The 56,840-nt window shown below is 64.4% G+C and carries 54 protein-coding genes and 1 pseudogene (1 of these 55 running past the window's edge); 19 read left to right on the forward strand and 36 right to left on the reverse strand.

Annotated elements, in window-relative coordinates:
* The 14 genes and pseudogenes from RFN28_RS15670 to RFN28_RS15735 all read right to left on the reverse strand — a co-directional run.
* Nucleotides 1-264 (reverse strand): annotated as a pseudogene (locus tag RFN28_RS15670) (protein GlxC); the annotation flags it as partial.
* Between the two features lie 5 nt (nt 265-269).
* Nucleotides 270-1,166: a class II glutamine amidotransferase gene (locus tag RFN28_RS15675; protein ID WP_320288228.1), complete on the reverse strand. Its 897-nt coding sequence runs from the start codon at nt 1,164-1,166 to the stop codon at nt 270-272.
* 83 nt (nt 1,167-1,249) lie between these two features.
* A complete protein-coding gene (locus RFN28_RS15680) occupies nt 1,250-1,582 on the reverse strand; it encodes a hypothetical protein (protein ID WP_320288229.1) in 333 nt (110 codons plus the stop codon).
* Nucleotides 1,579-2,268, reverse strand: a complete 690-nt coding sequence (locus RFN28_RS15685; RefSeq protein ID WP_320288230.1) for a hypothetical protein — start codon at nt 2,266-2,268, stop codon at nt 1,579-1,581. Before RFN28_RS15685 ends, RFN28_RS15680 begins: the two co-directional genes overlap by 4 nt.
* A 46-nt stretch (nt 2,269-2,314) precedes the next feature.
* The gene (locus tag RFN28_RS15690) at nt 2,315-3,718 is read right to left on the reverse strand and encodes an APC family permease (RefSeq protein ID WP_320288231.1); all 1,404 of its coding nucleotides are present in this window, start codon (nt 3,716-3,718) and stop codon (nt 2,315-2,317) included.
* A gap of 14 nt (nt 3,719-3,732) precedes the next feature.
* A complete protein-coding gene (locus RFN28_RS15695; RefSeq protein ID WP_320288232.1) occupies nt 3,733-3,894 on the reverse strand; it encodes a hypothetical protein in 162 nt (53 codons plus the stop codon).
* Between the two features lie 15 nt (nt 3,895-3,909).
* Nucleotides 3,910-4,287 (reverse strand): hypothetical protein, encoded by a 378-nt coding sequence (locus RFN28_RS15700; protein ID WP_320288233.1) that lies wholly within the window; start codon nt 4,285-4,287, stop codon nt 3,910-3,912.
* Nucleotides 4,288-4,298: 11 nt separating this feature from the next.
* The gene (locus RFN28_RS15705) at nt 4,299-4,586 is read right to left on the reverse strand and encodes a hypothetical protein (RefSeq protein WP_320288234.1); all 288 of its coding nucleotides are present in this window, start codon (nt 4,584-4,586) and stop codon (nt 4,299-4,301) included.
* 294 nt (nt 4,587-4,880) lie between these two features.
* Nucleotides 4,881-5,612: a helix-turn-helix domain-containing protein gene (locus tag RFN28_RS15710; protein WP_320288235.1), complete on the reverse strand. Its 732-nt coding sequence runs from the start codon at nt 5,610-5,612 to the stop codon at nt 4,881-4,883.
* 182 nt (nt 5,613-5,794) lie between these two features.
* Nucleotides 5,795-6,580: a glucose 1-dehydrogenase gene (locus RFN28_RS15715; protein ID WP_320288236.1), complete on the reverse strand. Its 786-nt coding sequence runs from the start codon at nt 6,578-6,580 to the stop codon at nt 5,795-5,797.
* A 9-nt stretch (nt 6,581-6,589) separates the two neighbouring features.
* Complete coding sequence (locus RFN28_RS15720; protein WP_320288237.1) at nt 6,590-7,357, reverse strand: SDR family oxidoreductase; 768 nt, start codon at nt 7,355-7,357, stop codon at nt 6,590-6,592.
* Between the two features lie 133 nt (nt 7,358-7,490).
* Nucleotides 7,491-8,999 carry a sugar ABC transporter ATP-binding protein gene (locus RFN28_RS15725; RefSeq protein ID WP_320288238.1) on the reverse strand — a complete coding sequence of 503 codons (1,509 nt, stop codon included), beginning with the start codon at nt 8,997-8,999 and terminating at the stop codon, nt 7,491-7,493.
* A 28-nt stretch (nt 9,000-9,027) separates the two neighbouring features.
* Nucleotides 9,028-9,966 (reverse strand): sugar ABC transporter substrate-binding protein, encoded by a 939-nt coding sequence (locus tag RFN28_RS15730; RefSeq protein WP_320288239.1) that lies wholly within the window; start codon nt 9,964-9,966, stop codon nt 9,028-9,030.
* 114 nt (nt 9,967-10,080) lie between these two features.
* Nucleotides 10,081-11,067, reverse strand: coding sequence for an ABC transporter permease (locus RFN28_RS15735; RefSeq protein WP_430678168.1), 987 nt, complete (start codon nt 11,065-11,067; stop codon nt 10,081-10,083).
* Between the two features lie 238 nt (nt 11,068-11,305).
* Between RFN28_RS15735 and RFN28_RS15740 the strand changes: the two genes are divergently transcribed.
* Nucleotides 11,306-12,268, forward strand: coding sequence for a sugar-binding transcriptional regulator (locus RFN28_RS15740; RefSeq protein ID WP_320288241.1), 963 nt, complete (start codon nt 11,306-11,308; stop codon nt 12,266-12,268).
* Between the two features lie 10 nt (nt 12,269-12,278).
* Here RFN28_RS15740 and RFN28_RS15745 read toward each other — a convergent pair whose 3' ends face one another.
* From RFN28_RS15745 to RFN28_RS15770, 6 genes are all read right to left on the reverse strand, one after another.
* A complete protein-coding gene (locus tag RFN28_RS15745; protein ID WP_320288242.1) occupies nt 12,279-12,743 on the reverse strand; it encodes a hypothetical protein in 465 nt (154 codons plus the stop codon).
* Nucleotides 12,725-12,874: a hypothetical protein gene (locus tag RFN28_RS15750; protein WP_320288243.1), complete on the reverse strand. Its 150-nt coding sequence runs from the start codon at nt 12,872-12,874 to the stop codon at nt 12,725-12,727. The genes RFN28_RS15745 and RFN28_RS15750 overlap by 19 nt, the downstream gene beginning before the upstream one ends.
* Before the next feature lie 65 nt (nt 12,875-12,939).
* Complete coding sequence (locus tag RFN28_RS15755) at nt 12,940-14,424, reverse strand: xylulokinase (protein WP_320288244.1); 1,485 nt, start codon at nt 14,422-14,424, stop codon at nt 12,940-12,942.
* A gap of 18 nt (nt 14,425-14,442) precedes the next feature.
* On the reverse strand, nt 14,443-15,765 hold the full coding sequence (locus tag RFN28_RS15760; protein ID WP_320288245.1) for an NAD(P)H-dependent oxidoreductase: 1,323 nt from the start codon (nt 15,763-15,765) through the stop codon (nt 14,443-14,445).
* Between the two features lie 345 nt (nt 15,766-16,110).
* A complete protein-coding gene (locus RFN28_RS15765; RefSeq protein ID WP_320288246.1) occupies nt 16,111-17,001 on the reverse strand; it encodes a DUF427 domain-containing protein in 891 nt (296 codons plus the stop codon).
* Between the two features lie 2 nt (nt 17,002-17,003).
* Nucleotides 17,004-18,659, reverse strand: coding sequence for an ABC transporter substrate-binding protein (locus RFN28_RS15770; RefSeq protein WP_320288247.1), 1,656 nt, complete (start codon nt 18,657-18,659; stop codon nt 17,004-17,006).
* 125 nt (nt 18,660-18,784) lie between these two features.
* Between RFN28_RS15770 and RFN28_RS15775 the strand changes: the two genes are divergently transcribed.
* Complete coding sequence (locus RFN28_RS15775; RefSeq protein WP_320288248.1) at nt 18,785-19,693, forward strand: LysR family transcriptional regulator; 909 nt, start codon at nt 18,785-18,787, stop codon at nt 19,691-19,693.
* A 6-nt stretch (nt 19,694-19,699) separates the two neighbouring features.
* Here RFN28_RS15775 and RFN28_RS15780 read toward each other — a convergent pair whose 3' ends face one another.
* The 7 genes from RFN28_RS15780 to RFN28_RS15810 form a co-directional block, all read right to left on the reverse strand.
* Nucleotides 19,700-21,721 (reverse strand): ABC transporter ATP-binding protein, encoded by a 2,022-nt coding sequence (locus tag RFN28_RS15780; RefSeq protein ID WP_320288249.1) that lies wholly within the window; start codon nt 21,719-21,721, stop codon nt 19,700-19,702.
* Nucleotides 21,714-22,598 (reverse strand): ABC transporter permease, encoded by an 885-nt coding sequence (locus RFN28_RS15785; protein WP_320288250.1) that lies wholly within the window; start codon nt 22,596-22,598, stop codon nt 21,714-21,716. Before RFN28_RS15785 ends, RFN28_RS15780 begins: the two co-directional genes overlap by 8 nt.
* The gene (locus tag RFN28_RS15790; RefSeq protein ID WP_320288347.1) at nt 22,595-23,548 is read right to left on the reverse strand and encodes an ABC transporter permease; all 954 of its coding nucleotides are present in this window, start codon (nt 23,546-23,548) and stop codon (nt 22,595-22,597) included. The genes RFN28_RS15785 and RFN28_RS15790 overlap by 4 nt, the downstream gene beginning before the upstream one ends.
* A 70-nt stretch (nt 23,549-23,618) precedes the next feature.
* Nucleotides 23,619-25,283 carry an ABC transporter substrate-binding protein gene (locus RFN28_RS15795; protein WP_320288251.1) on the reverse strand — a complete coding sequence of 555 codons (1,665 nt, stop codon included), beginning with the start codon at nt 25,281-25,283 and terminating at the stop codon, nt 23,619-23,621.
* Nucleotides 25,284-25,648: 365 nt separating this feature from the next.
* Nucleotides 25,649-26,752 carry a mandelate racemase/muconate lactonizing enzyme family protein gene (locus RFN28_RS15800; protein WP_320288252.1) on the reverse strand — a complete coding sequence of 368 codons (1,104 nt, stop codon included), beginning with the start codon at nt 26,750-26,752 and terminating at the stop codon, nt 25,649-25,651.
* 15 nt (nt 26,753-26,767) lie between these two features.
* On the reverse strand, nt 26,768-27,472 hold the full coding sequence (locus RFN28_RS15805; RefSeq protein ID WP_320288253.1) for a GntR family transcriptional regulator: 705 nt from the start codon (nt 27,470-27,472) through the stop codon (nt 26,768-26,770).
* Nucleotides 27,473-27,564: 92 nt separating this feature from the next.
* A complete protein-coding gene (locus tag RFN28_RS15810; RefSeq protein WP_320288254.1) occupies nt 27,565-28,356 on the reverse strand; it encodes a HalD/BesD family halogenase in 792 nt (263 codons plus the stop codon).
* Nucleotides 28,357-28,460: 104 nt separating this feature from the next.
* Here RFN28_RS15810 and RFN28_RS15815 point away from each other — a divergent pair, with 104 nt between their 5' ends.
* Entirely contained in the window at nt 28,461-29,399 is a 939-nt protein-coding gene (locus tag RFN28_RS15815; protein ID WP_320288255.1) for a LysR substrate-binding domain-containing protein, read from the forward strand.
* A 9-nt stretch (nt 29,400-29,408) separates the two neighbouring features.
* Here the strand turns inward: RFN28_RS15815 and RFN28_RS15820 are convergent, their stop codons facing one another.
* From RFN28_RS15820 to RFN28_RS15830, 3 genes are read right to left on the reverse strand one after another with little or no spacing between them, the layout of a single operon-like run.
* Nucleotides 29,409-30,563 (reverse strand): efflux RND transporter periplasmic adaptor subunit, encoded by a 1,155-nt coding sequence (locus RFN28_RS15820; protein WP_320288256.1) that lies wholly within the window; start codon nt 30,561-30,563, stop codon nt 29,409-29,411.
* Between the two features lie 15 nt (nt 30,564-30,578).
* Nucleotides 30,579-33,779, reverse strand: coding sequence for an efflux RND transporter permease subunit (locus tag RFN28_RS15825; RefSeq protein ID WP_320288257.1), 3,201 nt, complete (start codon nt 33,777-33,779; stop codon nt 30,579-30,581).
* A complete protein-coding gene (locus RFN28_RS15830; protein WP_320288258.1) occupies nt 33,773-34,111 on the reverse strand; it encodes a hypothetical protein in 339 nt (112 codons plus the stop codon). Before RFN28_RS15830 ends, RFN28_RS15825 begins: the two co-directional genes overlap by 7 nt.
* A 150-nt stretch (nt 34,112-34,261) precedes the next feature.
* Here RFN28_RS15830 and RFN28_RS15835 point away from each other — a divergent pair, with 150 nt between their 5' ends.
* Nucleotides 34,262-34,843: a TetR/AcrR family transcriptional regulator gene (locus RFN28_RS15835; protein ID WP_320288259.1), complete on the forward strand. Its 582-nt coding sequence runs from the start codon at nt 34,262-34,264 to the stop codon at nt 34,841-34,843.
* Between the two features lie 302 nt (nt 34,844-35,145).
* Here RFN28_RS15835 and RFN28_RS15840 read toward each other — a convergent pair whose 3' ends face one another.
* From RFN28_RS15840 to RFN28_RS15860, 5 genes are all read right to left on the reverse strand, one after another.
* Nucleotides 35,146-36,168, reverse strand: a complete 1,023-nt coding sequence (locus RFN28_RS15840) for a LacI family DNA-binding transcriptional regulator (protein ID WP_320288260.1) — start codon at nt 36,166-36,168, stop codon at nt 35,146-35,148.
* 59 nt (nt 36,169-36,227) lie between these two features.
* Nucleotides 36,228-37,022: an ATP-binding cassette domain-containing protein gene (locus tag RFN28_RS15845; RefSeq protein WP_320288261.1), complete on the reverse strand. Its 795-nt coding sequence runs from the start codon at nt 37,020-37,022 to the stop codon at nt 36,228-36,230.
* 3 nt (nt 37,023-37,025) lie between these two features.
* Nucleotides 37,026-38,012 (reverse strand): ABC transporter permease, encoded by a 987-nt coding sequence (locus RFN28_RS15850; RefSeq protein WP_320288262.1) that lies wholly within the window; start codon nt 38,010-38,012, stop codon nt 37,026-37,028.
* Between the two features lie 104 nt (nt 38,013-38,116).
* A complete protein-coding gene (locus RFN28_RS15855) occupies nt 38,117-39,049 on the reverse strand; it encodes a substrate-binding domain-containing protein (RefSeq protein WP_320288263.1) in 933 nt (310 codons plus the stop codon).
* A gap of 272 nt (nt 39,050-39,321) precedes the next feature.
* Nucleotides 39,322-40,479 (reverse strand): fumarylacetoacetate hydrolase family protein, encoded by a 1,158-nt coding sequence (locus RFN28_RS15860; RefSeq protein ID WP_320288264.1) that lies wholly within the window; start codon nt 40,477-40,479, stop codon nt 39,322-39,324.
* Nucleotides 40,480-40,750: 271 nt separating this feature from the next.
* Here RFN28_RS15860 and RFN28_RS15865 point away from each other — a divergent pair, with 271 nt between their 5' ends.
* The 6 genes from RFN28_RS15865 (at nt 40,751) to RFN28_RS15890 (ending at nt 46,834) form a co-directional block, all read left to right on the forward strand.
* Nucleotides 40,751-42,034 (forward strand): NAD(P)/FAD-dependent oxidoreductase, encoded by a 1,284-nt coding sequence (locus RFN28_RS15865; RefSeq protein ID WP_320288265.1) that lies wholly within the window; start codon nt 40,751-40,753, stop codon nt 42,032-42,034.
* A gap of 107 nt (nt 42,035-42,141) precedes the next feature.
* Nucleotides 42,142-43,029, forward strand: a complete 888-nt coding sequence (locus tag RFN28_RS15870) for an ABC transporter permease (protein ID WP_320288266.1) — start codon at nt 42,142-42,144, stop codon at nt 43,027-43,029.
* On the forward strand, nt 43,026-43,847 hold the full coding sequence (locus RFN28_RS15875; protein WP_320288267.1) for an ABC transporter permease: 822 nt from the start codon (nt 43,026-43,028) through the stop codon (nt 43,845-43,847). Before RFN28_RS15870 ends, RFN28_RS15875 begins: the two co-directional genes overlap by 4 nt.
* 27 nt (nt 43,848-43,874) lie before the next feature.
* Nucleotides 43,875-44,945, forward strand: coding sequence for an ABC transporter substrate-binding protein (locus RFN28_RS15880; protein WP_320288268.1), 1,071 nt, complete (start codon nt 43,875-43,877; stop codon nt 44,943-44,945).
* Between the two features lie 208 nt (nt 44,946-45,153).
* Nucleotides 45,154-45,759 carry a cupin domain-containing protein gene (locus tag RFN28_RS15885; protein ID WP_320288348.1) on the forward strand — a complete coding sequence of 202 codons (606 nt, stop codon included), beginning with the start codon at nt 45,154-45,156 and terminating at the stop codon, nt 45,757-45,759.
* Nucleotides 45,749-46,834 (forward strand): ABC transporter ATP-binding protein, encoded by a 1,086-nt coding sequence (locus RFN28_RS15890; RefSeq protein ID WP_320288269.1) that lies wholly within the window; start codon nt 45,749-45,751, stop codon nt 46,832-46,834. Before RFN28_RS15885 ends, RFN28_RS15890 begins: the two co-directional genes overlap by 11 nt.
* Before the next feature lie 18 nt (nt 46,835-46,852).
* On the opposite strand, the gene RFN28_RS15895 is transcribed toward RFN28_RS15890, so the two are convergent.
* Nucleotides 46,853-47,554, reverse strand: coding sequence for a GntR family transcriptional regulator (locus RFN28_RS15895; protein ID WP_320288270.1), 702 nt, complete (start codon nt 47,552-47,554; stop codon nt 46,853-46,855).
* Between the two features lie 233 nt (nt 47,555-47,787).
* Here RFN28_RS15895 and RFN28_RS15900 point away from each other — a divergent pair, with 233 nt between their 5' ends.
* From RFN28_RS15900 to RFN28_RS15940, 9 genes are all read left to right on the forward strand, one after another.
* A complete protein-coding gene (locus RFN28_RS15900; protein ID WP_320288271.1) occupies nt 47,788-48,828 on the forward strand; it encodes an ABC transporter substrate-binding protein in 1,041 nt (346 codons plus the stop codon).
* A gap of 79 nt (nt 48,829-48,907) precedes the next feature.
* On the forward strand, nt 48,908-49,990 hold the full coding sequence (locus RFN28_RS15905) for an ABC transporter ATP-binding protein (RefSeq protein WP_320288349.1): 1,083 nt from the start codon (nt 48,908-48,910) through the stop codon (nt 49,988-49,990).
* A complete protein-coding gene (locus tag RFN28_RS15910; protein ID WP_320288272.1) occupies nt 49,987-50,910 on the forward strand; it encodes an ABC transporter permease in 924 nt (307 codons plus the stop codon). Before RFN28_RS15905 ends, RFN28_RS15910 begins: the two co-directional genes overlap by 4 nt.
* Nucleotides 50,907-51,707: an ABC transporter permease gene (locus RFN28_RS15915; RefSeq protein WP_320288273.1), complete on the forward strand. Its 801-nt coding sequence runs from the start codon at nt 50,907-50,909 to the stop codon at nt 51,705-51,707. Before RFN28_RS15910 ends, RFN28_RS15915 begins: the two co-directional genes overlap by 4 nt.
* A gap of 22 nt (nt 51,708-51,729) precedes the next feature.
* Nucleotides 51,730-53,316: a gamma-glutamyltransferase gene (gene ggt, locus RFN28_RS15920; protein WP_320288274.1), complete on the forward strand. Its 1,587-nt coding sequence runs from the start codon at nt 51,730-51,732 to the stop codon at nt 53,314-53,316.
* A gap of 50 nt (nt 53,317-53,366) precedes the next feature.
* Nucleotides 53,367-54,896 carry an acyl--CoA ligase gene (locus tag RFN28_RS15925; protein WP_320288275.1) on the forward strand — a complete coding sequence of 510 codons (1,530 nt, stop codon included), beginning with the start codon at nt 53,367-53,369 and terminating at the stop codon, nt 54,894-54,896.
* Nucleotides 54,896-55,888: a 2-dehydropantoate 2-reductase gene (locus tag RFN28_RS15930; RefSeq protein WP_320288276.1), complete on the forward strand. Its 993-nt coding sequence runs from the start codon at nt 54,896-54,898 to the stop codon at nt 55,886-55,888. The genes RFN28_RS15925 and RFN28_RS15930 overlap by 1 nt, the downstream gene beginning before the upstream one ends.
* 165 nt (nt 55,889-56,053) lie before the next feature.
* The gene (locus RFN28_RS15935) at nt 56,054-56,407 is read left to right on the forward strand and encodes a SnoaL-like domain-containing protein (protein ID WP_320288277.1); all 354 of its coding nucleotides are present in this window, start codon (nt 56,054-56,056) and stop codon (nt 56,405-56,407) included.
* Nucleotides 56,408-56,600: 193 nt separating this feature from the next.
* Nucleotides 56,601-56,840: the 5' portion of an ArsC family reductase gene (locus RFN28_RS15940; protein ID WP_320288278.1), read on the forward strand. 114 nt of this gene lie beyond the right edge of the window; the window shows 240 of its 354 coding nt (coding positions 1-240); the start codon lies at nt 56,601-56,603; its stop codon lies off the right edge, out of view.

The raw sequence follows: 56,840 nt of genomic DNA on the forward strand, positions 1-56,840 counted from the left end.
ATGCACGGTGATGGTGCCGCCGGCATTCATGCCGGCGCAATAATAGCCGACGCTGCCGCGCACATCGATGCTGACCGGCTGGTCGACGCCGACGGCGACGGAATGGCTGCCCTTCGGGTTGAGCACTTCCCAGGCGGTCTCGTTCGAGCCCGAGCCGAGATTGTGCAGCGCCTGGTTCAGCTCGCGCAGCGACTGCTGGCCGAGGTCGAAGACCCTCGCGTGGCCTTGCTCGCGCTGCTCCTTGGGCATGGGTGTTGCAGGCATGAACCTCAATGCTCCCAGAAATAGACGGTTGCGGGCTCCGGTTCCCAGACCCTCGCATTGTCTATGCCGGGCAGCTTGGTGAGCGCGCGATATTCCGAGCCGAAGGCGACATACTGGTCGGTCTCGGCCATGACGGCGGGCTTGCAGGCGATCGGGTCGCGCACCACGCCAAAACCGTTCTTGGTGCCGACGACGAAGGTGAAGAAGCCGTCGAGGTCGGAGAGCGTGCCTTCGAGCGCCTCGCCGAGATTCTTGCCATGCGCCATCCTGTTGGAGAGATAGGCGGCCGCGACTTCGGTATCGTTCTCGGTCTCGAAAGTCATGCCTTCGCGCACCAGCTCGCGGCGGACATTGTTGTGATTGGAGAGCGAACCATTGTGCACCAGGCACTGGTCCGGGCCGGTCGAGAAGGGATGCGCGCCCAAGGTGGTAACTGCGGACTCGGTCGCCATGCGGGTATGGCCGATGCCGTGCGTGCCGGTCATCGAGCGCACGTCGAAGCGATCGACGACGTCGGCCGGCAGGCCGACTTCCTTATAGATCTCGATCGCCTCGCCGGCGCCCATGATGCGGATGTCGGGGCGCAGCGACTGCAGCGCTTCACGCGCGGCGTCGACCTTGTCCGGCGTGGTCCTGATGACAGCGTGCGTCGACTTGACCGCGACGCTCACCGGCGCGCCGATCGCCTTGGCGAGCTCGGCGTCGAGGCCGCGAAAATCGCGCTCGGGTTTCGGTGACTGTACGGTGATCTTCGCCTCGTTGCCGGTTGCCGCGCCATAGATGGCGATGCCGGCGCTGTCCGGGCCGCGGTCGCTGAGCGAGATCAGCATCTCCGACAGCATCGCGCCGAGCTTCGGCTCCAGCGCCTTGTCCTTGAGGAAAAGTCCGACGATTCCGCACATGTCAGCCTCCGACGTTTATGCTCCCTGATGATGTATCGAATGAAATTCAGGAATTCAATTAAATGAAAAAAAATTTCCCTTGATTACAAATCGATCTTCGCGCTGTTTGTGGCGCTATCGCTATCGGAGTGGTTCCTGTGAGCCCATATCGTGTAGCGGACACGCGCTATCCTGTAGGCGTCGAGGACCGACAGCGCGTAGATGAGGAAGCCGCCGGCGTGACGGCCGATGAAGCTGGCGTCGGGCGGCGCCACCTTGGTCGTCACCCAGCCGAGGATCACCATGAAGAACAGGAACTGCAGGCCGCGCGCCGGTAGGCCGAGCATGACATGTCCGCTGCCCGGCAGGACGATCGCGGAAGCCAGCACCAGGTAAGGGTTCGAGGGTGGGGCTGCGGGGGCGCGGGAGTCGGTCATGCGGCCTGCCTTTCGCGCTGGTTGATGGCATGGCGAAGCGAGGATGCGGCTGCAAGCAGGACTTCGATCAATTCGGGATCGAGTCTCGTGTCGCCGAAGGCGGCCTGCCGGAACACGCCGTAACGTGCCCGGTCGGCCTGCGCCAGCAGCCAGACGATGCGCACGCCCTTCGGCGTGATCAGCAACTCTTTGGCGCGTCCCTCGGCGAAAATCCCCGCATGCGCGGCAATCACATCCTGCGGGAAGGCGACGCCCCGGCGGTCGGTCCTCAGCACCGCCTCGGCGGGGAGCGCCGTTACCTTCGGCAGCGTGTGCTCCAGATGATCGAAGTTGGAGAAGGTCGTCGGCGATCCCGGCCGCATCATCATGTCGAACGTGCCCGGCACCGCGACGGGTTCGGTGATCGTCACGCTCAACCAGCGCGCCGGCAGCTTCCTGATTGCGAGCGTATCGACGATGGTGCGCACCTGCGCGCGCTCGCCGTTCCACGAGCCGGCCCAGACGGCAACGCCGGCCGTGCCGTCCGAGACATCGGTGGCATCGGGGATGGCCGCGCGGATGCTGGCCGCGTCGGCGGCGAGCGCCATCCTCGCCTTGTTGCGGCTTACGCGCACAAGCCAGGCGAGATGGAGGATGACCGCGAGTGCGATCGCTCCGGAAAGCAAGACTGATGTCAACTCAGACATATCGATACGCCGGAGCCCGCCATCAGCCGGCGGGCTCTTTATCCACTCAATAGCCCTGCGGCTTCGGCCACGGCATGGTGAACTGGTCGCCGCGGCGCACGAACTTGTAGCGGTAGAAGTGGAACCACAGCGAGATCAGGAAGTAGAAGGCGACCATCGCGATCAGCTGCGAGCCGAAGCCGAGGAAGATGGCGAAGAAGGTCACCACGCACAGGCAGAACAACACGATCGCCGGCAGCGGATGGAAGGGATGCGTGTAGCCGCGGCGGATCGAGCCCAGCGGCCACTTCTTGCGGAACATCATGATGTTGATGCTCATGAAGGTGTATTGCAGTACGCCCGAAAGGATCGAGAAGGTGATCGCCTGGTTGAGGTCGGCGATGAAGGCGAAGGCCAGCGCGATCGGCAGCAGGAACAGGATCGAGCGATAGGGCGTGCGGTACCTCGGATGCACCGCCGAGAACCAGCTCGGCAGGTAGCGGTCGCGGCCGAGCGAGAACCAGGCGCGCGCCGCGTCATTGATGCAGCCATTGGCCGAGGCAAGTGCTGCAAGCAGCGTCGCGATGAAGAGCAGGTTCTCGAGCAGCGGGCTGCCGGTCAGCTTGCCGGCGTCCCAGAGCGGATAATAGGTGATGCCGAGATATTCCCAGGGCATCAGCGAGGCGCAGACATACCAGGTCATGGCGGCGGCGATCAAAAGCGTGATCATGCCGGCCATCGTGCCGTAGGGCAGCGAGCGCGCCGGCGAGCGCACTTCCTCGGCCGCCTGCGTGGTGCCTTCGATGCCGAGATAGTACCAGATGCCGAACTGGAAGGCGGCGATTACGCCAATCCAGCCATAGGGCAGCGCGTTGCCGGGCGTGACCAGCTCATTGAGCTTCAGCACCGCGCCTTGCGTCCACGGGCTTACCGAGAAGAACAGGATGACGATCGAGACATAGGCGACCGCCGTGATGATGAAGTTGACGTTGAGCGTCATCAGCACGCCGCGATAGTTCAGCCATGCCAGCACCACGATGGTGGCGGCGATGAAGGAATTATGCGTCAGTCCTTCGACGCCGGCCTTGGCGACGATGGTGTCGCCGAGCAGGATCGCGTCCGACACTTCGAGCATGGTGTAGGCGAAGACAAGAAAGAGAGCGACGTTGAAGGCCATCAGCGGCCCGACGATGTGCTTGGCCTGCGCATATTGGCCGCCGGCGGCGGCAACGGTCGAGGTCACCTCGGAATCGATCATGGCGACCGATGTGTAGAGCAGGCCGACGATCCAGCAGACGATCAGCGCGGCGAGCGCCCCGCCCTTGTCGGCGGCGAAATTCCAGCCGGTGAACTCGCCGACAAGCACGATGCCGACGCCCAGCGCCCACACGTGAGCGGGACCGAGCACTCGCAGCAGCGAGACCCGGTCGCCGTGGATTACCGTTTCTTTCGTTTCTATCGCGACGGTCATTGTCGAAGCTCCACTCAGATCCGGTGCTTTTCGGAGACGGCTTCAAGCTCGCCTTCGCGCGAGGAGGTGAGAACATTCTCGGAATAGGTCGTATCGACCTTGAACCAGTCGTAGAGCATCCAGAGCGCGAGCAGGATCGAGATGCCCCAGCATGCGTAAGAGACTGTCATCCACATGATCGTGTCTCCGGCTTACTTGTCGTCGAATTTTTCGTTGATCACCTCGCGATATTCGCGATCGGAGGCGCGGAACAGGAAGACGAAATAGGCGACGAGCACGATCGCCATGATGATCAGCGTCGGCCAGTCGATGATGTAGTGGAAGCGGTTCTGGATGATGTCGTGGGCGGTCTCGGGCGTGTAGCCGAGCTTCTCCCAGATCGCGGCCATGGTCGCGTTCTGGCCGAGCGCGTCCCAGGTCTTGGTGTCGAGCGCATCGATGGATTTCGCAGCACCTGCGAGGCCGAGTTTCAAGGGCAGCCACAGCGCCACGAAAATGGTGACCACGACGACGGCGATGTCGAAGATCTGACCGGCCTTGTTCTGCTCCGGCGGGATGTAGCGGGACATGGTTTCTCCCTTCAGGACTGGCGGTTGCGGAACGTGTCGGCGTTCTTGATGTCGAGGCCGTAGATGAAGTCCTTGTCTTCCTTGTAGTGGTTGAGCATCGCCAGGATGGCGGCGGTGTTGAAGATCAGCACCGCCGCGGCCGCGACCACCACAACGAGCTTGATCCCGCCGTCGGGAATGTGGGCCCAGGTCATCAGGAGGACGAAAAGGATCGTCGCCCATAGGCAGGCGATCAAGAGCACGGATCCGCGCACGTCGGAACGGTACAGCGCTTCGATGCGCTGCTGCAGGATGGACATCGGTTTTTCCCCTTTTCTCGACGTCCGATCCCGAATCGACCGGGCGTCCACTCTTTCAACAGAGTGAAATTTTTTTCATAAATTCTGCCCGAACTGCGAGATTGTCAAGCCGGTTTTGCGCCGGGCAAACGTTTGGCCCAAGGTCCGGCCGTTGCCTGTGGATAAAACTATTTGCCCGCAGGAAAATTACCACAGCCGCGCGGACCGGCAGAAATGCCGATGGAAATGCATCGCAAGCTCGGACCTACGGCGAGTGCGAGATTGAGAAACCGGCTGCCTTGGCTTGCGAACCGATCAGCTCGTGCTGTTCTGCGGATAGCAGATGATGGAAAGGTAGCGCATGGGCAGCTGCGTCAGCTCTTCCGGTCCGTGCGGCGCGTCGGCATCGAAGAACAGGCTGTCGCCGGGCTTCATCGGATAGAGGTTGCTGCCGTGCCGGTAAACGACCTCGCCCTCGAGCATGTAGAGGAACTCCATGCCCCCATGCTGGAAGGTCGGGAACACGTCCGAATCCTCGGTGAGCGTGATCAGATAGGGCTCGACGACGACACCGCTGGTGTTTGCGCCGATATGGCCGAGCAGGTTGTACTGGTGGCCGGCGCGTGTGCCGCGCCGCTCGACATCGACGCCTTCGCCGGCCTTGACGAAGACGGCGCTGTGCTCCTCCTCGAAGCGGCGGAAGAAGGCGGTAACCGGCACGCCGAGCGCCCGCGAAAGCGCCTGCAGCGTGGTCAGCGAAGGCGAGGTGATGCCGTTCTCGATCTTGGACAGCATGCCGAGCGAAATGTCGGTGGCGGCCGCGAGATCGGCGACGGTGATGCCGAGTTTCTTGCGGAAAGCGCGCACCTCATGGCCGATCGCCACCTCCAGCACTTTCTCGCGCGTGTCGCGGATCGCATGCGGGTCCTGCGTCAGCGGCGTGGGTATGGTTCGGACGGTTCGCCCGTCAGCCGAGACGCTCTTTGGCAACGCCTTGCCTTTGGCGGCCACGCTGGCAGGCTTGATATTGGAAGTCTTTTTCGCCATGGCGCACCTCAACTTTCCGCCGATTCATTTCACTCACGGTGAACATAGTCGGTGGCGATACAGGAGCGCAACGATGGCGGCAAGCCTTCTTGTGTCGCAGGATTGGCAACGAAATCGTCCGATGCGGCGCAAGGTGCCGGACGACAGGCTGGACCCGCAGCCTGCGCCTCAGCCCTGGGATCTCACGACATGATCAGGCCGCCGTCGACGTTGATGGTCTGTCCGGTGATGTAGGCCGCGTCGTCGCTGGCGAGGAAGCTCACCAGGCCGGAAACATCCTCGCCGCTGCCGGCGCGGCCCATGGGGATGTTCTTCACCCATTCCGCCATCAGCTCGCCCGGCTTGTAGTCGCCGAGCAGCTTGCCCCAGGCAGTGTCATTATAGGCCCACATGTCGGTGTCGATGATGCCGGGGCAGATGGCGTTGACGGTGATCTTTTCCTTGGCCACCTCCTTGGCCAGGCTCTGGGTGATGCCGACGACGCCGAATTTCGAGGCGGCGTAGTGCGGCGTGTAGATGAAGCCCTGCCGCGCCTGGCCTGACGCCGTGTTGATCAGCCGTCCGCCTTCGCCGTGCTTGCGCATGCGCGCAATCGCTTCCTGGCAGCACAGGAACACGCCCTTGGTGTTCACCGCCATCACCTTGTCCCACTCGGCTTCTGTCATCGCCTCGATCTTGGCGATGGTGATGACGCCGGCGTTCTGCACCGAGATGTCGACGCGTCCGAACTCCCTCTCGGAGAGATCGTAGAGGGCCGCGACCTCGTCCTTGTTGGTCACATCCATGCGCATCGACGCGACCTTCGCGCCGGCAGCCTTGAGCGCGGCGGCGACCTCGTCGACGCGCGGGTCGATGGCGCTGACCACGACCGCCGCACCTTCCGCCGCGAAGCGCTTGGCCATGGCAGCACCTATGCCGCCGCTGGCGCCCGTGACGACCGCTGTCTTTCCTTCGAAACGCTTCTGCATCTTCTCTCCCTACCAACAGACGAAGCCGCCATCGACGATGAGGTCGATGCCGGTGACGAAACTTGCGGCGCGGCTCGCCAGGAACACGGTCGGGCCGACCATCTCCTCCGGCGTCGCCATGCGGCCCATCGGCGTGTCGCGCTCGAAGATCTTTATCTGCTCGGCGACTTCTGGGCGCTTGTTCATCGGCGTCAGCGTGTAGCCGGGGCTCACCACATTGACGCGCAGGCCGCGGTCGGCCCACTCCATGGCGAGGCTCTTTGACATATGGATCACCGCCGCCTTGGAGGAATTGTAGTGCGCTTGCGTCAGGCCGCGATTGACGATCGAGCCGGACATCGAGGCGATGTTGATGATCGAGCCCTTGCGGCGCGGCAGCATGACCCGCGCCTCGGCCTGGCACGAGAGAAAGACGCCGCTGACATTGACGTCGTAGATCTTTTGCCACTTTTCCATCGGCAGCGTCTCGGCGGGTTCGGCTCCGGCGACCCCGGCATTGTTGACGGCAATCGTCAGCGCGCCGAGTTCGTTTTCCGTGAGTTCAACGGCCGCCGTAAGGTCGGCTTCGGACGTCACCGTGCCGGTCAGCACCAGCGCCTTGCGGCCGAGCGCCCTGATCTTGTCGGCCGTCTCTTCCAGCCCGCCTTTCGAGCTGTGGCCGAAGCAGGCGACGTCGGCGCCGGCCTCCGCGAGCCCGATGGCGATCGCCTGGCCGATGCCGCTGCCGGCGCCGGTCACCAGCGCCACGTCGCCATGAAGATCGAACAGTTTCGTCATTGGTTCCTCTCCTCCCCGGATCTCCCGGAATCAGGGGCGCCAACTTGCTGTTGGCGCCCCGCGCGGTCCGGTGCTTGGGAGGGTATCACCTGCTGCGCTTTGTTCCGATTCCCCGGGTTTCGTTTCGTCGGCTTCAGCTCGTGGCGAGCTCCATCACGGCGATATTGCTTGCTTCATCGCGATCGAGCATGCCGCGCTGGCGGCCGCGGCTCAGCACCAGCACGCGGTGTGAGAGCCCCAGCACCTCCTCGAGGTCGGAGCTCACCACCACCACGGCCATGCCTGAGCGAGCGAGGTCGGCGATGACATCATAGATCGCCGCGCGCGCGCCGACGTCGATGCCGCGCGTCGGCTCGTCGAGGATGAACACCTTGGGCGGCCGCGACACCCATTTGGCGATGATCACCTTCTGCTGGTTGCCGCCCGACAGCTTGCTCACGGCCTGGTTCGGCCTGCCCTTGACGCCGAGCCTCGATATGCCGGCCTCGGCGAATCTCTGCACTGCCTTTGGAAAGACCCAGCCCTTCGGCGCGACATGGTCGAAATTGCCGATTGCCAGATTCTCGCCGATCGTCTGTTCCAGCACCACGCCCTGTTCCTTGCGGTCCTCCGGCACCAGAACGACGCCGGCCTTGATCGCCGCCGCTGGCCCGCTGAGATGGACAGGTAGGCCCGCAACGCGCACCGCACCGGACGAGATCGGATCGGCGCCGGCGATCGCCCTGACCAGCTCCGTGCGCCCGGCGCCGATCAGCCCGGCGATGCCGAGGATTTCGCCCGATCTCACCGAGAAGGAAACGTTGTTGAAGGTGCGCTCGGGCGAGGACAGGTTCTCGACTTCGAGCACCGTCTTGTCGCCGGGCGGCGAGAGCTTCGGGAACATGCGTTCGACGCTGCGCCCGACCATCTGCTCGACGACCGTGCGCACCGGAATGTCGGCGCGCTCGTGCCGGGCGACGATGCGGCCGTCGCGCATCACCACCACGCGGTCGGCGATCTGCGCGATCTCGTCGAGGCGGTGGCTGATATAGATGAAGGACATGCCTTCTGCCTTGAGCTTGCGGATCTGCTTGAACAGCAGTTCCGTCTCCTCGCCGCCGAGCGCCGCGGTCGGCTCGTCGAGGATCAGCAGCTCGGCGTTCAGCGTCAGCGCCTTGGCGATCTCCACCTGCTGCTGCGCTGCGACGCGCAGTGTGCGCACCTTGCGCTCGGGCGAGACATCGAGGCCGAGGCGCTTCAACTGCGCCGAGGCCTTCGCGTTCATGGTTGCGCGGTCGATGCGACCGCCGCGCATCGGCAGGCGTCCGACATAGACGTTCTCCGCCACCGAGAGGTCCGGCAGCAGCTTCAGTTCCTGATGGATCATGCCGACGCCGGCCTCGATGGCCGCGGCGGGATTGGCGGGGGAATAGGGCTTCCCCCGCCAGATGATGGTGCCGGCATCGGGCTTGGTCGAGCCGGCGATAATGTTCGAGACGGTCGACTTGCCGGCGCCGTTCTCGCCGAGTAGCGCCACGACCTCGCCCGGCCGCACCTCGAAGCTCGCATCGGCCAGGACCTGCACGGGTCCGTAGCTCTTGCAAAGGCCGTTGACGAAGAGCCCGTTGCGCGGGCTCTCGCCATTGTGTGGGTCAAGGGACATCGTGGCGCCTCGAGGTCTTAGCTGGCCTTTACGGATGCTTCTCGATGAACTGGGCGACATTGTCCTTGGTGGTCAGCGTCGCGTCCTGCAGTTGGTCGGCAGGCAGTTTCTCGCCGGCCACCAGTTTGATCGCAGCGTCGACCGAAAGCCGGCCCATACCTTGGGTCTGCTGAGTCGCGGTGACGTCGAACACGCCGTCCTTCAGCGCCTTCAGCGCCGCCACGTCGCCGTCGAAGCCCGCGATCCAGACCTTGTGGTCGGGATTGGCGACCTTGACCGCCTGCGCGGCGCCCAGCGCCAGCGCATCCGCCTGGCCGAAGATGATCGAGACGTTCGGATGGGCCTGCAGCAGGTCCTGCGCCAGCTTGAAGCCCTCGTCCTGATGCCACTGGTCGCTCCAGAGCTCGCCGACCACCTTGATGTCCGGATAGGCCTTCAGCGCCTCGCCGCAGCCCTTCGAGCGGTCGACTTCCGGCGTGGTGCCCTTCTGGCCATGGATGATCACCATCTCGCCCTTGCCGCCGGCCTGCTTGGCGATGTAGTCGCACACGCCCTTGGCGGAGTTGACGCTGTCGGTGGCGATGAAGGTGTCGCCGGGCGCGCCGTCGGCGTTGCGGTCGACATTGACCACCGGGATGCCGGCGGCCTTCGCGGTCTTGGTCGGAACGGTGGCAGCGGTGGCGCCTGCCGGGATGTAGATCAGAGCGTCGATGTTCTGCGTGACGAGATCCTGCACCTGGCTGACCTGCGTTGCCGAGTCGCCCTTGGCGTCGACGGTGATGACCGCGATGCCCTTCTCCTTGGCGTAGGCTTCGACCGACTGCTTGATCTGGTTGAAGAAGTCCGCCTGCAGATTGGCCACGGCCAGCCCGAGCTTCTTGGCGTCCTTGGCCGAGGCGGCATCGGACAGGCCGAGCAGCGGGACGATGGCCGCGGCCGCAAGCAGCAGTGAACGTTTGGTCAGCATGTTTTTCCTCCGTTGGTGTTCAATCTGTCCGCCTGCGCATCGCGGCGCCCCCGGCCGGACAGTCCCAGTCTCGGATCGACCGATCCGTTCCGCCCGGACATCCCGGGCGAATTCCTATTGCCTGCGCCGCCGCCAGGTGTCGGTGGCGACCGCCAGCGCGATCACCACGCCGATCACCACCTGCTGTACGAAGGGCGAGACGCCGAGCAGGTTGAGCCCGTTGCGCAGCACGCCGATGATGAGCACGCCGATCGCCGTGCCGCCGATCGAGCCGATGCCGCCCGAAAGGCTGGCGCCGCCGATCACCACCGCGGCGATCGTGTCGAGTTCGTAGCCAACGCCCGAACTCGGCTGCACGGAGTCGAGCCTGGCGGCGAGCACGATGCCGGCCAGTCCGGCAAGCAGGCCGCAGATCGCATAGACCCAGTTGGTCAGCGACTTTACCGGAATGCCGGAAAGACGGGCGACCTCGGCGCTGCCGCCGATGGCGTAAAGGCTGCGGCCGGTGGCGCGATAATTGAGGAAGATGGCAAAGACGATCGCCAGCACGATCATCAGTCCGACGGTGACCGACAGGAAGCCGAAATGGCGAACGATCGACATGTTGGTGAACCAGTCGGGAAAGCCGACGATCTGCGAGCCGTCGGTGATCATGTTGGCGAGGCCGCGCGCCACCGACATCATGGCAAGCGTCGCGATGAAGGGCGGCAGCTTGGTCACCGTCACCAGCAGGCCGGAAACCAGGCCGCAAAGGGTGGCGACCACGAGCGCCGCGACGATGCCTGCCGGGACGCCGAGATTGAGATAGTCGGGGTAGGCCACGTAGCCCATCACCATCGAGGCCAGCGCCAGCACCGAGCCGACCGAAAGGTCTATGCCGCCGATCAGGATGACCAGCGTCATGCCGATCGCCATGATGCCGAGCACGGTCACCTGGTCGAGCACGTTGAGGATGTTGCGGACCGTCAGGAAGGTGTCGGTGGTCAGCGCCAGCGCCAGGCACAAAAGCACCAGCCCGATCAGCGGCCCCATCGTTCCGGCAAACAGCGTCGAAAGCTTCGCACCCGATACGGCCTGCGCGGCGCCGGTGCCAGCGTTCAATTCGCTCGTGTCGTTGCTCACGGCCACTTCGTCTCCTCCGTCAGCGAGCCGGCGTGCCTCGCCGTCCGCTCTTGTTCACCAGGCATCCTCCCTGTGAACAATTTTTCTTTAATGTACAATTTTGTTCAGCTAAAACGTTCATCAGAAAATTGTCAAGTGCCGCGATGCGTTCGGCGGCGATTTGCGCGACCCGACGGTTTGCCATAGGGAAAGTTCAGCGCATGCGGGAGGCACAAGGATGGCGGTGATCGAGAACGAGAAGGCCTCGCGCTTCCCGGATGCCGAGCTCAAGGCTCGCGCTGCCTGGCACTACTATGTCGAAGGCCTGACGCAGGAGCGGATCTCCGAGATCCTCGGCATCGGCCGCATCAAGGTGCATCGCATCCTGTCGGCCGCGCGCGAGGAAGGCGTGGTCCAGTTCCGCATTCGCGACAGCGTCGTCGAATGCGTCCAGCTCGAGGAAAGCCTGAAGCAGCGCTTTGGCCTCAGCCAGGCCGTGGTCGTGCCGTCCGCTGCCGACAGGAGCAATGCGCCGCTGATGATCGGCCATGCCGCCGCCGCGTATCTCGCCGACAACGTCAACCCCGGCGACGTCATTGCGCTCGGCTGGGGCCGCACGCTGAAATTCGCCATCAACGAGCTGCCCAGGCGGCCGATTGCCAGGACCACGGTCGTCTCGATGCTTGGCGGCCTCACCCATGCGCAGCCGCTCAATCCGACCGAGAGCGCCTGGGAGTTCGCCGAAAAGATCGGTGCCGAGTGCTATCTGTTGCCGGTGCCGGTCTATGCCGACAGGCCGGAGCAGCGCGACGCCTTCATGAGCCAGCGCAGCGTCCAGGACGTCGTCTTCCGGGCGCGGCGCGCCAACATCGCGGTGCTCAGTGTCGGTTCCTTCTCCAATGACAGCCCGATCGCCCATTACGGCTTCATCAAGCCGAGCGAGCTCGAGGAATTGCAGGCGGCGGGCGCGGTCGGCGACATCCTCTGCCACTTCATCGATGCCGAGGGCCGCACCGTGGATCATGAGGTCAACCGCCGCGTCTGCGCCTATCCGCTGCAGGATCTCTCCGACATCCCGACCACCATCCTGGTTTCGGGCGGGCAGGAGAAGATCGCGGTCATGCGGGCGGCGCTCGCCAATACAAAGGTCTCGGTGCTGATCACCGACGAGGACGCGGCCAAGGGGCTGCTCAATCGCTGAAATTCACTGGTCAGAAGCTGCAGATTTTGGGGCGCTTCTCGTAGGACCAGTCCTTCAGCGGCACCGGCTTGAACCTGCCCTTGACTGGCCTGCCGTCCTCCAGGTCTCTGGAAGCCGTGGCCTTGCCGGTGAGATAGTTGATGTCGCAATCACCGATCGTCGTCTCGACGGTTCCGTCTGATTTCTGGATGTTCCAGTCCCAGTTGCGGCTGTACCCGCCGACCAGGAACTTGCTGTTGCGATAGACTACGGTGAGGGTGTCTTCCGTCGATTTGCTGGCGCCGCAGCCGAAGCAGGAAGTGATCGCCAGCGATCCCTTGCCCTTGGCTTCGAGATCGAGGATCCGGTCCTCGGTCAGCGCCTTCCGGACGAAGTCGGGCTTTCGCGAAGGATCGGGCTTTCCCGCTCCCGTCGCCAGATAGAAATAGAGGTCGGCCAGACCGCCATCGTCCTGCATCACCACGGCGCGGTCCATCGTGCCGTCCCGTCCTGGTCGATGTCGAGCGCAAGCTCGAACGCCGGCTTGTCGCCGGCAAGCGCCGGCACGGGTGAAGCCGCCAAGGCGACAAGCCATGAGAGGGTCGCATGATGAAGGGCTGTCTTCATTGAGCAATCGTCTGCCGCGCCCGACAAACTAGCATCTGTCTGGCCGGACGCAAATCGCCGCTGCGTCAGGCCTCGCTCAGCCGCGTGTGGATATCACGCGTCGCGTGATAGAGGTCGCGGTAGATCGCCTTGCGGGCGCGATAGGTCGGCGCCAGCGCCTCGATGGGATCGACCTGTCTTGCCGGTTCCGCCGCCATTGCCCTTGCTGCGTCCTCGGGCGAAGCGAACCAGCCGATGGCCGAGGCCGCCAGCATGGCCGCGCCCAGCGCCGCCGCCTCGTTGACCGGCGAGACGAAAAGCGGCCGATCGAGCACGCTCGCCATGATTTGCATAAGCAGCGTGGAATTGGTGCCGCCGCCGGCCGCGATCATCGCGCCGGCCTTGCCGGTCTGCTCTTCCATCGCATCTGTGGCGATCGACTGCTCCAGCGCAATGCCTTCCAACACGGCGCGGAAGAGGTGTTTTGGCTCATGATCGAGCGACAGGCCGATGATGGCGCCGCGCGCGGCACCATCCCAGTAAGGGCTCATGACGCCGGCCCAATAAGGCATGACGAGCAGGCCATCGCTGCCTGGCGCAACATCTTTCGCAGCCTTCTCCAGCCCCGCCGCCGAAGACGAGCCGGTGGTGCGCACGATCCAGTCGACGAGCTGCATGCCGGAGCGCAGCACTGTCTCCAGCATGAAGCCGGAGCCGGTCGGCGAAACCAGCGTGCGGAACGCATCCGAGGTGGTAACCGTGGCGGAATAGTTTCCGCTGACGACGCCTGAACCCAGCGACAGATAGCTCTTGCCGGGACCGTAGACCCCCATGCCGAGGCCCATCGCTTGGCCGTCGCCGGCACCCGCCACGACCGGTGTGCCGGGCATAAAGCCTGTCGCCGCAGCGATGCTTTCGGAAAGCTCGCCGCAGATCGCGCCGGGCGCGACCAGGTCCGGCAATTGCCCCGCTCGCAGGCCCGCCGCTTCGGCCAGCTTTGGGTGCCAGGTGCTGTGAGCGATATCGAGCAGGCCGAGCGGATCGGCGCTTGCCGTGCTGGTGACGAGTCGCCCGGTCAACCGGTGGACAAAGAAGGCGTGCACGTCGACCAGTGCTGCCGCCTCGGTGAGCACCTGCGGTCGGTGCTCCGTCAGCCAGGCCACGGCGTAGAGCGCGGGCGTCGGATCCGGCGGCTTGCCGCTCCAATCGCGGATCACCTCACGGCCAAGCTCTTGTGAAAGCCGTGCCACCTGGCGGCGGGCGCGTTCGTCGAGCCACAATATGGCCGGAATGAGCGGCTTGCCGGCGCCGTCGATCAGCGTGAAGCTCTCCCGCTGGTGGGCGATCGAAATCGCTTTCACGCGCGAGCCATCGATCGCGTTGGCGACCTGTTTCAGTGCCGTCTGCAGCGCCGTCCACCAGTGCTCGGCGTCCTGCTCGAAATGGCCGGGCGCCGGATTGGAAAGCGGATATGTCTCGCGCGCCTGGAAGAGTTCCGTGCCGTCCCGTGCGAAGGCGATTGCCTTCACGGCCGTCGTCGAAGCGTCGATCCCGATTACGACATCGTCCATCAGGCGGGGTCCGGAAGGTCAAGCCGCGTTGGTCACGAACCGCCCGTCCGACTGGTCGAGGCGACGGCGGATTTGCGTTATCACCATCGAATCGTCGGGTACACAATTTTCATAGGTTAGGAAGTCGCCGGCCTTTACCGGCCTCACCACCTTGGCGCGCTCGGCAAGCCCAAGCGGCAGCGCGCCCTTGGCGCGTGCATCCTCCCAGGTCATGGCGAAGCCGCGATAGTCGTTCTCGCCGATCATGCCGAGAGACTGTCCGGCGCCGAGATCGGTCTTGGCCACCGCCACCGCTTCCGCCACCGGATGGTCGAGCGGCTCCATGTCGGCGCGCTTGTAGACTACGGCGCGCGCCGCCGACAGGGGCACTTCCAGGCTGGTGAGGTGGTAAGGCCGGAAGATCGTGAAATAGGGGCCTTTGCCGACCTTGAGATCGATCATGCGCTCTAGCACGCGCGGGTGCCTGGTCTCGATGATGCAGAACACGCCGGGCGCCACGCCCTTGCCGATCGAATAGTCGACCACGCCCTTGCGGCGCAGCACGCCGCCGTCCTCACGCGGGCAGAGCACGCTGGCCAGCTCCTCCAGCGTCGCCGTCGGGCCGTGCATGCCGGGCACATCCGGCACCAGGCCGGTGGCGTTGGCGATGGCCACCATCTCGATCGCTGTCTTGGAGCCGTCGACGAACTCGACCAGCATGCGCGCATTCATGTTGCGCTCGGCTGCCTCCTTCTCGTAGTCGGCCGCAACCGCGTCGAACTTCAGCGGATTGTTCTTGCCCTTGCCCGCGGCAACGATGTTGAAGCCGAGGCTTTTGGCAAAGCCGATGATCTCCAGTGTGCAGGCAGGCTCGTCACCGGCGGCACCGGTATAGACCACGCCGGCCTTGCGCGCCTCTTCCTTCAGGAAACGCCCGATTGTGATGTCGGCCTCGACATTGAGCATGACGATGTGCTTGCCGTTCTTCATCACTTCGAGCGCGAACAAAGTGCCTATGTTGGGATTCCCGGTGGCGTCGATGATCACGTCGATGCGGCCGGCCGCGGCAAGCGCATGCAGGTCCTCGGTGACCGCAATTTTGCCGGCCTCGATGGCGCGGTCGATGGCGGCCGCGTTGGGCGCCTGTACGATGTCGGAGCGGTCATGGCCTGCAAGAAGTGCCGCGTCGATCGCCGCCTGCGGCCTGACCTCGGAAATGGCGCCGATGCGCATGCCCGGCATGAGCGCGACCTGGACGACGATGTCCGTTCCCATCTGCCCGGCGCCGGCGAGACCGATGGTGATCGGCCCCTGCTTCTCAGCGCGCTGCAGGAGTTCCGCTGCGAATTGCGGATGGGACATGTCGCTTTCCTCCACTCATTGGCGCGCCGCCGCGCCGCGATCATCGGTTGAACATTTCTATTTCCGTTTGAAAAATATTTCAACCGGCATTTGGACAGACGTGCATGAACTTGATGCTGGCGGGACAGCGCCCCCTCTGTCCTGCCGGACATCTCCCCCGCAAGGGGTGAGATCAGCCGTCATCGCGGTCTTTGCTATTTTTCAACGTCGCAGGAGGAGCGGAGCGCGCAAACCGCCAATCTCCCCCAAGTGGGCCCAAGTGCGGGAGATGTCCGGCAGGACAGAGGGGGGCGCGAAGGAACGATACGGCTGTATTTCACACTGCTTGGACTATGAGAGAGCCGCTCAAAAATACCCGTCGGACGCCGCAGTCGCTTCCTTTGGAATCTCCACGCCGTCGACCAGGATCTTGTCGACCAGCTCGTGATGAAAACACACCAATCCCTTGATGCGCTCGGCCTCATGCACCGGCTCGGGATAATACCAGACCAGGTTCTCGTGCCGCTTCTTGGGTGTCGTCACATGGTAGTAATTGGAGATGCCCTTGTAGGGGCAGCGCGAGATGTAGCGGCTGGGCGTAAACATATCGAGCCGCGTGTCCGAAATCGGCAGATAGTGGCGCACCGGATGGCCGGTCTCGAACAGGAACACGCCGCGCCGTGAATCCGCCACCTGTTCGCCGTCGAGGGTCACCTGCACCCGCCGCGACGACGGCAGGCAGTCGACGCGCCGGAACGGATCGCGGGCATGGACGAAGATCTCCTCGTCCTCCTCCCACCAATGCGTCATCTTCGGCCAGTAGAAGGATATGTAGTCCGCAATCGGCGGACAGCCCTTGACCGGATCGAGATAGCGCCAGGCGCCATCCTCGACCAGCGTGATGCCGGTGTTGAGCGAATAATGCGTGGCTGTGCCCTTGAACGGATCCTCCGTCGTCGTCCTGCTCGGCAGCAAGAACTCCTCGCGCACGTCGCTCATCGGGAAGTAATAGACCGGCAAATGGTCGCTCTCGTAGAACACCAGCGCCTTGGTGGTGTCGGCGACGATCATCGGCCCGACCTGCACGCGCAGCCGCTTGGGCGAGGGCATGGTGAAGGCGACATAGCCCGGCTCGAATTCATACTGAACGATGTTGTCGAGCAGCGGGAAATGCGGCCCGCGGCCGCGCAAATGAGGCTTGCGAATGGTCGTCGTCCTTTTCTCGTCATTGGCAGCCAGGGGCTTGCGCGCGACCATGATCAACCCACCGATACCCGGTCGAGCAGCAGCCCGGCGGCGATCGGCGGCAGGCCGCTGACATTCTTGCGCACCGGCACCAGCAGATCCGGGAAATAGCTGAAGATCACCGGCGTCTCGTCGAGCAGCAGCTTCTGGATGTCGGAAGCGGCTTTGCGCTGGGCGTCGAGGTCGAGCGCCTTGAGATAGCCGGTCGCCAGCCCGTCATAGGTGGCGTTCTTGAAATGCGCCGCGTTCCACGGACCGTCGCTGACCAGCGGGCTCTTCAGGAACACGTTCGGCACGCTGCGATGCGCGTAGTCGGTGATGCCGAGCGGGCTGTCCAGCCAGTCCGACTGGCCGAACACCGCCTTGCCGTAATATTTGTCCTGGTCCTCGATGTTGAGCGAGATGCGGGCGCCGATCTCCTTGGCGAAGTTCTGGAAGAGCTGCGCGTAGCCCGGGATGTCGGAATAGCGCAGCGTCGTCAGCGTCATGTCGAAGCCGCTGGCAAGGCCCGCGGCTTCCATCAACTGCTTGGCCTTGGCGATGTCCTGCATCCGCTGCGCCACCGATTTGTCGGTGGCGGGGAAGGCCGGCGCCAACGGGCTGTCGTTGCCGGTCGCCGCCATGCCGCGGCAGAGACCGTCGACCAGCTTGGAGCGGTCGATGGAGAGCGCCAGCGCCTGGCGCACGCGCTTGTCGGTGAAGGGCGCCATGTCGCAGCGCATGTGCAGCTGGCGATGCGCCGTGGAGGCGACACGCAGCACCGTGATGTCGGGATTGCCGAGCACCACCTGGCTGACGTCGAGCGGGATGGCGTCGAGCACGTCGACCTCGCCCGCCTGCAGTGCCAGGATGCGCGGCTGCACGTCGGCGTAGAACTTGAATTCGAGCCGGTCGGGCAGCGCCTTCTCGCCCCAGTAGTCGGGGTTGCGCACGAAGCTGGCGCCGACCTTCGGCGTGTAGCTATCGAGCCGGAACGGCCCGGTGCCCTCGAAGGTCTTCTCGTAGTCGCCCTTGTAGCTCGCCGGTAGGATCACTGCGTTGTAGTTGTCGATCGACACCGAATAGGGGAAGCTGCCGTTCGGTGCGTCGAGATGGAACTCGACGGTGTGGTCGTCGACCTTGCGCGTGCCGCCTTTCGACAACAGGCCCTTGAACACCGACAGCGCGTTGGAAGCGCCGTTCGGATCGGCGAGGCGATCGAAAGTCGCCACCACGTCATCGGCCCTGAAATCCTCGCCATTGTGGAATTTCACGTCCTTGCGCAGCTTGAAGGTCCAGACACTGCCGTCCGCATTGGGCGACCAGCTCTCCGCCAGCACCGGCTTCAGGGTGAGGTCGGGCAGCGTCACGCATAGGAATTCCGCGGTCTGGAAGACCAGCTGGTAGCTGCCGCTGTCGTAGAAGGTGACCGGATCGATGGCGCCGCCGGGCACGGCGATGCCGGCGCGCACCGTACCGCCGGGCTTGCCTTCGGCGCGGGCTTCATGCGCGCCAAGTCCGATTGCCGAAGCGATGCCGCCGAGGAAGGGCAGGGACAGCCCGAGCACGCTGCCGTGGCGCAGGAATTCGCGCCGGTCGATTCTGCCGGCGAGCAATTCGTCGATAGCGGAATTTTCGATTGCGCTGAGATTTCTGCGAGCGGCGTCGATCGTCCTGAAATGCTTCGGCATCACTGCATTCCTTGGCTGGCGTGGGGGCTTCGCCATCTAGTTCACTGTTGACCACGACCGGAAAGCGATATTTTTTGATGAGGGTCATCGGAATCTTCGATGGCGTTAAGCCGAGAGCGAAGGCCATGGACACCGAGAATCTGCGCAGTTTCCTCGAGGTCGCGGAGCATGGCAGCTTCACCGTTGCCGCCCATCGGCTGAACCTGGCGCAGTCCACCGTCAGCGCGCGCATTCGCGGCCTGGAAGAACAGTTGGGGCGCAAGCTGTTCGTCCGCGACAGCGACGGCGTCACGCTCACACCGGCCGGCCGGCAGTTCCTGCCGCATGCCTCCACGATCACCCGGACCTGGGAGCAATCGCGCCAGGACATCGCCGTTCCCGATGGCTACGAGACGCTGCTGAGGTTGACCGCACCCGCCTATCTCTGGGACAGCATCACCTCGCCCTGGATCGGCTGGATGCGAGCGAAGCGGCCTAACGTGGCCCTCAGGCTTGAAGGCAGCTTCCCCGATCTGGCGATCGACCAGATAGCGGAAGGCCTGCTCGATATCTGCATCCTCTATCTGCCCAGGCCGCACCCCGGCATCGTCTATGAGACATTGGCCGTCGATCAGGTGGTTCTCGTCCAGCACACGGCGCAGGCCGGGCCGTGGACGCAGAACTACATCCTGATGGACTGGGGGCTGGAGTTCCGCGTCGAGCACGACCGCGCCTTTGCCGGCATGGTGAAACCGGCGATCTCGGCCGGCCTGGTGTTCATCGGCCTGCAGCATGTGCTGTCGCAACGGGCGGCCGCCTATCTGCCGCTGAGCGCGGTCAGCGCTCATATTGAGCGCGGCGAGTTGAGGCGCGTCGAGGATACGCCGGTGTTCCAGCGCCCGATCTACCTTGCCTATCCGGAGAACCCGGCATCTTCCGATGCTCTCGACATTGCCTTGACGGGCCTGCGTACGCTGGCCGGCAACCTGTCGAACGATCAAGCCTTCGCAGAGAGCGACCGCGCCTTCAGCATGGCAGGCGTGGCGGCATTCTGATGGCGGTCAGGCCGGCTCCACGGCCTTCGGCCTCTGCAGCCTTGCCAGTTCCGCAAAAGGAATATGGCAGCGGATCGTGTGCCCGGGCTCGGCCTCTGAAAGCTCCGGCTCCTGCGTCTCGCAGATGGCGCCGATCTTGCGCGGGCAGCGCGTGTGGAAGACGCAGCCCGTCGGCGGATTGGCCGCGCTCGGTATTTCGCCGTCGAGGCGGATGCGCGAGCTCTCCGTCCGGTCGAGTTTTGGGACGGCCGACAGCAGCGCTTCGGTGTAGGGATGATGCGGTCCGGAAAACACCGCTTCCGACGGCCCGAACTCCATGATGCGGCCGAGATAGAGCACGGCGATCTTGTCGGACAGATAGCGCACCACGCCGAGGTCGTGCGAGATGAAGATGTAGCTGACATCCTGCCTCGACTGCAGGTCGGCCAAGAGGTTGAGGATTGCCGCCTGCACCGACACGTCGAGCGCCGAGGTCGGCTCGTCGCAGACGACGATGCGCGGCTCGCCGGCAAAAGCGCGCGCGATCGCCACGCGCTGCTTCAATCCGCCCGACAGCTGGCGCGGCTTGAGCGCCAGATGCCGGTCGGTGAGGCGCACCGAGCGCACAAGTTCTTCGAGGCGTGTATCCAGCGTCTTGCCGGTGAGGCCGCCCAGCCGCTTCAAGGCGCGGCTGAGGATGTGCCGGATCGAATGCGAGCGGTTGAGCGCCGAGTCCGGGTTCTGGAAGACGATCTGCACCGCCTTGACCTGGTCCTCCGAGCGGCTGGCAAGCCGCGGCGCCAACGGCTTGCCCTCAAGCTCGATCGAGCCGCCCTCGTCTGGCGGGACGAGGCCGAGCAAAAGCCTGGCGAAGGTGGTCTTGCCGCTGCCGGATTCGCCGACCAGGCCGAGCGTCTCGCCGGGCCTCAGGCTGACCGAGACATCCTTCACCGCCCTCAGCGGACGGCCATAGCTGGCATAGGTCTTGTTCAGCCCCTCGACCTGCAGCACCGGCGGCGCCTGCTTGGGCGCGGTCGCCGTGACATCGGCGGGCGTGGCGCGCGGCAGCGACTGCGCCTTATCATGGTAGTGGCAGCGCGACAGCCGGCCTTCACCCAGATCGTAAAGCGGCGGCGGTTCGCTGCGGCAGCGCTCCGTCGCCAACGCGCAGCGGTCGACGAAGGCGCAGCCGACGATATTGGCGCCGATGCCGGGCAGGAAGCCGGGGATGGTGTCGAGGCGTCCTTGGTCCTTGCGCTGGCCGCCGCGCGGAAGGCAGCGCAGCAGCGCCACCGTGTAGGGATGGCGCGGATCGTTGAAGACGTCCTTCGTCGAGCCTTCCTCGACCAGCATGCCGGCATAGAGCACGCCGACCCGGTCGCACATGTTGGAGACCACCGCGAGGTTGTGGCTGATGAACAGGATCGAGGCCGACAGCCCGCGCCGCAACTGCGCGATCAGGTCGAGCACCTCGGCTTCGACCGTCGCGTCGAGGCCGGTCGTCGGCTCGTCGAGGATCAGCATCGACGGATCGTTGGCGAGTGCCATGGCGATCGCCACGCGCTGCTGCATGCCGCCGGAGAGCTGGTGCGGATAGCGCTGCATGACGCTCACCGGATCGGAGATGCGCACAAGGTTCAGCATCGCGATCGCCTTGTCGGCGGCGGCCTGACCTGAGATGCCGGCTAGTTCGAAGATCTCGGTCAGCTGGCGGGCGATGCGCAGCGACGGGTTCAGTGCCTTGCCCGGATCCTGATAGACCATCGACACGCTTTCCGCGCGGGCGCGCCGCAAGGCTTCACCGTCGAGCTTCATCACGTCCTGGCCGTCGAGCGCGATCGAGCCGCCGGTGATCGAGCCGTTGCGCGGCAGGTAGCGCACCACCGACAGTGCCGCCGTGGACTTGCCGCAGCCGGACTCGCCGACCAGCCCGTAGGCTTCGCCGCGGCCGATGGTGAAGCTGACATTGCGCAGCACCGCCCGGTTGCGGCCGCCGACGCGATAGGCGACCGAGAGATCGTTGAGCTCGAGCGCGTTCTTGTCAGTCATTGAACGCTCCATGGACGCCGTCGGCCACCAGGTTGACGCCGATCACCAGCGAGGCGATGGCCAGCGCGTCGAACAGCACCGTCCACCAGAAGCCGCCGCCGATCATGCCGTAATTGCTGGAGATCGAAAGCCCCCAGTCGGGGGAGGGCGGCTGGATGCCGAAGCCCATGAAGGAGAGCGTTGCGACGGCGAAGATGGCATAGCCGAGCCGCACCGTCGTCTCGACAAGGATCGGCGGGATGACGTTGGGCAGGATCTCGACGAACATGGTGTGCAGCGCGCCCTCGTGGCGAAGCTTGGCCGCGGCGACATAGTCGAGCTCGCGTTCGGCCAGCACCGCCGAGCGCACTGTGCGGGCGATGATCGGCGCGAAGCTCAGGCCGATGACGATGATGACGGTTATCTTCGAGGTGCCGAGCGCGACGATGGCGAGCAGCGCGATGATGACCACTGGGATCGCCATGAAGGCTTCCAGCACGCGGCTGACGATATCGTCGACGATGCCGCGGAAATAGCCGATCAGCAGACCGAGCGCGGTGCCGGCGACGGTCGCGAGCAATGTCGCTAGCGGCGCCACCGTCAGGATGTCGCGCGAGCCGACGATGACGCGCGAGAACACGTCGCGGCCAAGCTGGTCGGTGCCGAACCAGTGCTCGGCCGATGGCGGCGCCAGCGCGTTGATGATGTCGTTTGCCAGCGGATCATAGGGGACAAAGTGCTCGCCGAACAGCGCGCAGACGATCCAGAACAGGACGATGGCAAGCCCGGTCAGGAAGGTGCCGGACCTCAAGAGCGAATCCAGCACCTCGCCCCACGGGCCACGCCGCGGCGTGGTGTCTTGCGCAGGCACGCCGGCGGGAGTGTCTGTCGCGCTCATTGCTCTGCCCCCAGCCGGATGCGTGGATTGAGCACGGAATAGAGGAAGTCGGCAATCAATGTGGCCACCGCATAGACGATGCCGATGGTGAGGATGCCGGCTTCGAGCATCGGGAAATCCTTGCCGCGCGCGGCGGTGAAAATCAGCGAGCCGATGCCCTGGTAGCGGAACAGCGTCTCGATCACGACCAGGCCGCCGATCAGGTAGCCGGTCTGTGTGGCGATGACGGTGATGGTCGGCAATAGCGCGTTGCGCAGCACATGCCGCCAGATCACCGTGCGCCACGGCAGACCTTTAAGCACCGCAGTGCGCGTATAGTCGGAATCGAGCGCCTCGATCATGCCGGACCGCGCCATGCGGGCAATATAGCCGAACAGCACCAGGAACAGCGGCAGCGACGGCAGGATGAGATAGTAGAGCTGGGTGAAGAAGCCGGCGCCTTTCGGCCAGGCGGCGGCGATCGGCAGCCAGCGCAGCCAGACCCCGAAGATCAGGATCAGGATGATGCCGGTGACGAATTCCGGCAGCACTGTCACCGACAGGCCGCCGAGGCTGATGATGCGGTCGAGCGGCCGGTTGAGGTTGAGCGCGGCGATAATGCCGCCGAGGATGCCGATCGGCACCACCAGCACGAAGGCGACAAGCGCCAGCTTCATCGAATGGCCGAGCGCCTCGATGACGAAGGGCGCGACCGGCGCGCGGAAGATATAGGACGTGCCCATGTCGCCATTGAGGAAGTTCCAGATCCAGGTTCCGTACTGGACGAGCAGCGGCCGGTCGACGCCGAGCGAGTGGTTGAGCGTGTCGACGGCGCGTTGGTCGGCAAACGGCCCAAGGATGGCGCGCCCGACATTGCCGGGCAGCACCTGGCCGCCGAGGAACACCATGACGCTGAGCAGGAACAGCGTGATGAGCGACAGGCCGAGGCGCCGAACAAGGAAGGCGAGGATGGCGAATACTCCTATTGGAGCCGGCTCCCCGCGGAGAGCCGGCCGTCAGGGATAAGCTTGTCCGCTCCCGTCAGGCCTTCGAGGCCTTCTCGAGGAACAGCTGCGACATGGCGGTGGGCTGCACGCCCGCCACGCCTTTCGCCGTCGCCGTAAGGTAGTCGTAGAAATAGCCGAAGATGACCGGCGTTTCCTCAAGCAGCAGCTTCTGGATCTTGCCGGCGGTGGCCTTCTGCGCCTCGAGGTCGAGGGCTGCGATGTAGCTGGTCGCCAGCTGATCATAGTCCTTGTTCTTGAAGTGCGCGGCATTCCACGTGCCGTCGCTCTTCAGCGGCGCCGCGAGATAGACGTTCGGCACGCCTCGGTGGCCGTAATCGGTGATGCCCATCACCGAATCCAGCCAATTCGACTTGCCGAACACCGCATCGCCGTAATAGGCGCCCTGATCGAGGATGTTGAGCTCGAGCTCGATGCCGATTTCCTTGACCCAGTTCTGGATGAGCTGGGCGTATTCGGGGATTTCGAGATAGCGCTCGGTGGTCAGCGTCACCTTGAAGCCTTTGCCGGCGCCGGCCGCTTCCATCAGTTGCTTGGCCTGCGCGATATCCTGCTCACGCTGCGGCACGCTGGGATCGGTCGACGGATAGACAGCCGCGAACGGGCTGTCGTTGCCTTCCTGGGCGCGGCCCTTCATCAGGCCGGCAACGAGCTTCTTGCGGTCGATGCTGAGCGCGATCGCCCGGCGCACGCGCGGATCCTTGAACGGATCGGAATCGCACTGCATATGCAATTGCTGGTGGGCCACCGACTTCAGGCTGATGATATCGACATTCGGATCGTTGAGCAGGCCGACACCGGCAAGCACCGGCATCTGGTTGATGATGTCGATCTGGCCGCCCTGCAGCGCCAGGATCTGCGGCTGGATGTCGGTGAAGAAGGTGAATTCGGTGCGCTCCGGTAGCGCCTTCTCGCCCCAGTAATCCTCATTGCGCACGAACGAAGCGCCGACTTTGGCGGTGTATTTTTCGAGCTTGAAAGGACCGGTGCCGTCGAAACTCTGTTCGTAGCCGCCCTTGTAGCTCGCCGGGATGATGACGGCGTTGTAGTTATCGGACGACACCATGTAGGGAAAGTTGCCGTTCGCCGCGTCGAGGTGGAACTCGACCGTATAGTCGTCGACCTTCCTGGTCGCGCCCTTCTTCAGGATGCCATTGAACACCGATAGCGCGTTGGACGAGTTGGCTGGATCGGCCAGCCGGTCGATGCTTGCCACCACGTCCTCGGCCTTCATCTCGCCGCCGCTGTGGAATTTGACACCCTTGCGCAGTTTGAAGGTCCACACCGTGCCGTCGGCATTCGGTTTCCAGCTTTCGGCCAGCGCCGGCTTCAGCACCAGGTCAGGGCCGTCGACGCAGAGGAATTCAGCGACCTGCTGCATCACCACCAGACCGCCGGCATCGGCGATGGTGACCGGGTCGATCGCGGCGGCCGGCACGCTGCTGCCGACGCGGATGGTGGCACCGGGCGCGCCTGCGGCGCGGGCGAGCGAGGGCGCGGCGCCGAAGCCCGCGGCCATGCCGATGCGGCCGAGCAGCGGCAGCGACAGGCCGAGCAGGCTGCCGTGGCGCACGAAATCGCGGCGGCTGACGCGGCCGTCGATAAGGCCGTCGATGAGGTGGTTTTCGAGCGGCGTGCGGTTGCGCCGGATGAGATCGAGAATGCGACAGTTCTTGCTCATGGGTCTAAGCCCTTCCCCAGTTTTGTGGTTGGCGAGTGCATTCCGTTTGACGATTTCCGTGGAGTTCTCCGGTCCCGGCCATCGTCAAGAATTCCAATCGATCGAACTCTAGCATGCAGTTTGCTCCGATCCATCCGCCGCTTGTGGCGGGAAGGTCAGATTTTCTTGATGCATGGCTTACCCGTCTAACGGTCCCGATCGAAATCGCGGCCGCTTTTTCCATTCGGTATTTTGCCGTCTCCTTTCCTTTGACGATCTCCTGGTTCAGATCGGCGAGAAGCCGTCGATTTCGCCGGACACCCAGACGTAAGGCGCTTCCAGCCTGTAGTTGATCGGCGTTGCCGTGATGCGCCTGATCTTCATTTTCAGCTGATCTCGAAGAAGGGCTTTCCGAGAAGGTCCGGCACGACATCGATGCCTAGGCCGGGACCGTCGGGAATCCCCATTCGGCTGCCCGTCACCGGCGGCTTGTTGGAGGCGGTGCGCACCGTCACCCATTCGTGGAACGCGATGGCGTGCAGGCGCCGTTCCTCCGGTGTCGACAGCGACAGATGCGCCATCGCGGCTGTATCGATCTCGGCGCCGCCGGTGTCCTCGACGGTGATCATGAAGCCGAGATCGACGGCGACGTCGCGGATCTGACGGGTCTGGGTCACGCCGCCCAGCCGCGAAATCTTCAGCGTCAGCCCGTCGGCCGCCCCCCGGCGATGGATTTCCAGCATCTCCCCGAGCGTAGTGACGGATTCGTCGAGCACCATCGGCTTGTCGAGCATCCGGCGCACAGACATGTTCTCCTCGATCGTCGTGCAGGGCTGTTCGAACGTGTAGTCGATGCCGCGTGTGGCGTCGGCGAACTGGCGCGCCTGGTAGGGCGTCCAGCCGGCATTGGCGTCGCAGAAGATCACCGTTCCCTTCGGCACGGCCCCGGCCACTGCCGTAACGCGCTCGATGTCGTCGCGCACATTGCCGCCGACCTTGACCTGCAGTCGGTGGTAGCCCTCGGCGACGATGCGCTTGGCAAGCGCCGCCATCTGGTCGACCGTGCCGTGGGTGACGACCCGGTAGAGCTCCGCCGTCTCGCTCTCGCGTCCGCCGAGCATCATCACCAGCGGCACGTCGGCGGCGCGAGCGGCGAGATCCCAGCAGGCCATGTCGAGCGCGGCCTTGATGTAAGGATGGCCCTTGAACACCGTGTCCATCAGCCTGCTGATGCCGGCCAAGCCGCGCGGATCGCGGCCGATCAAATGCGGCGCGATTTCCGGCACGCCCGCGCGCGTTCCCGCCGGAAATGCGGCGGAGTAGAAATTGCCGAGCGGCGCCATCTCGCCCCAGCCGGTCACGCCGGTGTCGGAGGTGATGGCGACGATCACCGCGTCGAAGCAGTCGGCGACGCGCCCCTTCGACATGCGGTAGGGCCCGTCCACGAAGGGCTGCACGACATGATAGGCTTTTATGCTTTTGATCTTCACGTTGTTGTCCCGTTGTCAGCGACGACGTTCAGCGCCCTTCGAAGCGCGCTCTTCAAGGCCGCGCGCAAAGGCAAGAAGCTCTTCGAAATCGTCGTCGATATGCTCGCGCGCATGGCGCTGGGCGGCGCGCATGTCCGTGCCCTTGAGCAGCGCCACATAGGTCTCGTGCAAATCCTCGGCCGGCACCGGCTCGTTGCGCGCCCGCTGATGCAGCGCGAAATACATCTGCAGCCGGCTGGTCAGCCGCTGCCAGGTTTCCAGCAGCACCGAATTGTCGGCCCACTCGTAGATCAGTCCGTGCAGCCGCAGCGCCGCCTCGATCTGACGCGTGGTGTCGAGCGACCGCGTCGCCTGCTTGACCGCTTCATGGCGGCGGTCGAGCTCATCGAAGAAGCGCTGGTCGCGCTGCGGCCAGGTGAGCTCGATGGCGAAGTCGTCGAGCACCTTGTTGAGCGAATAGGCGTCGACGATGTCCTTGGCGGCAACGTCGATGACGAAGGTTCCGGCATAGGGAATGCTGGCGAGAATGCCTTCCTGCACCAGCTCGCGCATCGCCTCGCGCAGCGGCGCGCGGCTCACTCGCATCTGCTCGGAGATGCGTAGCTCGTTGAGCTTCTGCCCGGGCTCCAACTGGCCGGTCAGGATGGCGCGTCTGAGCAACGCCACGATCTCGGCCCTGCGCGTGGTGTCCGCGATCGGACTGAAATCCAGCTTGCTCATGCGCCCACTCCGGATGAACCGGGCGCAAGATAAGCAGGTTGTCGACAATCTAACAAGGTTCAATTTGGTGCGACGGGTTAGAATTAGCGTCGTCAGGCTGCGCGGCCATAGAAGCCGATCCGCTCTTCCTCGGTGAACATCACCCCCGGGCGCTCGTAATAGGAGAACACCGCTATCATACGCTCGCGCTCACCCTCGACTGTGGTCACTTGATGCGCGGTGTTCTTGCCGCGGAAGACATTCAGCGTGCCGGCCTTCATGCGCAGGACCTTGGCTTCGGGGTCTCGTCCTTCGAGCAACCTGGCCACGCCGTCATAGTTCGGATTGTCGTCCGAGCGGAGGTCGGTGCGATATTCGAAGTCGCCGCCGCGCTCCGGCGCCTGCAGAAGCAGCGTCGTGGTGAATTCCGAACGGTCGAAATGCCAATTGAGCGCCTCGCCGGCGCGGTAGCCCATGACGTTGGCGCGTGCGAGCGGATCCTGCATGACATGCAGTTGCGGCTTGCCCATTGTCGCCGCCAGGAACCGCACCAGCGGCTCGTAGTCATAGATCGACAGAACGATGCTGCCCGGAATCTGGTCGGCGCAGACGGTATGGCTGATCGTCTCGACCTTGCGCAGGGCCGGGTGGTCGGGCGCGAGCTCCGGGATTGACGGCTTGAAGTAGATGTTGTGCACACGCTTGTGGGGGTGCGAGCGCATGTCCATCACCGGACGGATTTCCGCGACGGCCTTCTCGGCAACGCCCGGGCGCAGGAAGCCTTCCAGGTTGAACATGCCGTTTGCTTTAAGCGCGGCAATGGAATCCTCAACAAGGTGCTGCCATTCGGGGCTGCCTTCGCGGTCGAGCGGGTAGCGGTCCAGGTCGAGAATGTCATTGATCATCGGGTTCCTCCACAAATCCGAGGTCACTACACAACAAGGAAATCTTTGCTACAACGCCGAAAATTGTTATGGTTGCGCAAGAAAATCTTATGGAGGGGTAGGCCGTGGAAAAGCTTCCACCGTTGAATGCGGTGCGGGCCTTCGAGGTAGCCGCCCGCACTGGCAGTTTCACGCTGGCCGCCACCGAGCTCGGCGTCTCGTCGGCGGCGGTCAGCCAGCAGATCCGCAATCTGGAAGACTGGTTCAGCAAGCAGCTCTTTGTGCGCAACGGCAACCGCATCGCGCTCACCGACGCCGGCCATGCCATCTATCCGCAGACGGCGCGGGCGCTGGGCGAGATCGCGGCGGTCGGCCGGCGCATGCTGGAGGGCGGCTTGAGGACGCGCCTTGTCGTCAGCGTGCCGTTCTCGCTGGCCGAGCTGTGGCTGGCGCCGCGCCTGGCGGCGTTGCTTTCCGGCTTTCCGCAGATGCCGATCGATGTCCGCGTCGAGGACGATCCCGTCGATGTCGTGCGCCAGAACATCGACCTGCGCATCAGCTATGGCGATTATCACTATCCGGCGCTCAAGATGGTCCGCCTCGTCCACGACGATGTGTTGCCGGTCGCGTCGCCAGAGTTCTGGCAGCACTACGGCAACGAAGCCTTCGACCTGTCGAGGATACACGAGAGCCAGTTCATCCATACCAACTGGGGGCCGAACTATGCATCGCATCCGACCTGGGCGGACTGGTTCGCGGCGGCGGGCGGCAATCGCGCGCCGGACCCCTCGCATGGCCGCCGCGTCGGTCTCTCCAGCCTGGCGATCGGCGCCGCGAGGCTTGGGCTGGGAATAGCGCTGGGGCAGAGGGCGATGGCCAGCACGGACCTCGAAGCGGGGCGGCTGCTCGCGCTGTCGTCCGTCTCGGTTCGGCTTGGCCAGCCCTATTGCGCCTTCATGCTTCCAGCCAAGGCCGAACGCGCCGACATCGCCGGCTTGGTCGCGCTGCTCAACAAAACGGCGCCCTCGGCGTGTGAGCCGAGGGCGCCGTCGGACCGGGACTGATGGGGGTTATCAGCTGGCCGGTTTCGGTTGCGGCAAGGGAGAAACCGGCATTCCGGGTCCGATCTTCTGCAGGTTGCCCGTGATCACCTGGTCGCCTTCGGAGATGCCGGAGGTGACCGAGATCAGGTCGCCGTCGGTCGGGCCGAGCGAAACCAGCTTCTGGTCGACCGTGTTGCCCTTGCCGACCACATAGAGGTACTTGCCGAGCTGGCTGGAGCCGAGCGCCACCTGCGGCACCATCAGCGTGTTGGGCTGCTCCTTCACATGCAGCCGCACACGCACATACTGGCCGGGCAGCAGCGTGAACTTAGCGTTGCCGATCGTGGCGCGGGCCGTGATCGTGCCGGTCGAATGATCGATCGTGTTGTCGATGAAGGTGAGCTGGCCTTTCTGGCTGGGCTCGGTCTCGCCCGGCAGCAGCACATCGACCGCGATCGGCCCTGCGGCCTTCGCTTGCTCGATCTGCACGAGATCGGTCTCGCTCGGATTGAAGGTGACGTAGATCGGGTCGAGCTGCACCAGCGTGTTGAGCACCGTGCCGGCAACGCTCACCAGCGTGCCGACGGAAGCCTGGTTGCGGCCGATGCGTCCCGGGAACGGCGCCTTGATTTCGGCATAACCGAGATTGAGCTCGGCCGTCCGCAGCGCGGCGCGGTCGACCGCCAGCGCTGCCTCCGCCCCACGCAACGTGCTGGTGCGCTGGTCGAAGCTGTCCTTGGCAAGGTAGCCGTTCTTGGCGAGCTCGCTGCCCCGGCCGAGGTTCGAGCGTGCGTAATCGAGCGTCGCGGTGTCGCGCTCGACCTGTGCCTTGGCCTGGTCGAGTGCTGCCTGGTAGTCCTGGGGCGCGATCTTGTAGAGCAGGTCGCCCTGCTTGACGTCGCTGCCGTCCGCAGCTGTCTGCTCCTCCAGATAGCCCGGCACGCGCGCTTGCAGCGTGATGCTGCGGATCGGCTCGACGCGCGCGGCGTAGTCGAGATAGATCGGCAGCGTCTTCTTGACGACATTCACCACCGGCACCGGCATGACGAAGGTCTTGGGCGCAGGTGCCGCGCCCGCCGTGCTGGCGTTGAGGCTGAGATTGCCCATGTCGAGCAAATGCACGCTCGCCACCGAGATCGCGCCCAGCGCGACGGCCGTTCCCAAAGCGATTTTCCATCTACGCATGAAGTCTCTCCAATCTTATTCGGCTGCCTCGGCGAGCGGCTGAAGCGCCGGCTCGGCGGTCGGTTCAATCTCTTGTTGGTGCGGGGCATACTGACGCCCCGTGGCAGGTTCGTTCTCGCTGCCGCGCTCGCGCAGCTTTTCGATGACCGCGTAGAAGACCGGCACGAAGACCAGCGACAGCACCGTCGCCGCCACCATGCCGCCGAAGACGGTTGTGCCGATCGACTGCCGGCTGGCCGCGCCCGCGCCCCTCGCGAACATCAGCGGCAACACGCCGAGGATGAAGGCGAAGGCCGTCATCAGGATCGGCCTGAGCCTCAGCCTTGCGGCTTCCATCGCCGCTTCGACGATGGTGAGGCCCTCATCGCGCCGCCGCCGGGCGAACTCCACGATCAGGATCGCATTCTTCGCAGCCAGGCCGATCAGCATGACGAAGCCGATCTGCGAGTAGACGTCGATCTGCATGCCGCGGGCGAGCAGCACGACGAAGGCGCCGAACAGGGCGAGCGGCACCGCGAGCAGCACCATGAAAGGCATCGCGAAGCTTTCATACTGCGCCGCCAGGATCAGGAAGACGAAGACGATCGCCAGCCCGAAAACGATCGAGGCGATCGATCCGGCCTTGAGCTCCTGATAGGTGATGCCGGTCCACTCATAGCCGAAGTCGCGCGGCAGCACATTCGCCGCCGCCCGTTCCATGGCCGCCACCGCCTGTCCGGACGAGAAGCCCGGGGCAGCGCCGCCATTGATGAGGGCCGATGCGTTGTTGTTGTAGTGCGGCACTGTCTCCGGACCGACGATCGGCACCAGCCTGCCCAGCGTGCTCAGCGGCACCATGCCGCCGGAGGCGTTGCGCACATAGAGCCGCGAGATGTCGTTCGCATTTCCGCGCGCGTCCTTGTCGGCCTGGATCGTCACCCGGAAGGTGCGGCCGAACAGGTTGAAGTCGTTGACGTAGAGCGAGCCGAGATAGATCTGCAGCGTGTTGAACACGTCCGGCAGGTTGAGGCCGAGAAGCTTCGCCTTGCTGCGGTCGAGGTCGTAGTTGAACTGCGGCGTCGAGGTCGAGAAGGACGAGAACAGCTGCTGCGGGTTGAGCTCCGGCTGCTTGCGCGCCTCGGCGATCAGCGCCTGCGTGACCTCGTTGAGCGCGGCGCTGCCGCGGCCCGAAAGGTCCTCCACCTGGAACTCGAAGCCGCCGGTGGTGCCGAGGCCCGGGATCGAGGGCGGATCGAAGGAGAGCGCGAAGGCTTCCGGTATCTGCAGCAACTTGTTGCGGACCTCAGCGACCAGCTTCGAGGCGTTCTGGTCGGGCCCGCGCTCGTCCCAAGGCTTCAGGATGGCGAACTCGACAGCCGAATTCGACTGCGCGGCGCTGGTCAGGAAGTTCAGGCCGCTGATCGAGCCGACGATATCGACGCCGGGCGTGTTCTGCAGGACGTCGCGCGCCTTCTTGGCCACCGCATCGGTGCGTTCCAGCGAAGCGCCGTCCGGCAGCTGGATGACGACGAAGAAATAGCCCTGGTCCTCCACGGGGAGGAAGGTCGAGGGCAGCTTCTGCCAGACGAAATAGGTGGCAACCAGGCCGGCCGCGAACAAGCCGAGCATGGCCCAGCGCAGCTTGATCAGGATGCGCACGCCACGGGCATAGGCATGCGACAGCCAGTCGAAGCCGGCATTGAACCAGCGGAACAGCACGAACTGCGTCTCGCCGCGATGGCGCAGGAACGCGGCGCTTAGCGCAGGGCTCAGCGTCAGCGAGTTGAAGGCCGAGATGCCGACCGAGATCGCCACCGTCAGCGCGAACTGGTTGTAGAGCCGTCCCGAGACGCCGGGGATGAAGGCCACCGGGATGAACACCGCCCCGAGCACCGCAGTGGTTGCGATGATCGGCCCGGTCACTTCGGCCATCGCCGCGCGTGTCGCGGCAAGCGGCGCAAGGCCGGCTTCCAGTTGTCGCTCGACATTCTCGACCACGACGATTGCGTCGTCGACGACGAGGCCGATCGCCAGCACCATGCCGAGCAGCGAGAGCATGTTGAGCGAGAAGCCCAGCATGTACATCACCGCCAGCGTCGCGATCAGCGACACGGGGATGGCGATGGTCGGGATGATGGTCGTGCGCCAGCTCTGCAGGAAGATGAACACCACCGCCACGACCAGCACCAGCGCTTCGCCGAGGGTGATCAGCACGTCATGCATCGAGGCTGAGACGAAGCGCGTCGTGTCGTAATGCATGGCGTAGTGGACGCCCTTCGGGAAGCGCGCCGACAGTTCCTGCATCTTGTCCTTGACCCGCTGCTGCAGGTCGAGCGCGTTGGAGCCGGGCATCTGGTAGACGGCAAGCACCACCGTCGGATCCTTGCCGAAGAAGGCGGACGAGGAATATTGCAGCGCGCCGAGCTCGATGCGCGCGACATCGCGCAGCCGCACCAGCGAGCCGTTCTGCGAATTGGCGCGCACGACGATGTCGCCGAATTCCTTCGGGTCGCTCAAGCGGCCGACCGCGTTGACCTGCATCTCGAAGGCGGTGCCGGCCGGCGCCGGCGACTGGCCGATCTTGCCGGCCGCCACCTGCACGTTCTGTTCGGAAATGGCGTTCTGGACGTCGACGGCGGTGATGCCGAGATTGGCAAGCTTGTCCGGGTCGAGCCAGACGCGCATCGAATAGCGGCGCTCGCCGAATATCTGCACGTCGCCGACGCCGGGCAACCGCTTCAACGGGTCGACGACCTGCAGATAGGCGAGGTTGCTCAGCGCCACCGGATCGACGGAGCCGTCCGGCGAGGTGAGGTCGACGATCAGAACGAAATTGGGATTCTGCTTCTTGATCGTCACGCCGCCCTGGTTGACGATGGCCGGCAGGGAGGATGCGGCCTGCGAGACGCGGTTCTGCACATCGACTGCCGCGGTGCTCAGCGGATAGCCGACATCGAAGGTAATCGTGATGGTCGAGGAGCCGTCGTTCGAGCTCGTCGACGACATGTAGGTCATGCCCTGCACGCCGTTGATCTGCTGCTCGAGCGGCGTGGTGACCGTATCGGCCACCACCTGCGCGCTGGCCCCCGGATAGTGGGCGCTGACCACGACTTGCGGGGGCGTGATGTCGGGGAATTGCGAGACCGGCAGCAGGAAATAGGCGATCGCGCCGGCGAGCACCATGATGATGGCGATCGCCGATGCGAAGATCGGACGGTGGATGAAGAATTTCACCATGACGCGGATGCCTCGCCGAACGGTTTTGCGAAATGGCGCATGCGCCGGGCCCGGCCGGAGCCCGAGTCCTCTAAGAAGGGTGGCAGGAATTCATCGTCCGGCGCCTGTTCTGCCGCGCGCGAGCGCAGCATCCGCTCGAAGGCCTTGGGATCGATCCCGTCCGCCTTCATCACCAACCGGATCATCGGATCCCGGATGGCTTCGTCGATCGTCAGGTCTTTACGCTTTTGCATAGGAGTGGCTCCTTGCTTGCGGCCCGCATCGCATGACCACGGGTCGTTTTTTCTCGTTTTCACCGGCCGAAGCCGCATGACAGGCAGGTTTTGTCCCATCTCGCTCTGGCCGGGCCTATCGGTAGGCCTTGTCGTTGACGGGAAGCGACATAGGTGTTACCAGTAAGTAACATTCTGGAAGTTACAGATCGGTAACATCCTAGTCAAGAGGTGTGCCGAGGGATTTTTGGGAAACGAAAGGAGAGCATGATGGCAGATGGCGTCGTGGAGCGCTCTCGCCCCCGGGATCGAATCCTGGAGACGGCGCAGGACATGTTCCACAAGCACGGCATCAAGGGCGTTGGCGTCGACGCTATCACCGAGGCGGCCGGCACCAACAAGATGACGCTCTATCGTCACTTCGAGTCCAAGGACGAGCTGATCATCGAATGCCTGCGCGCCACGGCAGCGAAGGCTTCCAGGATCTGGGACGATTTCGAGGCCCGGCATCCCGGCGACAAGCTCGCACAGCTCCATGCCTGGGTTCACAAGGCGTCAGAAATGCTCAGCGCCGACAGCCGCGGCTGCGATATGGCCAATGCTGCCGTCGAGCTCAGCGAGAGCGATCATCCGGCAAGGCGCGTCATCAAGGAATTGAAGGAAGCTCAGCGAGAAAAGCTCGTGGCGCTCTGCCGTGACGCCGGCATCGGCCAGGCCGAGTTGCTCGCCGACACGTTGTCGCTGCTTCTCGAAGGCGCGCGCGTCTCGATGCAGAGCGTCGGCGCCGAAGGTCCGAGCGCGCAGTTCGTGCGCATGGCCGAGAGCCTGATCGCTTCGTTCAGGGCGCGCTGATTCCGAACTCGGAAGTCTCCCCTCATCCGGCCGCTTCGCGGGTGAGGGGGATTCCGCGGTCGCCGCGTCCCTGCAGGCAAAAGAAAAGCCCGCTGCCGGGAGGAGGAGGCAGCGGGCTCGATTTCGAATACGGCGCGGGAGGAGGTGCACCGCATTCACCGTCGGTGTCTGGGAGGAGGTAGACATCCGACATGCCCATAACTAGGGTGTGCCCAACGATTCGGCAACTGCGAAACGTGCATAGCTGGTGTGCAGATTCGCGGGATCAATCGTCTGACAAATCCCGCAAGGCCGGCCAGAACCTACTGCACCGGCACATTTTCCTTGAAGATCAGCCGTGGCTCGATGAATTTCTTGGTCAGGTACGGCGCCGATGAGGCGATCGAGCCGAGCAGGCGGATCACCGATTGCTCGGCGATGAGCCGCGCATTCTGGTCGATGACGACGTCGGCGAGGTCGTCGACAAGATAGCGGCGCGTTTCCTTGGTCAGGTCGTGACAGATGAACACCGGCTTCTTGCGCGGCTTGGCTTCGAGCAATGCCTTCGCCACGCCCGAGCGCCCGGCGCCGACGCAATAGATGCCGAGCAGTTCAGGCTCGTTGTGCAGCGCCTTCATGGTCGCGCGGTAGCTGGCGTCCGGCTCGTCGTTGATCTCGACGGCACTGGACACGGTGAGATTGGGAAACTCTTCGGCGAGTACCGACCGAAAACCCATCTCGCGCTCCTCATGGCCGCGATAGGAGCGCGAGCCGACCACCATGGCCAGATGCCCGGTCCGGCCACCCAGGAAGCGGCCCATCAACAGCGCCGCCGTGCGCCCCGCCACGCGGTTGTCGATGCCGACATAGGCCGAGCGGGGTGCTGCCGGCACGTCCGAGACCAGCGTCACGAGCCTGATGCCGGCCTCGACCAGCTCGCGCAGAATGTTGCGCGTGCGCGGATGGTCGACGGCGATGACGCCGACGCCATTGGCCTTGAGCGAGAGGTTCTCGACCGCGCCCTGCAGCGCCGCCGGCGAGATGCCGGCGAGATTGTGGATGCGGCAGGAGGCGACCAGCGGCAGGCGCCCGGCATAGTCCTCGATATGATGGGCAAGATCCGCCATGAAGGCGTTGCTGCCGATCGGCAGGAAGAATTCGAGATGCGCCGGCTTCGACGGCAGCACGACCTGGTCGAGGGTCGGCAGATAGCCGAGCTGCTTGGCCGCCTCCATCACCCGCTGCCGGTTGGCGGCGCTCGCGCCCGGCCGGTTGTTGAGCACCCTGTCGACCGTCGCGGTCGACAGGCCGCAGCTTCTGGCGATGTCGGCTACGGTGGCTTTCATGGGTCCAGTCATAGGATGGGATGCGAGCCCCTGTCAGGCCAAATCAACGCCAGGCCGCATCAGCCGTGCGGCTGCGGGCCTTCGGCGATGGCGTCGCGGATCTCCTTGTCCGACATGCCGGTGATGATCCGCTCGACCTCGGCGACGGTGGTCTTCTTCGGGTCGATGTCGTCGGCCACCACCTTGCCGCGGCGCATCACCACGATGCGGTCGACCACCTGGAAGACATGGTGGATGTTGTGGGCGATGAAGATGCAGGAGTGGCCGGAATCGCGGGCGCTGCGCACGAAGCTCAAGACGCCTTGCGTCTCGGCGACGCCGAGATTGTTGGTCGGCTCGTCGAGGATGATGAGGTCGCTGTCGAAATGCATGGCGCGCGCGATCGCCACCGCCTGCCGCTCGCCGCCAGAGAGCGAGCCGATCGGCGTCGTCGGCGGGATGTTTTTCGAGATGCCGACCTGCTTGAGCAGATCGCGCGCGACCGTATTCATCGCCTCCTGGTCCATGCGGTTCAGGAAGCGCGGCGGCTTGATCGGCTCGCGCCCGAGGAACAGGTTGCGGGCGATCGACAGCTGCGTGACGAGCGCGGAGTCCTGGTAGATCGTCTCGATGCCTTCCGCGATGGCGTCGCTGGTGTTGCGGAAGTTCACCTTCTGGCCGCGCACGAAGATGTCGCCGCTGGTCAGCGGCACCGCGCCCGACAGCACCTTGATCAGCGTCGACTTGCCGGCGCCGTTGTCGCCGAGCAGCCCGACGATTTCCCTTTCATTGACGTGGAAATTGGCGTCCACCAGCGCCTGCACGCGCCCGTAGGACTTGCGGATGTTTACCATGCGGATGAGCGGTTCGGCCATGGTTCACGTCCCTGCCTGGTGCCGGCGTTCGAGCCATGAATGCAGCGCCATCATGCCAAGGATGATCGCGCCGATGAAGATGTTGTAGGCGAGCCCCGGCACGCCGATCAGCACGATGCCGTTGCGCATCACGCGCAGGATCAGGATGCCGAGCACCGTGCCGATGATGGTGCCGCGCCCGCCGGTCAGCGCCGTGCCGCCGATCACCACCATCGCGATCACTTCGAGCTCGTAGCCGGTACCGCTGTTGGGATTGGCCGCCGAAGTGCGGAGCGACGAGATGACGCCTGCGAGCGAGGCCATCACCGCCGAGAGCACGAACAGGCCGGCCTTGACGCGGCTGACGTTGACGCCGCGTGCACGGGCGGCATTGGGATTGCCTCCCGCCGCCTGGATCCAGTTGCCGGTGCGGCTCTGCGTCAGCACATAGCCAAGCAGGAGTGCGGCGCCGATGAACCAGAACAGCGAGGCATAGATACGGAACGGACCGATGTAGAAATCGCCGACCAGGATTTCGGCAAGCCAGCTGCCTTCCGCGCTCCAGGTGCGTTGCGGAAAGCCGTCGGTGACGAACAGCGCGGTGCCGCGCACGACGAGCAGCATGCCGAGCGTCACCAGGAAGGACGGGATCTTGAGCCGCGTGACGAACCAGCCATTCACCAGTCCGATCAAGGCCGCGACCACCAGAGCAATGGCGAAACCCACCCCGAGCGAGGTGACGCCGCCATTGAACAGCGTCCACATCAGCACCGGCGAGAAGCCGAACAGCGAGCCGACCGAGAGATCGAATTCGCCCGATGTCATCAGCAGCGTCATCGCCAGCGCAATCAGGCCGAGCTCGACGGTGAAGGCGAGGATGTTGGAGATATTCTGCGGCGACAGGAAATCGGGGTTGATGGACCAGAAGACGACGAGTTCAACGATCAGCAGCACCAGCGGGCCGAATTCCGGCCTCGCGACGAAACTTTGGATGAGGGAACGGTTTTCCATGGCGCCCGCGACCTGAGTGAACCTGGCTGGAAGCCCGCGCGGCGGCAGGCTCGGCGAAAGCAATGGCCGTGGCCGCGCAGGCGGCCACGGCCATTGGTCGCGGATTACTTGCCGGACAGGATCTTGTCGTAGACGCCGGCGGTGTCCTTTTCATAGAGCGCGCCGGTGATGACGTTGAAACCCGGAGGAATGCCGGCCGAGGCCATCGCAGCCATCGACAAGGCAATGTAGCTGGTCGCCTGCGGGTCCTGCCACTGCGCGGCATTGACGTAGCCGTTCAGCACTTCCTGGGTGGTGTCGAGCGAGTTGCCCCAGCCGACGACCGGGATTTCGCCAGGCTTGATGCCGACCTGGTCGAAGACGCGCTTGACCGAGCCGGTGACGAGGTCGCCGAGGCCGATCATGGCCTTCACCTTGCCCTTGTGGGCAGTGAGGTAATCGACCATGCGGTTGATTACTTCGGCCTGGTCGAGCGTCGCTTCGGTCACCTCATAGGTGATGCCGAGCGGCGCGAACACGCTCTTGATGCCTTCCTCTTCCTGGACGCCGTAGGTGGCGCCGGGCACCTCGACCGGCATCCACACGAAGTCGCCCTTCTTCACCAGGCCTTTGTCGACCAGATACTGCGCCCAGTGCTTGCCGAAAGTCGTGTTGTCGCCGCCGACATAGGCGTTGAAGTTCGCCTTCGGGTCGGGGGTGTTGAAGTTGATGATCGGGATGTTGGCCGCGCGGGCCTCCTTGACGAGTTCAACGAGGCTGCCCGGATCGGGACTGGTGGTGGCGATGCCGTCGGCCTTGGCCGAGATGGCGGTGCGGATGGCTTCCTGCTGCGAGGCGACGTCGCCATTGTGGAACGAGGTGTTGACGGTGTTGCCGGTGTCCTTCGCCCATTGTTTGGCGCCGGCGAGGAAATAGGTCCAGACCGGATCGGCCGGTCCGCCATGTGAAATCCAGTAGAATGTCTTGGCCTCGGCCATCGCCGGAATGGCGATCGCCGCGATCAAGCCAAGCACGAGCAGTCTCAGCCTCGATAGCATTCGATTTCCTCCCATGTTGAAAATCACCTCCACATCAGCGCGATGCGGTCCAAAAACCGCATCTCCTGCCAGCGCCGACCGGATGCTTTAGAGCATTCCCTTTTTCGGTCGCTGGCAAGCCTCCATCGCCAATGGATGTTGGCACAGGCGCGCACGCCATCAACAATCCCATCAGATTGCATCAGTTCAGGTGCTATTTCTCGGGGCAAGCGGCGCCGTCAGCCCATCAGCCTCTCTGGATGGGCTCAGGACAGCGTCGCCTTGGCGCGGCGCTAGATGAGACCGGCCCTGGCGAGGTCGCGCATGAGGTGGCTGGCGCCGTAGGTCCAATGCGGGCAGTCCGGCGACAGCCGCACGCGGTTAACCAGCGCGCCGAGCTTCTCCGACGAGATGGTGACGATGTCGCCGACCTTGTGGGTGAATCCCTTGCCTTTCTCGCCGCGATCCTTCGACGGCACGAACATGGTGCCGAGATAGAGCGCCAGCCCGTCCGGATACTGGTGATGCGGCCCCATCGCGGCCCTGACCAGTTCTTCCGGCGAGCGGCTGATCTCGGCCATCGAGCTCGCCCCCTCCAGCGAGAACCCGTCCTCGCCCTCGACGCTGAGGCGCACCGTGGCGCGTTTGACGTCGTCGATGGAGAAAGTCTCGTCGAACAGCCGGATGAACGGCCCGAGTGACGCCGAGGCATTGTTGTCCTTGGCCTTGCCGAGCAGCAGCGCCGAGCGCCCTTCGACATCGCGCAGATTGACATCGTTGCCCAGGGTGGCGCCAACGATGCGGCCCGAGCTGTCGGCGATCATGGCGATCTCCGGCTCCGGATTGTTCCAGGTCGAGACGGGGTGCAGCCCGACATCGGCGCCGAAGCCGACGGAGGCCATCGGCTGACACTTGGTGAAGATCTCGGCATCTGGGCCGATGCCCACCTCCAGATATTGCGACCAGGCGCCGCGCGAAATCAGCTTGGCCTTGATCTCCATCGCTTCCGGCGAGCCGGGCTTCAGCTTCGAGAGGTCATGGCCGATCAGTCCGGCGATGTCGGCACGGATGGCATCTGCTTTCTCGGCCGAGCCGCGCGCCTGCTCCTCGATGACTCGCTCGAGCAGGCTGACGACGAAGGTGACGCCCGAAGCCTTCACTGCCTGTAGGTCGACGGGGGAAAGCAGGATCGGCTTCTTCGCATCGCGCCTGGCCTCGAAGCTGTTGGCTGCGATGTCTTCGAGCGCGCCTATCGCCTTGCCCTCGGCCGAGCGCACGTAGCCGGCCGGGTCCTTCATCTCGCAAAGGTCGCGCACCGTGGGCGCCGTGCTCGACGTGATGTCGATTACCTTGCCGTCCCGCACCGTCACCACCAGCGGATGAGACGCTTCGCTGGTCCTGGCGCGGCCGATGAAAAGCCCCTCGGCGGGCAGGGGGGTTGGGTCGGTCATGGTCTTGTTTCCTCTCGATTGGCGGATTGACTTGCCGCCTCCGGTCGATTGATCGTGAGGCATCCGTCATTGGGGCGGCAATCTCAACAAATTCCTCCCAAAGGTCCACCCCGATTGATGGCCTTGTCCCCTTGTCGAGGCAGATCGCCGACAACGGCTCTGGCTCCCCTCTCGGCTTCCCTGTGTCCCAAACGACAAAGTCGAAACGCTCTTTCAAATACATGAAATCGACAATAGGATTTTCACGAAGCTCCAGCGCCTCAGGTGACCCTTGCCCGCAGCCTTTTCCGATCCGATTTGGCGGAGGCCTCAGACGGTCCCGGCTTTCCAGTCCGACCTTTCGCTCGGCGGCACGCTCGACGCGGTCATCGTCGGCGGCGGCATCATGGGCCTATCGACCGCCTTGCATGCGGCACGTGCGGGTCTTTCTGTCCAGGTGCTGGAAGCCGGCGCGATCGGGCAGGGCGCCTCCGGCCTCAATGGCGGCCAGGTCATTCCGGGGCTCAAATATGATCCAGAATGGCTGATCGAGCATTTCGGCAGGGAGCGCGGCGAGGCCCTGGTCGACTTCGCCGCTTCGACGGCCGACGCGGTATTCGATGTGATCCGTGACGAGAAGCTCGCCGTGCCCTTCACGCGCAACGGCTGGATCCAGGCGGCGCATACCGAAACCGCCTTGAAGGCGGCGGCCAATCGTGACCGGCAATGGCGCTCGCGCGGCGCCGACGTCAAGCTGCTCGACCAGGCCGAGATCGCGGCGATGACTGGCGCCAAGGGCTATTTCGGCGGCTGGCTCGACCGCCGCGCCGGTGTCATCGATCCGCTGTCCTACACGATGGAGCTGGCGCGCGTCGCGGCAGGGTCCGGCGCGAAGATCGCCGAACAGCAGAAGGTTGTGAAACTCGGCAGGGAAGTCGGCCTCTGGCGGGTTTCGACGCAGGACGGGGCCGAGTTGCGCGCCAAGTCAGTCGTGCTCGCCACCAACGCCTATACGGACGGCCTGCTGCCTGGCCTCGCCCGGACGATCGTGCCGCTGCATTCCTTCCAGATCGCTACCGCGCCGCTGCCGGCTGATCTCGGCGCCAGCATCCTGCCGGGCGGGCAGGCGGTGTCGGACTCCCGCCGCATCCTCGTCTACTACCGCAAGAGCGCCGACGGCCGGCTGGTGCTCGGCGGCCGCGGCCGCATGGCGCTGCCTTCGAGCGCTTCAGACTGGGCGCATCTCGAACGCGCGCTTGTTCGGCTCTATCCCGCGCTTGCCGGTATCGCCATCGAAAAGCGCTGGTTCGGCCGCGTGGCGATGACGCCGGATCACCTGCCGCATCTGCATGAGCCGGAAAGGGGCCTGCTTGCCGTGGTTGGCTGCCAGGGCAGGGGTGTCGGGCTGATGAGCGCGCTGGGCAAGCGCATAGCGGGTTACCTCGCGAGCGGCGACACCCGGCAATTGCCGTTCCCGCTTTCGCCGATCCGGCCGATCCCATTCCACGCCTTTCGCCAGGTTGGCGTCGCCGCCACGATCGCCTGGTACAGGACGCTCGACGCGTTCGAACGCTGACGCCGAATGTGTGCAGTGCACAACCGATTCAGCTTGACAGTTTCATGAATATGAAAAAGCATTAGCCAATTTCAAAAATCCGATGGGCAGTCCCGATAGGCAGTCAGATGTCGACCATAGTTGCAGCGCGGCCATCGCCGGAAACCCGCATCTCGCCGGTCTTCCGTTTTGCCATGCTGCTGCCGGGCGGAGTGGTCACCTTCTTCCTCATCCTGTTCGCGCTCGGCCTGGTGCTCTTCCTCGCTTTCAGGGGCAATGACGGCTCGCTGCTCGGTGCCGGTCTGACAGCGGCGAATTTCGTCACGGTCGCCACCGATCCGCTCTACTGGACGGTGACGCTGCGCTCGCTGGTCATCGCCGGCTTGGTGACGCTGGCAACCGTGGTCACCGCCTATCCGGTCGCCTACTACCTCGCCTTCCATGCCGGGCGCCGGCGCAACCTGCTGCTCTTCCTGGTCACGCTGCCGTTCTGGACCAGCTACCTTTTGCGTGTCTTCGCCTGGAAGATCGTGCTTGCCTATAATGGCGTGCTCAACTCGGCCTTCATCGAAAGTGGCCTCTGGTCGCAGCCGACGCTCGCCTTCTTGAACACGCCGGCTGCGGTGGTGGTCACGCTGGCCCACGCCTACGCGCCCTTCGCCATCCTGCCGATCTATGTGGCTCTGGACACGATCCCCAAATCGCTGCTCGAAGCCGCTTCCGACCTCGGCGCTCGTCCCTTAACGAGCTTCTGCCGCGTCGTGCTGCCCAACTCGATGCCGGGTGTGCTGGCGGCAGCGCTCGTCGTCTTCGTGCCGACGGTCGGCGACTATGTCACGCCGGCCATGGTCGGCGGCCCGGCCAGCACCATGATCGGCACCCTGATCCAGTCGCAATTCGGCAAGGCCAATGACTGGCCGTTCGGCGCAGCGCTCTCGGTCTGCGTCATGCTGGTCATCCTGTGCGTGGTTCTTCTCGCGCGCGGCGCCGACCGCAGATTTGGCAGCCGCACATGAGCGCGGCGCGCACAGAGGCAACTGCAGGCGGCCGCTGGCTCGGCCTCTACGTGCTCGCTTACCTGGTGTTCCTCTATCTGCCGATCCTTTTGATCCCTCTGTTTTCCTTCAACGATTCCATCCAGGCCGCGTTTCCGCTTCAGGGCTTCACGCTCGGCTGGTACGAGACGCTCTACGGCAATCCGGCGCTCTCCGGCGCTTTGGCCAACAGCCTCGTCATCGGCGTCGTCGCCGCTTCCGGCGCGACGCTCTGCGGCATCACCGTTTCCTACATGGATCTTTGCGGCCGCTCGCCGCTCGCCGCCACCATCAGCGCCGTCGCTCGCCTGCCGATCCTGATCCCCGGCGTCATCGTCGGCATCTCGCTCCTGATCCTGGTCAACCTCATCGGCCTCGGCCCGTCGCGCGTCGCGATCGTCCTCGGCCATATCTTGGTGGCGCTGCCGACGACGGTTGTGGTGATGCGCAGCCGGTTCGCCGCCATTCCGAAAACCATCCGCGAGGCGGCGCTTGACCTCGGGGCGTCGGACTGGACGACCTTCCGGCGCGTCATGCTGCCGCTCAGCCTGCCGGCCGTGCTGTCGGCCTTCATGCTCGCCTTCCTGACCTCCTTCGACGAGTTCATCGTCGTCTTCTTCCTCGCCGGCACCCAGCCGACACTGCCGCTCTACATCTGGAGCCAGCTGCGCTTCCCGCGCTCGCTGCCGACCGTGATGGCGCTGGGGACGGTGATCCTCACCCTGTCCTTCGTCATCGCCGCGCTCGCCGAAATCCTGCGCCACCGCGGTCTCGGTGCCGCCCGCCGCAATCCAGGCTGAACCACAACAAAGAAGAGGAGAACGAAAATGGCATTCCATCTGAAATCGATCACCGGACACAAGGCCCGGGCGGGCCTTGCGGCGCTGGCCTTGGCCCTGTCGTCGACGGTCGCTCTGGCCGCCGACAAGCTGCAATACTTCACCTGGTCGGGCTATGAGCTGCCGGACTTCAACAAGAGCTTCCTTGCCGCGCATCCGGACGGCGTCGAGGCGACGATCTTCGGCGATGACGACGACGCTTTCACCAAGGTCAAGGCTGGCTTCCGTCCCGACATCGCGCATCCCTGCTACGACAAGGTGGCGCGCTGGAACAAGGAAGGCCTGCTGCAGCCGATCGACACCAAGCGCATCAAGAACTGGGATTCGATCTTCCCGGTGTTCAAGAACCTGCCCGATCTGCAGGCCGGCGACGGCAAGGTCTGGATGGTGCCGTGGGACTGGGGCAACACCTCGATCCTCTACCGCACCGATCTGGTGAAGAACCCCGAGGCGAGCTGGAACCTTCTGTGGGACAAGCAATATGCCGGCCGCATGGCGACGATCGACGCGGTCCATGACACACCGATCGTCGCCGCGCTGCTGGCGGGCGTGAACCCCTTCGACATGACGCCGGACCAGATGGACAAGGTGGCGGCAAAACTGCGCGAGCAGCGGCCGCTGCTGTCGAGCTATACCACCGACATGACCTCGGTCGAGCAGGCGCTGGCAAGCGGCCAGCTGGTTGCTGCCATGACCTGGAATGCGTCGGCCACGTCGCTCAAGAAGCAGGGCGTTCCGGTCGAGTTCATGAAGCCGAAGGAAGGCATGCTCACCTGGGCCTGCGGCTTCGTCATGCTGAAGGACGCTAAGAATGTCGATCTCGCCTATGACTTCATCAACAGCCGGCTCGATGCCGACTCCGGCAAGTTCCTGATCCAGTCCTACGGCTATGGCAGCTCGCTCTCGACCGCCTTTGCCGGCGTTTCCAAGGACGAGTTGGACAAGCTGCAACTGCCCTCGGATCCGGAAGTTATGCTGAAGAGCACCATCTTCACCGGGCCGATGAAGCAGAATGACGATGTGGCGAAGATGTTCGAAAAGGTGAAAGCTGGCGGCTGAGCTGGCGCCCCACCTTCTCCCCCAGGGGGAGAAGGTGGATCGGCGCGCAGCGCCGAGACGGATGAGGGGTGTTGGAAGGAATGAGACGTTAGCATTCCCTGGAACACCCCTCATCCGTCGCCTTCGGCGACACCTTCTCCCACAAGGGGAGAAGGGGAGCCTGGCGGCGCTGCGCCGCACCGGTGAAGAGACTGAACGAGGGCCAATGATGGACATTATGGACGAAGCCGAAAGACCGAAGGACGATGCCGATGTGCGCGTCGGCCGGCGCGTGCGGGCGCTGAGGCTCGAGCGCAAGCTGTCGCTGGCCGAGCTCGCCGCCAAGGCAGGCATTTCCATCGGCGCGCTCAGCCAGATCGAGCGCGGCATGTCCTCGCTGCGCGTCAAGGTGATCTGGCCGCTCGCCGCCGCCCTCGACATCGAGCCCTCTGCCCTGATTGCCGACGGCGACGAAGCGGTGAACGACCTCTTTTGCGTGCGCGCCGACAAGCGGCGCTCGATCCCGGTGAAGTCCGAGGGCATCGCCAAGGCGCTGCTGTCGCCGCCCGCCGCGACCCTTACCGGCATGCTGGTGACGGTCGAGGCCGGCGGCGGCACGGCGGAATCCTATGCCCATGCCGGCCATGAATTCGGCTTCGTGCTTTCGGGCGAAGTCGAGCTGGTGGTCGATGCCACGACCTACCTGCTCAAGGCCGGCGACAGCTTTGCCTTCAAGAGCACGCTGCTGCATGCCTTCCGCAATCCCGGCGCCGAACGCTGCCAGATCCTTTGGGTCAACACCACCAAGCCGTCCGAGGTACGCGATGGCGCCTGATGCGCTTGTTCGACTGCAGAAAGTCTCAAAAGTTTTTCCGGGCGGCGTGGTTGGCCTCGACACCGTCGACCTCGATATCGCCGCGGGCGAGTTCCTGACACTCCTCGGTCCCTCCGGCTGCGGTAAGACGACGAGCCTGCGCGTCATCGCCGGATTCGAGAGCCCGACCAGCGGCAATGTTGTGCTCGAAGGCCGCGACATCACCGGGCTGAGGCCCTTCGACCGGCCGGTCAACACCGTCTTTCAGGACTATGCGCTGTTCCCGCACATGGATGTGGCGGCCAATGTCGGCTTCGGCCTGTCGCTGCGCAAGCTCACCGGCACCGAGCAGGCCAAGCGCGTCGGCGAAGCGCTCGACATGGTCGGGCTCGCCGACAAGATCGGCGCCCGCATCTCCGAGCTCTCCGGCGGCCAACGCCAGCGCGTCGCGCTCGCCCGCGCAATCGTCTGCGAACCGCGCGTGCTGCTGCTCGACGAGCCGCTGTCGGCGCTCGACGCACATCTGCGCGAGCAGATGCAGGTGGAATTGAAGCGGCTGCAATCGCGGCTGGGCACCACTTTCGTCATGGTCACCCACGACCAGACCGAGGCGCTGTCGATCTCCGACCGCATCGTCGTCATGAACAAGGGCCGCATCGAGCAGATCGCGCCGCCGGCGATCCTCTACGACCGGCCCGCGACGCGGTTCGTCGCCTCGTTTATTGGCACGATGAATCTCCTGCAGTCGCGTTTCTTGGGCCGCGACGGCGAACGCCTGCGCTTCGCTGCCGGCGAGCTGTCGTTGGAGGCTGTCTCGGATGGTGGCGAGATGCCGGCCGCGGGCGACATACGCATCATCGGCGTGCGGCCGGAGGATCTGCTCGCAGCCACCGAGGCCGCCGACGGTACCGCGCCGGCGCGGGTGAGCGGCATCGTCTTTCATGGCCGCACGCTGCGCCTCCATGCCGAGCTCGGGCAGGGGACCTCGATCGTCATCGATGCGCCGCGCCGCGGCGACGGCTTTCAATTCAGCGTCGGCGACGTGGCGCATATCAGCCTGCGCCGCGGCGCCAACTGCCCGATGCTTGCGAGCTGATGCGATAGAGCGCTTCGCTCACGACGCCTTGGCGAAAAATCCCTGATAGTCGGATTTGGCCTGCAGCAGGCGCAGGATGTTCTCGCGCGAGCCGCGCACATGGGCGCGGGCGCGCTCGCCGGCAAGCGTGACGTCGCCGGCACAGATCGCGTCGACGATCCCGGCATGCTCCTCGCGGGTGAGCTTCCACTCATCCAGCCACAGAAGCTCCGTCCACACATATTGCTGGCATTTGTCGAGGATGCCGCAGAGCATGCCGCAGAGCATCTCGTTGCCGCTCATTTCGGCGATTACCCGGTGGAGGTCGATACCGACCTGCAATTCCTCGAATTTCTCCCTGGTGCTGCGGTCGGGGATCGCCGCCAGCCGCTCGCATTCGGCAAGCATGCCACGCAGCCTGGCCTTGTCGGCGGCGGATGCGTTGGCGGCCGCCAGCTCGGTCGCGCGCCCGTCAAGCAATTCGCGGATATCGAAGGCCTCGCGGAACATGGTCAGGTTGAATTCGGCGACCACATAGCCCTGGCGCGGACGCCCGATCACCAGCCCGTCGCGCTCGAGCCGGTTGAAGGCCTCGCGCACCGGCGTGCGGCTCACCTTCAGGCGCTCTGCGATTTCGTTTTCCGTCACGCGGCCGCCGGGCGGGATCTGGCCGGTGATGATCATCGCCTTCAGCTTCTCGAACACCGAGTCGCGCAGCGTGTTTTTCCGTTCCTTGCCCAAACTTCCCGCTCCAACGGTCTCTGTGACGGATTCGCAGTCTAGTGCCTTTTAGCGCCTGCTTGAAACAGGACCGTTTCGAGAGAAGCAGTTGCCTCGAAATATCTCTGTCTCTCTCGCGGCCAAAAAACACCATCATCCGAGTTGACATCGGCTCTCGCCGAATTACACTCAAAATTGTATACAAATTCGCATACCAAATCAACGATAACGGGAACACCGGTTGGAGAAGCGAAATGACGAAGAGACATTGCATTCAAGGCTTGGCCTTCGCCGGCCTGCTGGCCTCGGTCGCCGTTCCGGCATCGGCCGCCGACACCATCACCGTCGCCTCATGGGGCGGCACCTATCAGGAGGCTGAGACCAAGGCCTTCTTCGATCCGACGGCCAAGGATCTCGGCATCACCATCAAGCAGGACACCACCAACGGCCTGGACGACGTACGCCTGCAGGTCACCGGCAACGCCGTCAAATGGGACATCACCGAGCTTGGCGCCGACGAATGCGCGCGCGGTTCCAAGGAAGGCCTGTTCGAGAAGCTCGACTACAATGTCATCGATAAGAGCGGCATCAACCCGAAGCTCGTCCATGACGACTGGGTGGGCATCTCCTACACGTCCGTCGTGCTGATCTACCGTACAGATGTTTTCGGCGACAAGGGCCCAAAGACCTGGGCCGATTTCTGGAACGTAGAGAAATTCCCCGGCCGCCGCGCGCTTTCCGGCAGCCAGGCGACGGAAACGCTGAGCGTTGCCGCACTCGCCAAGGGCACTCCGATCGACAAGGTCTATCCCGTCGACATCGACGGCGCATTGCAATCCGTCGACAAGGTCAAGGGCCACATCGATGCCTGGTGGACTTCCGGCGCGCAGGCCATGCAGCTCGTCAAGGACGGCGAGGTCGATATGGCCAGTATCTGGAACGGCCGTGCCGGCACCTTGAAGAAGCAAGGCGCGCCGGTCGCCTTCTCCTTCGACCAGGGCGTGCTCACTGCCGATTGCATGGTCATCCCGAAGGGCTCGAAGAACAAGGATATCGCCATGAAGGCGCTGGCCAAGTTCGTCAGCCCGGACCTCCAGGCCAACCTGCCGCTCTATGTCGACAATGGCCCGGCTAACGAGAAGGCCTTCGAGACCGGCAAGATCCCGCAGGAGCGCATCAAGGACATCAACTCCTCGCCGGAGAACGTCAAAAAGCAGGTGCTGCAGGATCCCGCGTTCTGGCGCGACAACCTCGTCGAAGCGACCGAGAAGTTCAACAACCTGATCCAGCAGTAAAGGCTGTGTCGGAGCGGCGCTCTGAAGCGTCGCTCCGTTCCATTCCGCTGACCATGATCCGGAGTTGAAGGAGATGCTCTTGTCTCTTGCGCCGTCCGCGCTTCCCATCGGCATTAACGGCATCGACAAGCGTTTCGGCGCCGTCTCCATCCTCAGCAACCTCAGCCTCGATGTCACCGCCGGAGAGTTTCTGACGCTGCTCGGTCCGTCCGGTTCGGGAAAGACGACGCTGCTGATGATCCTTGCAGGCTTCGTGCGGGCCAATGCCGGCTCAATCAAGGTCGGCGGCGAAGAGATCATCACCATGGCGCCGCACAAGCGCAACATCGGCATGGTGTTCCAGAACTATGCGCTGTTCCCGCACATGAACGTCTTCCACAACATCGCCTTTCCGTTGAAGCAGCGGCGTGTGTCGGCGGCGGAAACGGCAGAGCGTGTCGAAAGAGCCTTGGACCTTGTGCAATTGAAAGGTCTCGGCGAGCGCCGCGTCGACCAGCTTTCCGGCGGCCAGCGCCAGCGTGTGGCGCTTGCCCGCGCCATCGTCTTCGAGCCGCGCATCGTGCTGATGGACGAGCCTTTGTCGGCGCTCGACAAGGGGCTGCGTGAGCATATGCAGATCGAGTTGCGCAACCTGCATCGCCGGCTCGGCATGACGACCGTCTACGTCACGCATGACCAGCGCGAGGCGATCACCATGTCGGACCGCATCGCCGTCATGAATGCCGGGCGCATCGAGCAGATCGACCAGCCCGAGGCCCTCTATGCAAGGCCGAAGACGAAGTTCGTCGCCGGCTTCATCGGCGAATCCAACTTCATTCCGGTCGAATGCCGCAATGGCAGCGTCTGGTACGAGGACAGGAAGCTGCGCATGATCGATCCCGCCCCGTCTGTCGGCCGACATCTGATGGTGGTGCGGCCGGAGAAATTGCAGCTGGTCGCCGACGCCCGACAGGCAGGCGCCCTCAACGCGCTGCCGGCGACCGTCGGCGATGTCATCTATCAAGGCGACAGCTTCATCTGCTACGCGACGCTTCGCGACGGCCGGCAGGTGACGCTGCGCGACTATTGCCGCTCCGACGTGCTCGCGAAGCTGCCGGCGCCCGGCGAGCCGATCACGCTCGGCATCGATGCGCAGGATGTCGCGCTGGTGACGGATCAATGAGCACAGGGTCCGCCAGTCTCGACGATGCCGGCAAGCCGGACGGTGTGCTGAACGCCGATGCGTTGAGCGCCGATGCCCGGCGGCAGGCGCTTGGGCTCCTGGCGCTGCTCTCGCCCGGGTTGTTCCTGGTCTTTGCCGTCATCATTGTGCCGATCGGCTGGCTGTTCTGGCTCTCGCTCTTCGACGAGACCGGTCAACTCAGCCTCGCCAACTATGCGCGCTTCTTCGAGCAGGCGTCCTACATCAAGACCTTCGCCACCACGTTCAAGGTGGCATTCGTCGTCACCGGCGCCTGCGTGCTGTTCGGCTATCCGCTAGCCTACATGCTGTCGCAACTGCCGCGCCGCGCGGCTTCGATCTGCTTGATCTTCGTCATCCTGCCATTCTGGACCTCGGTGCTGGTGCGCACCTATGCCTGGCTGGTCATCCTGCAGCGCAAGGGCCTGATCAACAACTGGCTGATCGACCTCGGCCTGATCGGCCAGCCGCTGCCGCTCGCCAACAATTTCGCCGGCGTCGTCATCGGCATGACCCATATCATGCTGCCGTTCCTCGTGCTGCCGCTCTACGCCTCGATGAAGACGATCGATCAAGACTGCCTGCGCGCCGGCATGAATCTCGGCGCCAGCCCCGCCGCCACCTTCCGGCAGGTCTTCTTCCCGTTGTCGCTGCCCGGCCTTGCCTCCGGCGTGGTCATCGTCTTCGTGCTTTGCCTCGGCTTCTTCGTCACGCCGGCGCTGATGGGCGGCGGCAAGGTCATCATGTGGGCAATGCGCATGGAGCAGGCGACCAGCCTTTATTCCAACTGGGGCGCGGGTGCTGCGCTCGGGGTCGTGCTGCTCGCCGTGACGCTGGCGTTGCTCGGCCTGTTCCAATGGCTGCTCGGCGCCCGCGCCACCGGTGTGTGGAGCCGGCGATGAGCGCGGAAAATGCCCTGCCCATCTCGCATTGGCAACGCCTTTGGCTCTACTTGCTGGGCGGCCTTGTCATGCTGTTCCTGATCGCCCCTTCGGTGATCATCGTCATCATGTCCTTCTCGGGCTCGACGCTGCTGCAGTTCCCGCCCGAGCAATGGTCGCTGCGCTGGTACGAAAGCTATTTCGGATCGGTCGAATGGCGCGACGCCACCATCGTCTCGGTCAAGGTGGCGGTGATGACGGCTATCGTGGCGACGCCGCTCGGCACTGCCGCGGCCTATGCGATCAACGCCGGCACGCTGCGGCTGACCGGCGCGATCAACGCGCTGCTCACGGCATCGCTGATCATCCCGGTCATCCTGATCGGCATCGGCACCTTCTTCCTCTATGCCCGCATCGGCCTCAACAACACGCTGACCGGCCTCGTCATCGCCCACACCGTGCAGGCGCTGCCGCTGGTCGTGCTCACCGTGCTTTCCGGCTTGCGCTCCTACGACATGAACCAGGAGATGGTGGCGCGCAGCCTCGGCGCTGGGCGCTTCGCCGCCTTCTTCCAGGTGACCATGCCGCAGCTGCGCTTCTCGATCGTCTCGGGCGCGCTATTTGCCTTCATCACCTCCTTCGACGAGGTGGTTGTCTCGCTCTTCATCTCGGGCGGCGAGACCACGACGCTGACGCGCCGCATGTTCAATGCGCTGCGCGACCAGATCGACCCGACGATTGCCGCCATTTCGACTTGCCTGATCGTGCTATCGATCGTCTTGTTGTCCGCCGCCCAGCTTTTCGGCCGCGGACGTTGAATACAGGGATACCAATACCAGCATGCGTGATTTCCAGTTCCCAGGCCGCTCGCCGGTCCGCGCCACCGAAGCCATGGCCGCGACCTCGCATCCTTTGTCGACGCTTGCCGCCGTCGACATGCTGCGCTCCGGCGGCAACGCCATGGACGCGGCGGTCTGCGCGGCGGCAGTGCAGGCCGTGGTCGAGCCGCAATCGACCGGCATCGGCGGCGACTGCTTTGTCCTCTATTGCCCGAAAGGGCAGGGTGAGGTGATCGCCTTCAACGGCTCGGGCCGCGCCCCCCAGGCTGCCACGGTCGATTGGTATCTGGAGCACGGCTTCAGCGAGCTGCCGAAGCAGGGCGCGCACGCGGTCACCGTTCCCGGTGCCGTCGACGCCTGGTGCCGGCTGCTGGAGGATCACGGTCGCAAGGGTATCGCCGATGCTCTGGCGCCCGCCATCCGCTATGCCGAAGAAGGCTATGTCGTGCACGACCGCGTCGCTTTCGACTGGGCTGATCCGGAAACCGATCTGTCGGCCGACGAGGTGGCGGCGCGCATCTTCCTGCCGGGCGGCAAGCCGCCCAAGGCCGGCGATATCCATCGCCAGCCGGAACTCGCCGAAACACTGCGCATCATTGCCAAAAAGGGCCGCGCCGGCTTCTACGAGGGCGAAGTCGCGGAGGATCTCGTCGGACGGCTTCGCGCGCTGGGCGGCCTGCATACGCTGGACGACTTCGCCGCGACGAAGGGCGACTACAGGACCCCGGTCAGCACCTCCTATCGCGGCCACGACATCCACCAGATGCCGCCCAACAATCAGGGCCTGACCGCGCTCTTGATGCTGAACGTGCTCTCCGGCTTCGACCTCGGCGCGCTCGATCCGAATGGCGCCGAGCGGCTGCATTTGGAGATCGAAGCCGGCCGGCTGGCCTATCGCGACCGCGACAATCTGATTGCCGACCAGGATCGTGTCGCGGTGCCGGTGAAGGAACTTTTGTCCAGCGCCTATGCCGACCGGCTGCGCGCCGGGATTGATCGCGAGCGCGCCATGACGCATTTGCCGCGCGTCGATTTGCCGGGCAGCGACACGGTCTACATCACGGTCGTCGACCGCGACCGCAATGCGGTGAGCTTCATCAACTCGACCTACTATTCCTTCGGCAGCGGCGTCGTCGGCCCCAAGACCGGCGTCGTGCTGCAGAATCGAGGCACCAGCTTCCGGCTCGATCCGAAACATCCGAACTGTATAGCGCCGGGCAAGCGGCCTATGCATACGATCATGCCGGGCATGATGACGAGCAACGGCCGCGCCATCATGCCGTTCGGCGTCATGGGCGGCGGCTATCAGCCTTTCGGCCATGTGCATCTTTTGACCAACATGATCGACTTCGGCATGGACCCGCAGCAGGCGCTCGACGCGCCGCGCGTCTTCTACAACCACGATGTCGTCGAGGCCGAACGAAGCGTGCGTCCAGATGCCATCGATGGCCTGCGCCACCGGGGCCATCGCGTTGTCGAACCAGACCATCCTCTTGGCGGCGGGCAGGCCGTATTCATTGATTGGGAAAAAGGCACGCTGACCGGCGCCTCCGATCCGCGCAAGGACGGGCTGGCGCTCGGATATTGAGCAGCCCTTTGCTGGACATCAGCCGATCGTTCGAAACATAGTCTGGAACCATGACAAACAGCGCAAATTCCATCGACCTCGCCCATCGCCTTGCCACCGGCGCCGAAGATTCGCCGGCCATTGCCGCACCCGACCGGACAGCACTTTCGCATGGCGGGTTGCGCCGGCTGATTGGCGAGACCGTGGCCCGGCTCAACGCGCTCGGCATCGGCCGCGGCGACCGCGTCGCCATTGTGCTGCCGAACGGACCGGAGATGGCGACGGCCTTCATCACGGTCGCCGCGGGCGCTTCCACCGCTCCGCTCAATCCGGCCTACCGCGCCGACGAGCTCGACTTTTATCTCAGCGACATCGGCGTGAAGGCGATCCTCGTCGGCAAGGACGAGCAGGGACCATCGGTGGAAGTTGCCGAACGCCTCGGTATCCCCGTGCTGCGCCTTGTCGTACCGGTCGGTGCGCCGGCTGGTGTCTTCATCATCGAGGGAGATCCGGTCGGTCCGCCGGTCGCATCCGGATTGGCCGAGGACAGCGACACCGCACTTCTTCTGCACACCTCCGGCACCACCTCGCGTCCAAAACTGGTGCCGCTCAGCCACGCAAACCTCGCCGCTTCGGCCGCGCATATCGGCGCGACGCTCGGCCTGACACCGGCTGACCGCTGCCTCAACATCATGCCGCTGTTCCACATCCATGGGCTGATCGCGGCGGTGCTGTCATCGCTCGCCGCCGGCGGCAGCGTCTTCTGCACGCCGGGCTTCAACGCGCTGCGCTTCTTCCAGTGGCTCTCTGAAGCGAAGCCGAGCTGGTACACGGCAGTGCCGACCATGCACCAGGCGATCCTGCCGCGCGCCGCGCGCAATCCCGAGCAACTGGCCGACGCGAAGCTGCGCTTCATCCGCTCCTCGTCGGCGTCCCTGCCGGCGCAGGTCATGGCCGAGCTCGAGGCGACATTCGGCTGCCCGGTGATCGAGTCCTACGGCATGACCGAGGCCGCTCACCAGATGGCCTCCAACCGGCTGCCGCCCGGTCTGCGCAAGCCGGGCAGCGTCGGCGCGGCCGCCGGGCCGGAGGTAGCCGTCATGGCGCCGGACGGGCGGCTGCTCGAGCCCGGCGAGATCGGCGAGATCGTCATCCGCGGCCCGAACGTCACCGTCGGCTACGAGAAGAATCCGGACGCCAATGCCAGCGCCTTCGCCCATGGTTGGTTCCACACCGGCGACCAGGGCGTGCTCGACGAGGACAACTACCTTCGCGTCACCGGACGGCTGAAGGAGATCATCAATCGCGGCGGCGAAAAAATCTCGCCGCTCGAGGTGGACGGCGTGCTGATGGACCATCCGGCGGTGGCGCAGGTCGTCACCTTCGCCATGCCGCATGACAAGCTCGGCGAGGAAGTCGCGGCCGCGATCGTGCTGCGCGAAGGCCAGAGCGCCAGCGAGGCCGACATTCGCGGCTTTGCCGCGATGCGGCTCGCCGATTTCAAGGTGCCGCGCAAGGTGGTGATCCTGGACGAGATCCCCAAGGGCGCGACCGGCAAGTTGCAGCGCATCGGCCTCGCCGCCAAGCTCGGTCTTGGCTGATGCGCATCACCGTCTTCGGCGCCGGCGCGATCGGCGGCTATCTCGCCGCCAAGCTGGCGATCTCAGGCTCGGTTGACCTCTCGATCGTCGCGCGTGGTGCGCATCTGGAGGCGATCAAGGCAGGTGGCCTTCGCCTGATCGAGGACGGCAAGGAAACGGTAGCTTCGGTCAGGGCCGCAGCGCGGGCCGAGGAGCTCGGCGAGCAGGACTATGTCGTGCTGGCGCTGAAGGCGCATTCGTTGGCGCCGGCACTCGGTCAGATTGTGCCGCTGCTGGGCGAGGGGACGGCCGTCGTCACCATGCAGAACGGCGTGCCCTGGTGGTATTTCTACAAGGCAGGCGGCGCGCTCGAGGGCACGCGGCTCAACGCGGTCGATCCCGGCGGAACGGTCTGGGAGACGATCGGGCCGGAGCGCGTCATCGGCTCTGTCGTTTATCCGGCCGTCGAGGTCGATGCGCCCGGCCTGATCCGTCATATCGAGGGCACGCGCTTCTCGCTCGGCGAGCCTTCGGGTGAAAAGAGCGAGCGTGTCGCAGCGCTGGCGCGCGAAATGGTCAAGGCCGGGCTGCAGGCGCCGGTGCGCGAGGACATACGCTCGGAAATCTGGGTGAAGCTCTGGGGCAATCTCTCTTTCAACCCGATCTCCGCGCTGACCGGCAGCACCCTTGCAGCCATCGTCGCCGACGAAGGCACACGCGCCGTTGCGCGCGCCATGATGCTGGAAGCGCAGGCGATCGGAGAAAGCCTCGGCGTGCGCTTCCTCATCCCCGTCGACCGGCGCATCAAGGGCGCCGGCGATGTCGGCGAGCACAAGACCTCGATGCTGCAGGATCTCGAACGCGGCCGCCCGATGGAGATCGACGCGCTGGTGAGCGCAGTGCAGGAACTCGGCCGTCTAACCGGCAAGCCAACGCCAACCATCGACAGCGTGCTGGCGCTGGTGCGGCGCCTGGCGATCGAACGCGGGTGTTATTCTACGATTTCCCGGTAGTTGGCAATTGAGCGGCCAGGACGACGCGATAGCCGCCATGCGCGCATCCTATGGCGCAAGTCGATCCGTTCCCTCCTGACACGGATTGTCAGCTACCAGCACCCTGGCGGTGGGCGGCGGAAAGGCGGTGCCCTACTTGGAATCCGTCTGAACAGGGAGGAAGTCATGACCATTGCGGATATTGCCAAGGATTTCACGCAACTGCTCAAGCAGGGCGACAGCGAAAGCGCCGCCGCGAAATACAATGCCGACGACATCGTCAGTTACGAAGCAATGGAAGGGCCGATGGCCATCTGCCGCGGCAAGGACGCTGTCAAGCAGAAGGGCCAGTGGTGGCAGGAGAACAACGAGGTCCATGGTGGCTCGGTCGAAGGCCCCTATGTCAACGGCGACCAGTTCGCGTTGCGCTTCACGTTTGACGTGACGCCGAAGTCTACGGGCAAGCGCGCCACCATGGACGAGGTCGGCCTCTATACGGTCAAGGACGGCAAGATCAGCGAAGAGCGCTTCTATTATTGAGGCCGAAATAACCGCCGACCTCCGGCAGTCAGCGCCTATCGCTGCGCGGTGAGAAATCGTGCATGGCGGCTAGGATGACGCCTCGGCCGCCATGGTGCGCGTCAAATCGTCTTCGCATAGTCACGCTGGCAAAGCGGACAGGGCAGGCCTAGGGTTCGGCCAGATTCGCAACTCCATCCGCCCGAGGTCTGTCTTGACGATCACCATGTACGGCATCACCACCTGCGACACGATCAAGAAGGCGCGCGTCTGGCTGGAGAGCCGCGACGTTCCCTATCGCTTCCATGACTATCGGGCAGAGGGGATCGAGGCGGAGAAGCTGAACGGCTGGGTCGGCAAGGTCGGCTGGGAGAAACTGCTCAACAAGGCAAGCACGACGTTTCGCGAGCTGCCGGAGGCAGACAGGCAATCGCTTGACGAGAAGAAGGCCAAG

The organism is Mesorhizobium album (assembly GCF_033977205.1).
In the GTDB taxonomy this organism is placed as follows: domain Bacteria; phylum Pseudomonadota; class Alphaproteobacteria; order Rhizobiales; family Rhizobiaceae; genus Mesorhizobium; species Mesorhizobium album.

Coding starts and splice junctions, on each gene's coding strand:
- RFN28_RS15715 (WP_320288236.1), bottom strand. CDS start 6,580: ATGCAGAAGCGTTTCGAAGGAAAGACAGCGGTCGTCACGGGCGCCAGC.
- RFN28_RS15845 (WP_320288261.1), bottom strand. CDS start 37,022: ATGGCCGAACCGCTCATCCGCATGGTAAACATCCGCAAGTCCTACGGG.
- RFN28_RS15785 (WP_320288250.1), bottom strand. CDS start 22,598: ATGAGCGCGACAGACACTCCCGCCGGCGTGCCTGCGCAAGACACCACG.
- RFN28_RS15740 (WP_320288241.1), top strand. CDS start 11,306: ATGGCGGTGATCGAGAACGAGAAGGCCTCGCGCTTCCCGGATGCCGAG.
- RFN28_RS15930 (WP_320288276.1), top strand. CDS start 54,896: ATGCGCATCACCGTCTTCGGCGCCGGCGCGATCGGCGGCTATCTCGCC.
- RFN28_RS15750 (WP_320288243.1), bottom strand. CDS start 12,874: ATGAAGACAGCCCTTCATCATGCGACCCTCTCATGGCTTGTCGCCTTG.
- RFN28_RS15810 (WP_320288254.1), bottom strand. CDS start 28,356: ATGATCAATGACATTCTCGACCTGGACCGCTACCCGCTCGACCGCGAA.
- RFN28_RS15850 (WP_320288262.1), bottom strand. CDS start 38,012: ATGGAAAACCGTTCCCTCATCCAAAGTTTCGTCGCGAGGCCGGAATTC.
- RFN28_RS15730 (WP_320288239.1), bottom strand. CDS start 9,966: ATGCTGACCAAACGTTCACTGCTGCTTGCGGCCGCGGCCATCGTCCCG.
- ggt (WP_320288274.1), top strand. CDS start 51,730: ATGCGTGATTTCCAGTTCCCAGGCCGCTCGCCGGTCCGCGCCACCGAA.
- RFN28_RS15860 (WP_320288264.1), bottom strand. CDS start 40,479: ATGACCGACCCAACCCCCCTGCCCGCCGAGGGGCTTTTCATCGGCCGC.
- RFN28_RS15760 (WP_320288245.1), bottom strand. CDS start 15,765: ATGTCCCATCCGCAATTCGCAGCGGAACTCCTGCAGCGCGCTGAGAAG.
- RFN28_RS15705 (WP_320288234.1), bottom strand. CDS start 4,586: ATGTCCATCCTGCAGCAGCGCATCGAAGCGCTGTACCGTTCCGACGTG.
- RFN28_RS15685 (WP_320288230.1), bottom strand. CDS start 2,268: ATGTCTGAGTTGACATCAGTCTTGCTTTCCGGAGCGATCGCACTCGCG.
- RFN28_RS15870 (WP_320288266.1), top strand. CDS start 42,142: ATGTCGACCATAGTTGCAGCGCGGCCATCGCCGGAAACCCGCATCTCG.
- RFN28_RS15680 (WP_320288229.1), bottom strand. CDS start 1,582: ATGACCGACTCCCGCGCCCCCGCAGCCCCACCCTCGAACCCTTACCTG.
- RFN28_RS15840 (WP_320288260.1), bottom strand. CDS start 36,168: ATGAAAGCCACCGTAGCCGACATCGCCAGAAGCTGCGGCCTGTCGACC.
- RFN28_RS15795 (WP_320288251.1), bottom strand. CDS start 25,283: ATGAGCAAGAACTGTCGCATTCTCGATCTCATCCGGCGCAACCGCACG.
- RFN28_RS15825 (WP_320288257.1), bottom strand. CDS start 33,779: ATGGTGAAATTCTTCATCCACCGTCCGATCTTCGCATCGGCGATCGCC.
- RFN28_RS15885 (WP_320288348.1), top strand. CDS start 45,154: ATGGACATTATGGACGAAGCCGAAAGACCGAAGGACGATGCCGATGTG.
- RFN28_RS15690 (WP_320288231.1), bottom strand. CDS start 3,718: ATGACCGTCGCGATAGAAACGAAAGAAACGGTAATCCACGGCGACCGG.
- RFN28_RS15725 (WP_320288238.1), bottom strand. CDS start 8,999: ATGTCCCTTGACCCACACAATGGCGAGAGCCCGCGCAACGGGCTCTTC.
- RFN28_RS15745 (WP_320288242.1), bottom strand. CDS start 12,743: ATGGACCGCGCCGTGGTGATGCAGGACGATGGCGGTCTGGCCGACCTC.
- RFN28_RS15875 (WP_320288267.1), top strand. CDS start 43,026: ATGAGCGCGGCGCGCACAGAGGCAACTGCAGGCGGCCGCTGGCTCGGC.
- RFN28_RS15855 (WP_320288263.1), bottom strand. CDS start 39,049: ATGCTATCGAGGCTGAGACTGCTCGTGCTTGGCTTGATCGCGGCGATC.
- RFN28_RS15880 (WP_320288268.1), top strand. CDS start 43,875: ATGGCATTCCATCTGAAATCGATCACCGGACACAAGGCCCGGGCGGGC.
- RFN28_RS15675 (WP_320288228.1), bottom strand. CDS start 1,166: ATGTGCGGAATCGTCGGACTTTTCCTCAAGGACAAGGCGCTGGAGCCG.
- RFN28_RS15775 (WP_320288248.1), top strand. CDS start 18,785: ATGGACACCGAGAATCTGCGCAGTTTCCTCGAGGTCGCGGAGCATGGC.
- RFN28_RS15695 (WP_320288232.1), bottom strand. CDS start 3,894: ATGTGGATGACAGTCTCTTACGCATGCTGGGGCATCTCGATCCTGCTC.
- RFN28_RS15700 (WP_320288233.1), bottom strand. CDS start 4,287: ATGTCCCGCTACATCCCGCCGGAGCAGAACAAGGCCGGTCAGATCTTC.
- RFN28_RS15830 (WP_320288258.1), bottom strand. CDS start 34,111: ATGGGACAAAACCTGCCTGTCATGCGGCTTCGGCCGGTGAAAACGAGA.
- RFN28_RS15805 (WP_320288253.1), bottom strand. CDS start 27,472: ATGAGCAAGCTGGATTTCAGTCCGATCGCGGACACCACGCGCAGGGCC.
- RFN28_RS15820 (WP_320288256.1), bottom strand. CDS start 30,563: ATGCGTAGATGGAAAATCGCTTTGGGAACGGCCGTCGCGCTGGGCGCG.
- RFN28_RS15890 (WP_320288269.1), top strand. CDS start 45,749: ATGGCGCCTGATGCGCTTGTTCGACTGCAGAAAGTCTCAAAAGTTTTT.
- RFN28_RS15720 (WP_320288237.1), bottom strand. CDS start 7,357: ATGACGAAACTGTTCGATCTTCATGGCGACGTGGCGCTGGTGACCGGC.
- RFN28_RS15915 (WP_320288273.1), top strand. CDS start 50,907: ATGAGCGCGGAAAATGCCCTGCCCATCTCGCATTGGCAACGCCTTTGG.
- RFN28_RS15780 (WP_320288249.1), bottom strand. CDS start 21,721: ATGACTGACAAGAACGCGCTCGAGCTCAACGATCTCTCGGTCGCCTAT.
- RFN28_RS15935 (WP_320288277.1), top strand. CDS start 56,054: ATGACCATTGCGGATATTGCCAAGGATTTCACGCAACTGCTCAAGCAG.
- RFN28_RS15755 (WP_320288244.1), bottom strand. CDS start 14,424: ATGGACGATGTCGTAATCGGGATCGACGCTTCGACGACGGCCGTGAAG.
- RFN28_RS15770 (WP_320288247.1), bottom strand. CDS start 18,659: ATGCCGAAGCATTTCAGGACGATCGACGCCGCTCGCAGAAATCTCAGC.
- RFN28_RS15900 (WP_320288271.1), top strand. CDS start 47,788: ATGACGAAGAGACATTGCATTCAAGGCTTGGCCTTCGCCGGCCTGCTG.
- RFN28_RS15925 (WP_320288275.1), top strand. CDS start 53,367: ATGACAAACAGCGCAAATTCCATCGACCTCGCCCATCGCCTTGCCACC.
- RFN28_RS15910 (WP_320288272.1), top strand. CDS start 49,987: ATGAGCACAGGGTCCGCCAGTCTCGACGATGCCGGCAAGCCGGACGGT.
- RFN28_RS15835 (WP_320288259.1), top strand. CDS start 34,262: ATGGCAGATGGCGTCGTGGAGCGCTCTCGCCCCCGGGATCGAATCCTG.
- RFN28_RS15710 (WP_320288235.1), bottom strand. CDS start 5,612: ATGGCGAAAAAGACTTCCAATATCAAGCCTGCCAGCGTGGCCGCCAAA.
- RFN28_RS15765 (WP_320288246.1), bottom strand. CDS start 17,001: ATGGTCGCGCGCAAGCCCCTGGCTGCCAATGACGAGAAAAGGACGACG.